The sequence below is a fragment of the Paracraurococcus ruber genome, from assembly GCF_004353985.1.
Lineage (GTDB): Bacteria > Pseudomonadota > Alphaproteobacteria > Acetobacterales > Acetobacteraceae > Paracraurococcus > Paracraurococcus ruber.
Genome location: NZ_SMOA01000009.1, coordinates 1 through 57,371 on the forward strand (window position 1 = coordinate 1; position 57,371 = coordinate 57,371).

A 57,371-nucleotide genomic window follows, 5' to 3' on the forward strand; every position below is an offset into this window, starting at 1 on the left:
CGCGGCTCCTCGGCGCGCCGGCAGGGCTGCCGGGGCGGAGCGCGGCGGCAGGCGGGTGCCCGGCCGCGGGGACCCGCCCCGCTGACAACGCCCGGCGGCCGGGCCCGTTCGCGCGGGATGCCACGACGCGCTGGCCGCGCCGGCGCCCATTCCCGCCCGCGACCGCCGCCGCCAGCTGCGCTACCCTGCATCCCGCATGTCGCTTCCCCCCCGCCTGTTGCTGCCCGATGCCCCGGCCCTCGTCGCGGGCCATGGCCGCGCGACGCTGCTGACCCCGGACGGGGAATTGCTGGCCCTCTCCGCCGCCGAGCTGCACCGCGCCCTGGCCGACTTCCCCCCGCCGCTGCTGGTGCATGCGCCCGCGACCGCCCGGCGGCTGGACCTGCCGCCCTTCGAGGGCGCCTTCGACCTGCTCGACCTCTTCGCCTTCTGCCTGCCGGCGCGGCCGGCGGCGCCGACGCCGCGCGGCCTCGCCATGGCGCTCGACCTCGAACCGCCACGGGACGATGCCGCGGCGGCGGCGCTGCTGCCGGAGATGGCGACGATCCTGCTGCGCCGCCTGGCCGGCGGCCGCGGCACGCCGCTGAACCGCGATGCCGGCCTGCTGGCGGCGCAGATGCAGAAGGCCGCCGGCTGGCCCTGGGCGGAGGCAGTGCTGGCCGCCCTCGGCGCCGGGGAGCCCAAGCCCTCGCTCGACCCGCTGAAGGTCTGGCGCCGGCTGCCGGATTGGGAGGATCCCGGCCCCGCCCAGCCGCCCGCCAGCTTCGACGTCTCCCCGACCGAGGCGCGCACGCGCCTTGGCGAGATCCTGGGCGAGGACGCGGAGCAGCGGCCGCAGCAGGCCGACTATGCCTCGGCTGCCGCCGGCGCCTTCGCCCCGCGGGAGGACCGGGGCGCGCCGCATGTGGTGCTGGCCGAGGCCGGCACCGGCACCGGCAAGACGCTCGGCTACATCGCCCCGGCCTCCCTGTGGGCGGAGCGCAACGGCGCGCCGGTCTGGATCTCCACCTTCACCCGCAACCTGCAGCGGCAGATCGACCAGGAACTGGGCCGCCTCTACCCGGAGCCGGAGGAGCGCCGCCGCCGCGTCGTCGTCCGCAAGGGGCGGGAGAACTACCTGTGCCTGCTGAACCTCGAGGAGATGCTGGGCCAGGCCGGGCATCCCGACCTCGCGGTGCCGCTCGGCCTCGTCGCCCGCTGGGCGCTGGCGACGCGGGATGGCGACCTGATGGGCGGCGACTTCCCGGGCTGGATCGCCGAACTGCACGGCCCGCAGGCGATCTGGCCGCTGGCCGACCGGCGCGGCGAATGCATCCGGTCCGCCTGCCCGCGCTACAAGCAATGCTTCGTCGAGCACTCCATCCGCCGCGCCCGCACCGCCAGCCTCGTCGTCGCCAACCATGCGCTGGTGATGGTGCAGGCGGCGCTGGGCGGCGGGGAGGATACGCGGCCGCTGCGCTACGTCTTCGACGAGGGGCATCACCTGTTCGATGCCGCCGATGCCGCCTTCAGCGCCGCCATCACCGGCGCCGAGACGGCGGAATTGCGCCGCTGGCTGCTGGGCGCGGAGGGCGGCCGCAGCCGCGCCCGCGGCCTGCGGCGCCGGATCGAGGAGCTGGCCGGCGACATCCCCGACCTGCTGGCGCCGATGGAGGCCGCGCTGCAGGCCGCCCGCGCCCTGCCCGGCCTGGGCTGGGTCACCCGCCTCTCGGAGGAGCCGCGGCCGGCGCGGCACGACCCGCTGCAGGAGGAGGGCGATGCCGGGGAACGCCCCGCCCCGACCCTCGCCGCCGCCGAGCGTATGGCCAACCCGGCCGAGGCCTTCCTCCGCGCCGTCCGCCGCCAGGTGCTGGCCCGCGCGCCGGAGGAGGAGGGGCTCTACGACCTGGAATGCGACCTGCACCCGCTGGGCGAGGACATCCCGGAGGCGGCCGAGGCGCTGGAACGCGCCCTGAAGCGGCTGGAGGAGCCGCTGGTCCTGCTGCGGGACCGGTTGATGGCCCGGCTCGAGGACGAGGTGGAGGAGCTGGAAACCGGCGATCGCATCCGCATCGAGACCGCGGCCAAGGGGCTGGAGCGCCGCGCCCTGATCCCGTTGCGCGCCTGGCAGGCCATGCTGCGCGCCCTGCGGGCGCCGCCGCCCACCCCGGGGGAGCGGCGGGAATTCGTGGACTGGCTGGCCCTGACCCGGCGGGAGGGGCGGGAGGTGGATGCCGGCATGCATCGCCACTGGCTGGACCCGACCACCCCCTTCGCGCTGAGCGTGGCCGCGCCGGCGCATGGGATGCTGATCACCAGCGCCACCTTGCGCGACTCCGGCCTGGCGGAGGAGCCGGAGGCCGCCTGGGCAGCGGCCGAGGCCCGCACCGGCGCCAGCCACCTGCCGGCGCCGGCCATCCGCGCCGCGGTGCCCAGCCCCTTCGACTACGCCGCCCGCACCCGGGCCTTCGTGGTGACCGACGTGGACAAGCTGCGCGGCGGCCAGGTGGCGGCGGCGATGCAGGCGCTGTTCCTTGCGTCCGGCGGCGGCGCGCTCGGCCTCTTCACCGCCATCCGGCGGCTGCGGGAGAGTTTCCGCCGCATGGCCCCGGCGCTCGAGGCGGCGGGCATTCCTCTCTATGCCCAGCATGTGGACGCCATGGACAACGCCACGCTGGTGGATGTCTTCCGGGCCGAAGAGGATGCCTGCCTGCTGGGCACCGATGCCATGCGGGACGGGGTGGATGTGCCGGGCCGGTCGCTGCGGCTGCTGGTCTTCGACCGGGTGCCCTGGCCGCGCCCCTCCATCCTGCACCGGGAACGGCGGATCCACCTCTCGGGCGGGGAGCCCAAGGGCTATGACGATGCGCTGGCCCGGCACCGGCTGCGCCAGGCCTTCGGCCGGCTGATCCGCCGGGCCGATGACCGCGGCGTCTTCGTCCTGCTGGACCGGTCCTGCCCCTCCCGCCTGCTGGCCGGCCTGCCGGAAGGCGTGCCGCTGCGCCGGTGCGGCCTCGCCGAGGCGGTGGCGGAGACCCGCGCCTTCCTGGCCGAGCCGTGAGAGCTATTACCGAACGTGCAATTGACGTGAGCGCCGCGCGGCGCGACGACACGGAACGGGTGACCTGGACTGCATTGCGCCCGCGATGCGATGGCCGATCCGCCCGGAACAGCGAGGCCCCATGCCCAATACCCGCTTCAACCCGCAGGAGGCCTTGGTCTGCGCCATGGTGCTCATGGCGGCCTCGGACCGGAACATGACGGATGCCGAGGTGGGGGCGATGTCCCGCCTGGTGCAGGAACTGCCGGTCTTCAGCGATTTCCACCCGGCGAACATCGCCAGCGTGACCGAAACCTGCCTGGGCCTGCTGAACCGAGAGGACGGGCTCGACCTCGCCATGACCCTGATCAGCGACGCCCTGCCGCAGCGCCTGCGGGAGACGGCCTACCTGCTGGCCTGCGAGGTGGCGGCGGCGGATGGCGAGGCGTCCCAGGGGGAGCTGCAATTCCTGCAGGATCTGCGCATCGCCCTCGACCTGGACCGGCTGATCGCCGGCGCGATCGAACGGGCCGCCAAGGCGCGCTACCAGGTGATCTGACGGCGGCGGCCCGCCACCACCCGGGCCCGGCCAGGCCACCAGGGCGGGGCAGGGCCAAGGGCGATCCCCGCCGGCGAACCGGCCCCCGGGCCGGCGCGGCGATCGGCCGATTCCTGGGCAGAGCGGCCACAGCTGCGGCATCCCTGCAACAACCCGCCGCGCCGGCGCTTTCCCCGCCCTTCCGGCATCGCTAGGGTGCCGCCACGCGCATGACCCGCCTCGACCGCTACATCTTCCGCCAGCTCGTGGTCGCCCTGCTCGCCGTGACCATCGGCCTGGCGGCGCTGGTCTGGCTGACGCAGTCGCTGCGCTTCATCGAGCTGGTGCTCGATCGCGGCCTCTCCTTCCTCGTCTTCATCGAGCTGACCGGGCTGCTGCTGCCAAGCTTCTTCGCCGTCATCCTGCCGATCACCACCTTCGTGGTGACGCTGTTCGTGTATGTCCGGCTGGCGGCGGACCGCGAATTGGTGGTGATGCGGGCCGCCGGCCTGTCGCAGTGGCGGCTGGCCCGGCCGGCCCTGGGCCTGGCCACGATTGCCGCCGGGCTGTGCTACGCGCTCAATCTCTGGCTGGTGCCGGTCACCCAGGCCTCCTTCCGCGCCTGGCAGTTCGAGATCCGCAACCAGCTGGCCGCCATCCTGGTGCAGGAAGGCGTCTTCTCCTCCATCGGCGACGACCTGACGGTCTATGCCCGCTACCGCGACCGGGACGGCACGCTGCGCGGCATCCTGATCCATGACGCGCGGGAGAGGGGGGCACCGGTCACCATCCTGGCCGAGGCCGGCCGCATCACCCCCGGCCCGAACGGGCCGCGCGTCACGCTGGAGAACGGGCAGCGGCAGCAGATCGACCGCGTGCCGCCACCGGCCGATGCGGCGCCGGGCACGCCGCCCAGCACCCGGCTGAACGTGCTGTCCTTCAGCGAGAACAGCGTGGACCTGGCCCGTACCCGCGGCGGCACGCAGGACGGCGAGCGATACCGCAACGCCCAGGAACGTACGCTGGACGAGCTGCTGAACCCCGACCCGGCCGACCGCATCCCGGACCGCGACCTGCGCCGCTTCCGGGCGGAAGCGCATCAGCGCCTCGCCTCCCCGCTGAATGCCATCGGGTTCGGGCTGGTGGCGCTGGCAACCGCCCTGGCCGGCCAGTTCCGCCGGCATGGCGGCGGCATCCGGCTCTTCACGGGCATCGCCGTGGTGGTGGCGCTGCTCGCGCTCGGGCTCATGGTCGGCAACCTGGCGGCGCGGCAGAACAGCATGATCCCGCTGATCTGGGTGAATGCGCTGGCGCCCGGGGTGCTGGCCTGCTGGGTCATCGCCGGCCTGCCCGGCCTGCCGCATGGCCTGGGCCGCCGGCGGCCGCGGCCGGCCCAGGCCGAAGGGGCGGGGCCGGCATGAACCTCGCCGCCACCCTCAGCCTCTATGTCGCACGCCGCTTCCTGGGGGCGACCTTCGCCATGCTGGCGGGGCTGACCCTGCTGGTCGCGCTGTTCGACTTCATCGAACTGCTGCGCCGCGCGGCGACGCGGCAGGATGCCGGCTTCGCGCTGGTCGCCTCCATCGCCGGGCTGCGCCTGCCCTTCGTCGCGCTGCAGATCATGCCCTTCGCCATCCTGCTGGGTGGCATCCTCGCCTTCTGGCGGCTGACCCGGTCGTCGGAGCTGATCGTGGCCCGCGCCGCCGGCATCTCCGCCTGGGGGTTCCTGTCCGGGCCGGTCGCGGTCGCGCTGCTGTTCGGCGTGCTGGGCACCGCGGCGGTCTCGCCGCTCTCCTCCGCCATGCTGGCCCGGGCGGAACGGCTGGACTACGCCTATCTCCGCAGCAGCGCCGGGCTGACGGCCATCGCCGGCGGCCGGCTCTGGCTGCGCCAGGCCGACCGGGCGCTGGAGGCGCAGGGCGTCGCCATCTTGTCGGGCCGGCCGGTCGCCGCCCGGCCGGCGGACCGCATCGCCGGCTTCGCGATGACCGATGTCAGCCTCTGGCGCCTGTCGGCGAGCGACCGGCCGCTGGCGCGGATCGAGGCGCCGCGGGCGCGGCTGCTGCCCGGCCGCTGGGTGCTGGAGGACGCGACCACCTTCCAGCCCGGCCGTCCGGTCGGCGCGCCGGAGACGCTGAGCTTCCCCACCGACCTGACGCCTGACCGGATCGAGGACAGCTTCGCCTCCCCCGACACCTTGTCCTTCTGGGCGCTGCCCGGCTTCATCGCCGTGCTGGAGGCGGCGGGCTTCTCCGCCGTGCGGCACCAGCTGCATTTCCAGTCCCTGCTGGCCCTGCCGGTGCTGGCAGTGGCGATGGCGCTGCTGGCGGCCGGCTTCTCCATGCGCTCCTCCCGCCGCGGCGGCGTCGCGCAGATGATCGGTGCCGGCGTCGCGGCCGGCTTCGCCCTTTTCGTCATCGACAAGATCACCAGCGAATTCGGCGAGGCCGGCACGCTGCCGGTCGAGCTCGCGGCCTGGGCGCCGACCGTCGCCGGCCTGCTGCTCGCCCTCGCTTTGCTGCTGCACCTGGAGGATGGATGAGCCCCGTGCCGGACCGGATGCGCCGCCTCCGCCTGCCTGCGCTGCTGCTCCTGCTGGCCGGGCTGCCGGGCGCCGCCTTCGCGCAGTACGACCAGCCCACCGTGACGCCGCGCGACCCGACGCCGGTGCCCGACAGCGCGACCAGCCGGCCGCAGCGCGTCGAGCCTTTCGCGGGGCTGGGCGGCGGCACCGGCGGCGGCCCGCGCCAGGACCCCAACGCGCCCGTCACCTTCCAGGCGGATGAGGTGGAGTACGACCGGGAAACCGGCATCGTCACCGCCCGTGGCAAGGTGGAGGCTTGGCAGGGCGAGCGGCTGCTGCGCGCCGATGTCTTCACCTACAACCGCAACACCGGCGTGGCGACCGCCAAGGGCAATGTTCAGCTGCTGGAGCCGGACGGCACCGTCCTGTTCGCCGAGGAGGCGGAGCTGAAGGACCGCTTCCGCGACGGCGTTCTGGAAGGCGTGCGCGCACTGCTGGCGGCCAACGGCAAGATGGCGGCGAACGGCGCCCGCCGCACCGGCGGCACGGTGAACGAGCTGGCGCGCGTCGCCTATACCTCCTGCGACCTCTGCGCCGACGACCCGACCGCACCGCCGCTGTGGCAGGTGCAGGCGCGGCGGGCGACGCAGGACAAGGACGCGCTGCGCATCTCCTACCGCGACGCGACGGTGCGCTTCTTCGGCGTGCCGGTGCTCTACACGCCCTATCTCTCGCATCCCGATCCCTCGACGCCGCGCGCCTCCGGCTTCCTGTTCCCGACCTTCGGCTATACCCGCTTCCTCGGCGGCTTCTTCGAGACGCCGTATTTCTGGGCGATCGACGAGACGTCGGACCTGACGATCACCCCGATCTTCTCCAGCCGGCAGAACCCCAATCTCGGGCTCGAATACCGCAAGCTGTTCAATTTCGGGGAGATCACCGGCAGCGCCTCGGTCGGCGGATTCAACGGCAACGACACCTCCGGCAAGGCGGCCGGCGGGCGGGAGGATCTGGCGGGCCACATCTTCCTCAAGGGCCGCTTCACGGTTGACGAGAACTGGCGCGCCGGCTTCGACCTGAACCGCGCCAGTTCCGAGCTGTACCTGCGGACCTTCCGCTACGAATATCGCCGGGTGCTGACCAGCCAGGTCTATGCCGAGGGCTTCTGGGAGACGACGGGCTATGCCCGCTTCGACGCCCGCGCCTATCAGGGGCTGCGCAGCGTCGACGACACGCGGCAGGTGCCCTATGTCCTGCCCAACATCTATGTCGAGAAGGCGCCGCGGGAGAAGATCCTGGGCGGCTTCCTGACGCTGGATGCCGGGATCCTGGGCATCTACCGCGACATCGGCAGCGAATCCCAGCGCATCGCGACGCGGGCGCGCTGGGAACGGCCGGAGGTGGACGGGCTCGGCGGCGTCTGGACCTTCAAGGTGCAGACCGACGCCATCGGCTACCGCGCCCGCGGCCAGCAGGAACCGCCGACCAACCTGCCGGACGCCAACGGCACCCGCGGCGTCGGCAATGTCCGCGCCGCGGTGGACTGGCGGATGCCCTTCATCCGCAACGCCGGCGAGTATGGCAGCCAGACGATCGAGCCGCGGGTGCAGGTCGTCACCGGCCCGCGCCAGGGCCCGCAGCGCAGCGTGCCGAACGAGGACAGCGTCGATTTCGAATTCACCGATGCCAACCTCTTCGCGCTGAACCGCTTCACCGGCCGCGACCGGCAGGAAGGCGGCACGCGGGTGGACACGGCCCTGCGCAGCGCCTGGGACTTCCCCAATGGCGGCCAGCTGGAAGGCCTGGTCGGCCGGTCCTACCGCCTGGACGACGACTTCCAGCGGGAGAACCCTTACGCGAATTCCGGCCTGGACAAGCGCGCCTCCGCCTGGGTGGCGCGGATGCGGCTGGCACCGACCCCATGGTTCGACGCGGTCACCCGCGTGCGGACGAATGGCGAGCAGCCCTTCTCCACCCAATTGTCGGACACCAGCGCGAACCTGACCGTCGGGCCCGCCACCTTCTCGGTCGGCTATCTCTATTCCGTGCCGCTGCCCTACCTGGTGCCGGAGGTCGGCGGCCGCATCCGCTCGCGTGAGGAGGTTTCGGTCGGCGTCAGCGGCCGCATCGGCCAGTACTGGCGGGCCGGCATCACCGGCCGCTACGACCTGAAGATCGACCGGCCCGTCCTGCTGTCCGGCTTCGCCGGCTACGAGGACGAGTGCTTCATCCTGGAAGGACGCTTCATCAAGCGTTTCGCGCAGGACCCGGCGACGCAGTCGCTCTATCCCGCCAGCACGATCGTGCTGTTCCGCATCGGCTTCAAGACGCTGGGCGAATACTTCTTCCGCGCGATCTGATCGGCAGGCGCGGCGCGGGCGGTTGACCGCGCCACGCCGGCAGGCCATCGGGCCCGCCCCGGCACGGACCATGGCGGCAAGGCGGCATCGCCCCCAGCCGCGGTCCCGCGTTCATGCCGGGCCTGCCCGGGAGAAGAATCGCCATGTCCCATCCGCTCCGCCGCCGCGCCGCGCTCGTGCTCGGCGCCGCTGCGCTCGCCACCCCTGCCCTCGGGCAGACCGGCCTGCCGACGCGACCGATCCGCATGTATGTCCCCTGGGGTCCCGGCGGCACCACCGATGTGCAGATGCGCGCGCTGTGCGACGCGGCATCCCGAAGTGGCGGACCGCCGGTGGTGGTGGAGAACAAGTCGGGCGCCGGCGGCATCCTGGGCGCCCAGGCCATGCTGACCGACAAGCCGGACGGCACCACGCTGGGGCAGATGCCCGTCTCCGTCTTCCGCACGCCGCTGATGTCCAGCCGGCCGATGTGGGATCCGGTGACCGACTTCACCTACATCATCCATCTCTGCGGCTACCTGTTCGGCGTGGTGGTGCGCGCCGATGCGCCCTGGAAGACCTTCCCAGAACTGCTCGATTACGCGCAGAAGAACCCGGGGAAGGTGAATTACGGCTCCCCCGGCATCGGCACGTCGCTGCACCTGACCATGGAGCGCATCGCGGCCGATCGCGGCATCGACTGGACGCATGTGCCGTTCCGCGGCTTCGCCGAGAACATGAACGCCCTGCTGGGCGGCCAGACCGACGTGCTGGCCGACAGCAGCGGCTGGTCGCAGCTGGTCGAGGACGGCAAGGCACGGCTGCTGGTGACCTGGGGGGAGGAGCGGGCGAAGCGTTTCCCCACCGTGCCGACCCTGCGGGAGGTCGGGATCGACATCGTCAGCGCCTCCCCCTACGGCATCGGCGGGCCGAAGACCATGGATCCCGGCCTGGTCCGCGCCATCCACGACATGTTCAAGGACGCGCTGAACGCGCCCGCCCACCTGGCGGTGCTGGACCGCTTCGACATGCCGGTGATGTACAAGGGGCCGGAGGAGTACCGCGACTTCGTCCGCCGCCAGGTGGCCGAGGATCGGGCGATGATCCAGCGGCTAGGCCTGAAGCTGAACTGAACCACCCGCCGGCTGCCCCCGGGCCGCCTTCCCAGGCAGGGGCTGGCGGCGACCCGGCGCGGCGGCGCATCCTGCCCGGCAGACCGGCGGCAAGCCGGCTGCCCTGGGGAGAGATGCCATGCCGCAAGCCCTGACCCGCCGCGCCCTGCTGGGCACCGGCCCCGCCCTGCTGCCGCTGCCGGCGATCGGCCAGCCACGCTGGCCCGACCGGCCGATCCGCGTCTTCGTGCCCTGGACGCCGGGCGGCGCGACGGACATCCAGATGCGCTCGGTCTGCGAGATCGCGCAGCGCCATCTGGGCCAGCCCATCGTGGTGGAGAACCGGCCAGGGGCGAGCGGCACGCTGGGCGCCATGGCGCTGAAGGATGCGAAGCCGGACGGCTACACGCTGTCGCAGATGCCGCAGGGCGTCTTCCGCATGCCGGCCATGCAGCAGAAGCCGCAATGGGACCCGGTGCGGGACTTCACCTGGATCCTCCGCATGGTCGGCTACATGGGCGGGGTGGTGGTGCGGCCGGATGCGCCCTGGCAGACCATGCCGGCGCTGGTGGACCATGCCCGCGCGCACCCCGGTACGGTGAATTACGGCACGCCCGGCGCGAACACGACCGAGATCCAGATGCGCCAGCTGGGCCGGCTCGTTGGCGTCGACTGGGTGGCGGTGCCCTTCCGTGGCGCCGCGCCGAACCTGCAAGCGCTGCTGTCGGGCGATATCCATGCCTCGGCCGAGACCAGCGCCTGGGCAGACATGGCGCTGGAAGGCCGGCTGCGGCCGCTGGCAATCTGGAACGCCGAGCGCGCGCGCCGCTTCCCGGCGGTGCCGACCTTCCGCGAATTGGGCTGGGATGTGCTTGGGGAAAGCAGCTATGGCATCGCCGGCCCGCGCGGGATGGAACCAGCGGTGGTGCGGGCGATCCATGATGCCTTCCGCGCCGCGGTGCATGACCCGCAGCATCTGGCGGTGCTGGCGCGCTTCGACATGCCGGTGCGCTACCTGGGCACCGAGGAATTCGCCAACGAGGCGGTGCTGCTGGCCGAGGAGGCGCGCCGGCTGGTGCAGGAGCTCGGCCTGAAGCAGGTCTAGGCTCGGTCGGGGACCGTCACGGTCGCCCCGGGGCGCACCGGACCCGTCACTTATCGGATGGTATCGGATGGCGCGGCCTGGGCCGGGCATGGCCCCGGCCCTTGCAAGGGCCGATGGCGGAGCGGCGTGACGCCGCTCCGCGATCCACCAACTCCAGCGGTGCAGCGTTCTGCGATGAACGCGAACCGCCGCAGCGTCAGCTTCCGGACTGCGAGGAGCGGATGCCGGCCAGGCCGGTCGGCACCGCCTGCGGGCGGACATAGGTGACGTGGCGGCTGTTGGCATCGCCGGTGATCTGCGCGACGAGGCCGCTGGAGGCCTGCGCCTGCGGCGTGCCGCCATAGGCGATCTCGCGGTTGCCGGCCTCGCCGACGATGGAGGCGTAGCCGCCGCCGACGACATTCTCGCTCGGCGCGTCATAGGCCACATAGGCATCCGGGCCGCCGCCGATCAGGCGCGGACCACCCTGCGCAAGCGCGGCACCGGTGATGCCGAAGGCGAGGGCGGATGCAAGGATTGCAGTGCGGAACATGGTTTTCTTCTTCCTTGAGAAGTGCGGGACGGCCCGGCGCCGTCCTGTCGAGGCATGAGATAGGCCCGCGGCCCGATCCATCCCAATGCGCAACCTGAATGCCGGCGATTTGCCGGCCGGATGACGCGATGCCGTGCAGGCCGCACGCCATGCGCAGGGCGTCTGGCCGATCTGCGCCAGGATCAGGGGCGTCGCATCAGGCCGCACGAGGCTGCGATCACGCCGACTGGCGAGGTCGCGACCAAGCATCACCTGCGCGGCGCCGATGCCTGGGTCCTGCTTGCCACCGGTCCTGCGCATTGCCGCACCACGCAGGATTTTCGGCCATCGCCACGGCATGATCGACGGCGCTGTCTTCGCCACCGCCGACGCAGTGTGGGGCGAGCGCCGCCGAAGGCGGCCGCTCCGTCGCCGGATCCGCCCGCGTCCGAACCCTCCTACCCAGGCCCATGTCGTGCGCGCGATGACCGGGCGACCCGCCGGCGGATGTCGGGCGCGAAGGCCTCCGGGTACGGCTCCTCGGGCCCGGCGAACCGGCGCGGCCAGTCGGCCACCTTCGGCATCGCGGCAGGCGGCGCGAACCGATCGACAGTGCCCACCGGCCGGACGCCGGCCGCCGCGGGGGCAGAGGCCATCGCCGGGCAGGTCACCGCGCCGGCGCGGCGTCCTGGACGCGGCGGCCAGCCTTCGTCAGGCTGCGCGGATGCCGCCGTCCTGGACCGTCGCCTCCGAAACCGGCCCCCTGCGGGAGGTGCTGGTCTGCCCGCCCGACCACTACCGCTGGATCCCGACCAATGCCATCGCCCGGCGGACGCTGGCAGCGGGAGGGCAGGCCGACCTGCAGGGGCTGCAGGCGCAGCATCGGGAACTGGTCGCGGCGCTGGAGCAGGCTGCCGCCACCGTCCACCACCTGCGGCCCGAGCCGCATCTGCCCTACATGGCCTATACCCGCGACAGCGTGGTGGTGACGCATCGCGGCCCGGTGCTGTGCCAGCTGGAACGGCCGCAGCGGCGCGGCGAATATGCCCCGTTGCTGGACTGGCACGCGGCGCAGGGCAGCGGCTTCTGGCGCAAATCCTCCGCCGGCACGCTGGAAGGCGGGGATATCCACATCCTCCGCCCCGGCCTCGCCTGCATCGGCGCCAGCGGCGGCCGCACCGACCTGGCCGGGGCCGAGCAGCTTGCCGGCTGGCTGCGAGCGGAAGGCTGGGAGGTGCGGGTCGAGCCTTTCGACGAGCATTTCCTCCATCTGGACGTCCTGTTCTGCCTGGCGGCGCCCGGCCTCGCCGTCGCCTGCCTCGACGGGTTGGACGAGGGGTTCCACGGCTGGCTGGCCGGGCATGGCATCCGTTGCATCCCCGTCCCCTACCGGGAGGCGATGCGGCTGGGCTGCAACATCCTGGCGCTGGGCAATGACCGAGTGATTTCGGCGGCGGAAAGCCACGACCTGAATGCGGCGCTGCGGGCGGAAGGGCTCACGGTGCTCGACCCGGCGCTGTCGCTGTTCACCGCCGGCGGCGGCGGGCCGCATTGCCTGACCTGCCCGCTGCTGCGGGACGGGTGACACCGAAGGGGCTTTGCCCCCTCGAACTCCCGCCACCAGGGGTCAGGCGACCCCTGGACCGGTCTGAGCCCGGGGTCATGCGTGACCGCGGCGCGCGCGCGCCCTACAACGCCCCGACAGCCCCCGCCGAGGGAACCGCCATGAACACCATCGCCGCGCGTCCGGTGGACGCCGTCATCGCCGCCGCCCGCGAATTCCTCGGCGACCGGCTCTCCACCGCCCAGGCGATCCGGGAACAGCATGCGCGCGGGGAGGACCAGACGCCGCCCACCCTGCCCGACGCCGTCGCCTTCGTCGAAACCACCGAGGAGGTGAGCCGCCTGCTCGCCCTGTGCCACCGGCATGAGGTGCCGGTCGTGGCCTTCGGCGCCGGCACGTCCCTGGAAGGGCATGTGAACCCGGTGCGGCGCGGCATCTCCGTGGACCTTTCCCGCATGACGGCGGTGCTGGAGGTGAATCCGGAGGACATGGACTGCCTGATCGAGCCGGGGGTGACGCGGCAGCAGCTGAACGACTACCTGCGCGACCAGGGCCTGTTCTTCCCGGTGGATCCCGGCAGCGTCTGCACCATCGGCGGCATGTGCGCCACGCGCGCCAGCGGCACCAACGCCGTGCGCTACGGCACGATCCGGGAGAATGTCCTGGGCCTCGAGGTGGTGCTGGCCGATGGCCGCGTCATCCAGACCGGCGGGCGGTCCCGCAAGGCGGCCAATGGCTACGACCTGACCCGGCTGTTCATCGGCTCCGAAGGCACGCTCGGCATCATCACGAAGATCCGCCTGCGGCTGCACGGCATCCCGGAAGCGATGAGCAGCGCGGTCTGCCAGTTCCCGGACCTGGAGGCGGCGGTGAACACCACCATCGTCACCATGCAGTCCGGCATCCCGGTGGCGCGGATCGAGCTGATCGACGCCGACCAGATGGAAGCCTGCATCAGGTACAGCAAGCTGGAAGGGCTGCGCGCGACTCCGACGCTGTTCCTGGAATTCCACGGCACCCATGCCGCGGTGAAGGAGCAGGCGGAGGCGGTGGAGGCGATCGCCGTGGATCACGGCGGCGAAGGCTTCTCCTGGGCGACGGATACCGAGACGCGGACGAAGCTCTGGCAGGCCCGGCATGACGCCTACTGGGCCGGGATCAACCTGATCCCCGGCTATCGCGGCATCACCACCGATGTCTGCGTTCCCATCTCGAAGCTGGCGGAGGCGATCCTGGGCGCCAAGGCGGATGCCGTGGCGTCCGGCTTCACCACCTGCATCGTCGGCCATGTCGGCGACGGCAATTTCCACCAGATCATCCTGTTCGACCCGAAGGACCCGACCGGGCTCGACCGCGCCTGGGAGCTGGACCGGAAGATTGTGGCGCGCGGCCTGGCGCTGGGCGGCACCTGCTCCGGCGAGCATGGCGTCGGCCTCGGCAAGCGGGAATTCCTGGAGCAGGAGCACGGGCCGGAGGCGCTGGCGGTGATGCGCGGGATCAAGGCCAGCCTCGACCCCAAGGGCATCCTGAACCCGGGCAAGCTGTTCCGGAACTGAACACCGCCCGCGCGGCGTTCCGATCGCGCGGCTGCTGGGAGGGAACGTGTCGTCTCTGCGCGGCCCCGGGCTGCCGATCCTGGCGCTCACCCTGGGGCATGTCTTCTCCAACGCCGTCCGCACCCTGCCGGCGGTGGCGGCCGATGTCCTGTCGCGCGACCTCGGCCTGGCGCCGGAGGCGCTGGCGGCGCTGACCGGCGCCTTCCCCGCCGCCTTCGCCCTGGCCATGGTGCCGGTGGGCGTCGGGCTGGACCGCTGGGGCGTGCGGCGCACCGCGCTGGTGCTGATGGCGATCGGCATGGCGGGCTGCGCCCTGGCGGCGCTGGCACCAGGCCCGGCGACCATGCTGATCGCCCAATGCGTCCTGGGCATGGGCTGCGCCGGGGCGCTGATGTGCCCGATGACCTATGCCGCGCGGGCCATGGATGCGCACCGCTTCGGCCTGTGGTCCGGCGTCATCCAGGCGGTCGGCAACTCGGGGATGCTGCTCAGCGCCTCGCCGCTCGCCCTGCTGGTGGAATGGCAGGGTTGGCGCGCCGGGTTCTGGGCCTGCGGCGGGCTGGCGGCGCTGGCCTTCCTGGCGGTGGCCGCTACGGTGCGGCAGCCGCCGCCCGTGCGGGCCGGCCACCGCTCCGCCTGGCAGGACACGCGGGAGATCCTGGCGATCGCCGCCTCGCCCGGGCTGCGGGCACCGATGACCATCGCCTTCGCCAGCTTCGCCGTGGTGCTGGGGGTGCGCGGGCTCTGGGGCGGGCCCTGGCTGATGGAGGCGAAGGGCCTGACCCGGATCGAGGCCGGCAATGTCCTGCTGCTGGTGGCGCTGGCGCTGGTGGCGGGTCCGGCCATCGCCGGCCTGGTGCAGCGTCTGGTCGGGCGCCCGGTGGTGCTGCTGGCGGGCAGCCATATCCTGGTCGGGCTGCTGGTGCTGCTGCTGCCGGCGGGCGGGCCGGGCGGCTGGCTGGGGTTGCAGCCGGCGGGGTTCGACGCCGCGGTGATGGTGGCGATCGGCCTCGTCATCTCCTTCCAGATCCTGATCTTCGCCCAGGTCCGGGCGGCGGTGCCGGCGGAGCAGACCGGCCGCGCGCTGTCGGCCAACAACATCGCCTTCTTCGGCGGGGCGGCGGTGCTGCAGGCCGTCTCGGGCCTCGCCGCCGGCTGGGGCGGCACCGGCGCGGCGCTGGCGACCTTCGGCCTGGCGCTGCTGCTGTGCAGCCTCGGCTACCTGTGGCTGCAGGCGCGGCGCGGCGGCCGGAGCGGGTCGCGGCGCGGCGTGAACGCCGCGGCGTCGGACTCCGCCCGGTAGGCAAGGACCTGGAACGGCTCGCGTGGCGAACCGCAGGCGCAGGCCATGCGGGAACATGTCCGCGAAGGGGCGGGCGACGTATCCGCGAGGCATGTTTCGGACTGGCCAGGACGGCAATGCCCCGCCGGGACCGGATCGCCATGCGGTTGCCGGGCGGACCGCGTGGAAGCCCGACGCGCCGCAGCCCTCGCCGGGCAGACCCGGGGCCTGAACGCGCGGCCGCCGCCCGAGGCGGGCGATCCGCCATGCTGGATGCCCGCCCGCATCTTGCGTGACATTGCCGTGGCGCGATGGCGCCTCGTCCACCGGGCCCCACTTGCAGGCGGATGGACCTTCCTTTCCCGCCGGCCGCACGCGCCGAGGGCGACGCCAGCCCGTGGGTGCTGGCGGCCTGCATCCTCGGCACCAGCCTGGCCTTCATCGACGGCTCGGTAGTCAATGTCGCGCTCTCGGCGCTCGAGCAGGACCTCGGCGCCGGGCCGGGCGAGCTGTCCTGGGCGGTCAGTGCCTATCTCCTGCCGCTCGGCGCGCTGATCCTGCTGGGCGGGGCGGCGGGGGATCATTTCGGCCGGCGGCGGCTGTTCCTGGCGGGCATCGCGGTCTTTGCCCTGGCCTCGGCCGCCTGTGCCGCGGCGCCTTCCATGGGCTGGCTGCTGGCGGCGCGCGGGCTGCAGGGCATGGGCGCGGCGATGCTGATGCCGAACAGCCTCGGCATCCTCGGCGCCGGCTTCCGGGGGGAGGCGCGGGGCCGCGCCATCGGCACCTGGGCGGCGGCCGGGGCGCTGACGGGGGCGGTGGGCCCCGTGCTGGGCGGCTGGCTGGTGGAAACCCTGGGCTGGCGCAGCATCTTCTTGGTGAACCTGCCGATCGCCGCCACCGCCGCCGCGATCGCTTGGCGGCATGTGCCGGAAAGCCGGGCGGCAGGCGGCACCGCCCGGCTCGACTGGCTGGGCGGTGCGCTGGCGACGCTGGGGCTGGGCCTGATGACCTGGGCGCTGACCGCGGCGGCGGAGGGCATGGGGCTGGCCCCGGTGCTGTCGGCGGCGCTGGCCGGCGGGCTGCTGCTGGGGGGCTTCCTCCGCCGGCAGGCGCTGCTCGGGGCACGCGCCCTGATCCCGCTGGCCATGTTCGGCTCCGCCGCCTTCGTCGGGCTGACGCTGCTCACCTTCTTCCTCTATGGCGCGCTGGGCGGGCTGATCGTGCTGCTGCCGTACCTGCTGATCCGCATCGAAGCCTGGCCGGCGATGCAGGCCGGGGCGGCGCTGCTGCCGCTGCCGCTGCTGATCGGGCTGGGATCGCCGTTGATGGGGAAGGTCACGGCCCGGCATGGCGGGCGGCTGCCCCTGGCGATCGGCGCCGCCGTGGTGGCGCTGGGCTTCGCGCTGCTGGCGCGTGTCGGTCCGGGCGGGCTGGACTACCCGCGCATGCTGCTGCCGACGGTGCTGCTGGTCGGCCTCGGCATGGCGCTCTGCGCCGCGCCGCTGACCACGACCGTCATGGCCTCGGTCGATGCGGCGCATACCGGCACCGCGTCGGGCGTCAACAGCGCGGTTGCGCGCCTGGGCGGGCTGCTGGCGACGGCGCTGCTGGGCTTCGTCTTCGCGCTGGACGGGGCGGAGGCTTTCCTGGCCGGCCTGCGCGCCGCAGCCTGGACGGGCGCCGCCTGCGCGCTGGTCGCGGCGGTCTCGGCGCTGGTCCTCATCCCGCCCGGGATCAGGCCGGCGGAATCTCCGCCGCCAGCACCGCGCCCGATTGGCTTTCGGTGATCATCAGCGTCCTGCCATCCGGCGCGAAGCAGCAATTCGTCGGCGTGCGGCCGAATTCCGTGCAGTCCAGCCGGAACAGCGGCTGGCCATGCGCATCCACGCCCCAGACCTGGCCATGGCCGGGATTGGCGATGAAGAGCCGGTCCGCGGCATCCACCGCCATGCCGTCCGGCCCGCTGGTGCCGGCCGGGACGCGGAAGAAGCAATTCGCCTTGCCCACCTGCGCGTCGGCGCGCAGGGCAAAGCGCCAGACCTCGCAGCTGCGGGTCATCGCCACGTAGCAATGCGTGCCGGCGCGATTCAACGCGATGCCATTCGGGCTGGGGCCGTTGCCGATCAGCCGGTCCAGCCTGCCATCCGGCCATAGCCGGAAGACGCGGCCGGACGGATCCTGCAGGCCGGTCTGCCCCTGGTCGGTGAACAGCACGGCACCGGCGGCATCCAGCACCAGGTCGTTCAGCCCCTTGAAGCCTTCCGACAGCACGCTGGCCAGCACGGGCGTGACGGTGCCGGTCGCGGGGTCGAGCCGCAGCAGGCCGCGGCGATAGTCGGTGATCAGCAACCCGCCATCCCGCGCGACGGCCATGCCGTTCGGCCAGCCATCCCAGGCCGCGAGCACGTCCCAAGCGGCGGCGCCGACGCACAGCACGCGGCCATTCGGGATATCCGTGACGAGGAACTGTCCCGCCGCATCAAAGCAGGGGCCTTCCAGGAAGCTGTCGATCGGGGCGCCGCCGCGGTTGGCATCGGCCCATTCGGTGCGGCGCGGCTGACGCAGCGCAGGTGGCAAGGCGGCGAACAGGCGGACCGGAATCTCGCGCGGCGGGACGAACCACATGGGGCAAGCCTGCGCGCGGGAACCGTTGCCGGCAAGCCGGTGATGGAGGAATTGTCATCGGCTTGCTGCCGGCTGGCGGTAGCCCGCCATATGGCCAGATGCCAAACCCGATTTCGCGGGTGCAGTATGTCCTGCTACCCCCTTGTCTCGGACTCCCGCCGCATGCGCCGTCGCTCCGCCCCGCTGGCCTCCGCCCTGCTTCTTCTCCTGCTCGCGCAGGGGCCGGCGCTGGCCCAGTTCGGACCGCAGGGCCCGCCGGCGGTCGGGGTGGTGACGGCGGACCGCAAGCCGGTGACCGAGACTTCGGAATTCACCGGTCGGATCGAGGCGGTGAACCGCGTCGAGATCCGCGCCCGCGTCACCGGCTTCCTGCAGGAACGCGCCTTCACCGAGGGGCAGGAAGTGAAGGCGGGCGATGTGCTGTTCCGGCTGGAGAAGCCACCCTTCGAGGCGGCGCTGGAGCAGTCCCGGGCCAATGTCGCCTCCGCCCAGGCGACGCTCGAGAATGCCCGGGTGTCGCTGGCCCGCGCGCGGGAGTTGCGGCAGACCGGCGCCGGCACCCAGGTGGCGCTGGACAATGCCCAGGCGCAGGAGCGCACGGCGAATGCCCAGGTGCTGGCGGCCCAGGCGCAGGTCCGGGTGGCGGAAATCAACCTGGGCTACACCGACATCCTGTCCCCCATCGACGGCAAGATCGGCCGCGCCACCTACACGCCGGGCAACGTCGTCTCTCCCACCCTCGCCGATCCGCTGGCGATCATCGTCAGCCAGGACCCGATGCGCGTGGTCTTCACCGTCAGCGCCCGCGCCGGCGTCGAGCTGCGGAACCGCTACGAAGGCCGCGGCGGGGTGAATGCGGTGGTGATCCGCATCCGCACCACCGATGGCCGCGTCTACCCGCAGCGCGGAAGGATCGAATTCGTGGACACCCAGGTGGACCGGAACACGGACAGCCTGCTGATCCGCGCGCTGATGCCGAACCCGCGGCGCGACGGCGTGCGCGGCGTGGTCGGCGACCGGGAGCTGATCGACGGGCAGTTCGTGACCGTGTTCGTCGAGGGGGCGGAGCCGGTGCAGGCCATCGTCATCCCGCGCGCCGCGGTGCTGCAGGACCAGGGCGGCAACTACGTGCTGGTGGTGGATGGCGACAAGAAGGCGCAGCGCCGCCCCGTGACGCTGGGCCAGACCATCCGGGACGAGGTGGTGATCGAGCGCGGGCTGGAAGGCGGCGAGACGGTGATCGCCGAGGGCCTGCAACGGGTCCGCCCAGGGCAGGAGGTGAACGCGGCCCCGGCCGGTGGCCCGCCGCCCGGCGCCCGGCCCGGCGGTGCCCCGGGCGGGCCGCCCGGTGGGTCGGCCCCCGGCGGCCGGCAGGGCTGACGCGCCGTGATCTCCGGCGTCTTCGTCGACCGGCCGCGGCTGGCGATCGTCATCGCGATCGTCACCACGCTCGCCGGCGCCCTCGCCCTGCTGCGCATCCCGGTCGCGCAGTTCCCGGACATCGTCCCGCCGCAGGTCTCGGTGCAGGCGACCTATCCCGGTGCCTCCGCCGCGGTGGTGGAGGCGACGGTCGGCCAGATCATCGAATCCGCCGTCAACGGCGTCGAGAACATGATCTACATGCGCTCGAACAGCGCCAATGACGGCACCTATCAGCTATCGGTCAGCTTCTCGCTGGGGTCGAACCCCGACATCAACACGGTCAATGTCAACAACCGCATCCAGGCCAACCTGGCCCGCCTGCCGCAGGAGGTGCAGCGGGCCGGGCTGATCGTGCGCAAGCAGTCCTCTGCCGTGCTGCAGTTCGTCGCGCTGACCAGCACCAGCCCCGAGCACAACCCGCTGTTCCTGTCGAACTACGCGACGATCAACATGATCGACCGCATGGCGCGGGTGCCGGGCGTGGGCCAGGTGAACCTGTTCGGCGCGCAGAACTACTCCATGCGGGTGTGGTTCGAGATCGACCGCCTGACCAACCTGAACCTGACGCCGCAGGACCTGATCACGGCGATCCAGAGCCAGAACATCCAGGCCGCGGTCGGCCGGCTGGGCGCCCAGCCGATCCCGGACACCCAGCAATTCCAGATGAACATCCAGACGCTGGGTCGCCTGGTGACGCCGGAGCAGTTCGGCAACATCGTCATCCGCGCCAATTCCGACGGGTCCCTGCTGCGGATCCGCGACGTGGCGCGGGTGGAACTCGGCGCGCAGGCGCAGGACACCGTCTCCCGCCTCAACGGCCAGCCGGCCGTCACCATGGGCGTCTACCTGTCCCCCGGGGCGAACGCGGTCACGGTTGCCGGCGCCATGCGCCGGACGCTGGACGAGCTGGACGACCGCTTCCCCCAGGGGATGAAGGCGATGGTGCTGTACGACAGCACCACCTTCGTCGTGGACACGATCCAGGAGGTCATCAAGACGCTGCTCGAGGCCTTCGTCCTCGTCGTCATCGTCGTCTATCTGTTCCTGGGGTCGCTGCGGGCGACGCTGATCCCGACCATCGCGGTTCCGGTCAGCCTCATCGGGTCCTTCGCGATCCTGCTCGCCATCGGCTATTCCGCCAACACCATCTCCCTGCTCGGCATGGTTCTTGCCATCGGCATCGTCGTCGACGACGCCATCGTGGTGGTGGAGAACGTGGAACGGGTGATGGAGGAGCACCCGGACTGGACCCCGGCCGAGGCGGTGAAGCAGGCGATGCGGGAGATCACCGCGCCGATCATCGCCATCACCCTCGTGCTGCTCTCGGTCTTCGTGCCCATCGCCTTCATCCCGGGCCTGTCGGGCGTGCTGTTCCGGCAGTTCGCGGTGACCATCAGCGCCGCCATGGTCATCTCGGCCGTCAACGCGCTGACCCTCTCCCCCGCGCTCTGCGTGCTGTTCCTGCGGCATACCGGGCCGAAGCGCGGGCCGATCAAGTACGTGCTCCGCGGCATCGACAAGGTGCGGGACGGCTATGCCGCGGTGGTGCGGCGGCTGGTCCGCATCTCCGTCCTCTCGCTCGCCGTCACCGCCGGCCTTGCCTTCGCCATCTGGACCATCGGCGCCAAGACGCCGCAGGGCTTCCTGCCGCAGGAGGACCAGGGGACCTTCTTCGTCCAGGTCCAGCTGCCGCAGGCCGCCTCCCTCTCCCGCACCCGGGCGGCGGTGGAGCAGGTGGAGGGCATCCTGAAGGGCATCCCGGCGGTGGAGAACGTGCTCTCCATCGTCGGCTTCTCGCTGATCGACCAGGGCGCGCAGTCCAACTCCGCCTTCATGGTCGCCCGCCTCAAGCCCTTCGAGGACCGGACCAAGGCGGAGGATTCCGTCTTCAACTCGATCCGAAGGGTCTTCGGCGCCGGCGCCGCGGTGCGCACGGCCAATGTGGTGGCCTTCAACCTGCCGCCGATCATCGGCCTCGGCACCGGCGGCGGCTTCGAATACCAGCTGCAGGACCTGCAAGGGCGCGATCCCGCCGAACTGGGCAGCGCCATGCTCGGCCTGATCGTCGCCGCCAACCAGGATCCCCGGCTGCAGCAGGTCTTCTCGACCTTCTCGGCCTCCAACCCCTCGATCTATCTCGACGTGGACCGGGACAAGGCGCAGGCACTGGGCGTGCAGGTCAGCGCCATCTTCCAGGCGCTGCAGGCCTCGCTCGGCGGCTTCTACGTGAACGACCTGAACCTGTTCGGCCGCACCTGGCAGGTGAACATCCAGGCGGAGGCGCAGGACCGCGACGACATCAGCGACATCTGGCGCATCCGGGTCCGCAACAACCGCGGCGACATGGTGCCGCTGCGGGCGCTGGCCGATATCCGCATCGTCGTCGGGCCGCAGACCATCAGCCGCTACAACAATGTCCGCGCCGTCCTGGTCAACGGATCGCCGCGGCCCGGCGTCTCCTCCGGCGATGCGCTGGCGGCGATGGAGCAGCTCTCCGGCCGCGTGCTGCCGGCCGGCTACAGCTACGAATGGACCGGCACGGCATATCAGGAAAAGCTCGCGGCCGGGCAGACCGCCTATGTCGTGGCGCTGGCCGTGCTGTTCGCCTACCTGTTCCTGGTCGCGCTCTACGAAAGCTGGACCATTCCGATCCCGGTGCTGATGTCGGTCGTGGTGGGCGGCCTCGGCTCCTTCATTGCCGTGCTGGTGGCGGGGCTCAGCCTCGACGTCTATGCCCAGATCGGACTGGTGGTGCTGATCGCGCTGGCGGCGAAGAACGGCATCCTCATCATCGAATTCGCCAAGGAGGCGCGGGAGAGGGGCATGTCCATCCGCGACTCCGCGGTGGAAGGCTCCCGCCTCCGGTTCCGGGCCGTGATGATGACTTCGATCGCCTTCGTGCTCGGCCTAGTGCCGCTGGTGACGGCGGAAGGCGCGGCCATGCTGTCCCGCCGGGCGGTCGGCACGCCGGTCTTCGGCGGGATGCTGGCGGCCTCGCTCTTCGGCATCTTCATGATCCCGATGCTCTACGTCACCTTCCAGTGGACCCGGGAAAAGGTGAAGGGCTGGTTCGGCGTGCATCCGGTGGAACCGCCTTCGGCCGGCCCGGGCGAAGGGCCGACGCCGATCGCCGACAAGCGCGTCTCGGAACTGGCGAAATGACGCGCGCCGCGCGGCTGGGGTAGCGGGAACCGGCACCGGCCGGGCATCAGGGGGCGGCCTTCGGGCCGCCCTTTCGTTATTTCGGCCGCTTCCCCCTTCACGCGGCCCCCTTCCTCCGCAGATGATGGGGGAACACCAAACGCGGGAGGTCCCCATGGCCAAATTCGGGCTGAGCCAGCCGCTGCGCCGGATCGAGGATCCGCGCCTGCTCAAGGGCGGCGGCCGTTACACGGACGATATCGCAGTCAATACGGATGCTGCGCATGGCGTGGTGCTGCGCAGCCCGCATGCGGCGGCGAAGATCCTGTCCATCGACACGGCGGCGGCGCTGGCGGTGCCGGGCGTGCTGGCGGTGATCACCGCGAAGGAGTGGCAGGAGGAAGGGCTGGGGGAGATTCCCTGCGTCATTCCGCTGAAGAACGCCGATGGTTCCCCGCGTGCGGAGACGCCGCGCGGCGCCCTGGCGTCGGACCGCGTGCGGCATGTCGGCGACCCCGTCGCCTTCGTGGTGGCGGAAACGCCGCAGGCGGCCCGCGATGGCGCCGAAGCGGTGATGGTGGATTACGACATCCTGCCCTCCGCCACCGACCTCGCGACCGCGCATGAGCCGGGCGCGCCGTTGGTGTGGGACGGCATTGCCAGCAACGTCGCCTTCGACTGGGAGACCGGCGAGAAGGAGAAGGCGGAACAGCTCGTGAAGTCGGCCGCGCATGTGACGCGGCTGACGGTGGTGAACAACCGCGTCGTCGTCGCCTCCATGGAAGGCCGCGCCGCCATGGCCAGCTACGACAAGGCGGGGGAGAAGTTCACCCTCACCTGCGGCACCCAGGGCTCCTGGCTGGTGAAGAACCTGCTGGCCGGCAACGTCTTCAACCTGCCGCCCGAGAAGTTCCGCGTCATCACGCCCGATGTCGGCGGCGGCTTCGGCATGAAGCTGTATCTCTATGCCGAATACGCCCTGGTCTGCATGGCGGCCCGCCGGCTCGGCCGGCCGGTCAAGTGGGCGAGCGAGCGGACCGAGGCCTTTCTGTCGGACACCCATGGCCGCGACAACATCACCCTGGGTGAGCTGGCGCTGGACAAGGACGGGAAGTTCCTGGCGCTGCGCACCCGCAACTACGCCAATATGGGCGCCTACCTGAACACCTTCGCGCCGATGATCCCGACCATGGCGGGCACCAAGGTGCTGGCCAGCGTGTACAACTTCCAGGCGATCCATGCCCGCGTCATCGGCGTGCTGACCAACACCGTGCCGGTGGATGCCTATCGCGGTGCCGGCCGGCCCGAGAGCAACTACGTGGTGGAGCGGCTGATCGACGCCGCGGCGCGGGAGCTTGGCATCGACCGGGTCGAGATCCGCAAGCGCAACATGGTCGCGTCCAGCGCCATGCCCTACGTCTCCGCCATGGGCCAGCGCTACGACAGCGGGGAGTTCGGCACGGTGCTGGACGCCGCGCTGCAGAAGGCCGACTGGGCCGGCTTCGCCGCCCGCCGGTCGGCGTCGGAAGCCAAGGGGAAGAAGCGCGGCATCGGCCTCGCCTACTACCTGGAAGCCACCGGCGGCGGCCCGACGGAACGGGCCGAGGTGCGCTTCACCGCCGATGGCCATGCCGAGGTGCTGGTGGGCACCCAGTCCACCGGCCAGGGGCATGAGACGGCCTATGCCATGCTCACCTCGAACGAGCTCGGCATCCCGATGGACAAGATCCGGATCATCCAGGGTGATTCGGACGAGATCCCGACGGGCGGCGGCACCGGCGGCGCGCGCAGCCTCTACTCCGAAGGCCAGGCGATCCTGCTCACCACCGCGACGGTGATCGAGAAGGGCAAGCAGGCGGCCTCCGAGCATCTCGAGGCCGCGGTTGCCGATATCGAGTTCACCCCCGGCGGCTTCGGCTCCGGCGCCGGCGGCAAGTTCGCCGTCGTCGGCACCGACCGCGGCGTCGGCATCCTCGACCTCGCCCGCATCCAGAAGGAGCGGGCGGCGAAGGGCGAGCCGGCGACGCTGCTCGACGCCGCCGAGGTGGCGGAGATCAAGTCCCACACCTTCCCCAATGGCTGCCACGTGGCCGAGGTGGAGGTGGACCCCGATACCGGCCTGATCACCGTGCCGCGCTACATCGTGGTGGACGATGTGGGGCATGCGATCAACCCGCTGATCGTGCGCGGCCAGGTGCATGGCGGCGTGGCGCAGGGCATCGGCCAGGCGGTGCATGAGCGCACGGCCTACGACCCCGACAGCGGCCAGCTCCTCTCGGCGTCCTTCATGGACTACGCCCTGCCGCGGGCGGAGGACCTGCCGGACATCGAGGTGGATCTGATCGAGGTGCCCTGCGAGACCAACCCGCTGGGCGTGAAGGGCGCCGGCGAGGCGGGCGCCGTCGGCTCGCCACCCGCGCTGATGAATGCGCTGGTGGATGCGCTGTCCACCGTCGGCGTGCAGCACATCGACATGCCGGCGACGCCGGAAGCGGTGTGGAAGGCGATCAGCGGCGCGAAGGCGGCCTGACGGCGCGACGCGAGGGAGGCCCTGCCTCCCTCGCCGGCCGGCGACAGCGCCGCCGACCGGCCGGGGGCCGAAAGGCCCTCCGAACCCGGAAGTCTACCGCACCGTGTAGTCGCTGAGCGCGCAGGTGTTCACGTTGCGCTGCTCGCGGGACTGGCCGCCCTGCCAGACGATGCGCAGGTCGTAGCTGCATTCGCCCTGCGGCAGCCGCACCGCGAACCGGGCACCGGGCGCCACCGTGGCATCGCCCAGCCGGTCCGGGCCCCAGTTCTGCTGCGAGGAGGGGGAGGCGTAGAACTCCTCGATCACCCGCCCGCTCTGGTTGACCAGGTTGAAGGACGGGTTGCCCTGCTGGGCGTTGCGCGGCGCCGCGCCGCCGCCACCGAACACCACATCGGTCAGCGCGCAGGTGTTGACCCGCCTCCTCTCTTCCGCATTGCCGCCCTGATACACCACCCGGATGTCGTAGACGCAGTTGCCGTCCTGCGGCAGGCGGATGATGTGGCGGCCGCCGGGCGCCACCACCTCCGACCCCAGCCGGTCATGCCCCCAGGCATTCTCGTTGGAGGGCGACGCATAGACCTCGTTGATCACGTTCGGCGTGTTGTTGACCACACGGAAGGACGGGTCGGTTGCCTGGGCCGCGGCCGGGCCGGCCAGGGCCAGCAGGACAGCCAGGGGGGCGAGCAAGCTTGCGGCCAGGGTGACGGGCAGCGCGCGGCGCGGCATGGGGCATTCCTCCTTCGGCGCGGGTCGCGGCCAGCATAGCCGGCCGGGCGCGCAGCAGATGTTACGCATAGCACCGGGCGGCAATGGGGCGGTCAATCCGGGCCGCCGGCGGCCCCGGCGCCCATCTCCGCCAGGCGGGCGTCCAGCCGGTCGAGCAATGCGTGCAGGGTCGCCCGTTCCTGCGTCGACAGGGGTGCCAGCCACTCGGCTTCCAGCCCGCGGGCCTGCGGCACCACCCCGGCATGCACCCGCCGCCCGGCCGCCGTCATGCCCAGGCGCTGCACCCGCCGGTCCGCCGCATCCTCCTCCCGCGCCAGCAGGCCGCGATCGAGCAGGGCGCGGACGGCGCGGCTGACCTTCACCTTGTCCATGGCGGTGCGCTCCACCACCTCGGTCGCCGACAAGCCGCCGAAGCGCCCCACGACCGCCAGCACCCGCCATTCGGGAATGGTCAGGCCGAAGCGATCCGAATAGCGCCGGGCGAAAAGGCGGGATGCGCGGTTCGTCACCACCGACAGGCGATACGGCAGGAACTCCTCCAACGCGAAATCCGCCGCGCCGGCCTCGTTCGATTTTGGTTTCATACGAAACTTGCCCCGCAGCCTCCGGCAGCGGAGAATGCCGCGAAAGCGGCGGGGCGGGGTAGCCGCCTTGCCGCCCCGCGGCGGGCCGGGCCGGCCGCCATGCTCACTGGGGAGACGAAGCGGTGCCCGTCACCTACCAGAACCCGCGCTACGCCTATCGCCGGCCCGACGCCGTCGGCCGCGCCGGGCCGGAGGAGGCGCCGGTGGTCATCGCCGGCGGTGGCCTGGTCGGGCTGACCCTGGCGCTGGACCTGGCCCGGCGCGGGACCGCCAGCGTGCTGCTGGACGAGGACGACACCGTCTCCTTCGGGTCCCGCGCCATCTGCTGGGCCAAGCGCACGCTGGAGATCATGGGCCGCCTCGGCCTCGGGCAGCGCTTCCTGGATAAGGGCATCACCTGGAACCAGGGCCGCGTCTATGTGCAGGACCGGGAAGCCTATGCCTTCGACCTGCTGCCGGAGCAGGGCCATGAATTCCCCGCCTTCGTGAACCTGCAGCAATACTATGCCGAGGAGTGGCTGGTCGCGGCCTGCGAGGCAACGGGACTTGTCGACCTGCGCTGGAAGAACCGCGTCGCCTCCGTGGAACGCCGGCCCGACGGCGCGCTGCTGGGCATCGAGACGCCGGACGGTCCCTACCGCCTGCATGCGCAGTGGCTGCTGGCCTGCGACGGTGCCCGCAGCCTGGCGCGGGAACAGCTCGGGCTGGAATTCCTCGGCCAGGTCTTCCGCGACCGCTTCCTGATCGCCGACATCGTCATGCGCGCGCCCTTCCCGGCGGAACGGCGCTTCTGGTTCGACCCGCCCTTCCATCCCGGCCAGTCCGTGCTGCTGCACAAGCAGCCCGACGATGTCTGGCGCATCGATTTCCAGCTCGGCTGGGATGCGGATCCGGAGGAGGAGAAGCGGCCCGAGAAGGTGCGCGCCCGCGTCGCGCAGATGCTGGGCGAAGACATTCCCTTCGAACTGGAGTGGGTCAGCGTCTACACCTTCCGCTGCCGCCGGCTGGAGCGGTTCCGGCATGGCCGCATCCTGTTCGTGGGCGACAGCGCGCACCAGGTCAGCCCTTTCGGGGCGCGCGGCGGCAATGGCGGCGTGCAGGATGCCGACAACCTGGCCTGGAAGCTGGATGCGGTGCTGCGCGGCGCGGCGCCGGAGGCATTGCTGGACAGCTACGATGCGGAACGCATCCCGGCGGCCGAGGAGAACATCCTGAACTCCACCCGCAGCACCGATTTCATCACGCCGAAGAACGGCGCGGCGCGCGCCTACCGGGATGCCGTGCTGGCGCTGACCACGGCGACGCCGGCGGCACGGCCCTGGGTGAATTCCGGCCGCCTGTCGCGCCCCGCGGTGCTGCGCGGCAGCCCCCTCGGCACCCCGGGCGGGGAGGACGCGCCGCTGCCGCCCGGCGCGCCGGCGGTGGATGCGCCGGTGCTGAACCGCGGCCGGGCAGACTGGCTGCTGCGCCATCTCGGCGGCACCGGCTTCACCCTGCTGGCCCTGGCCGGGGAAGGCGCCCCGCCGCCGGAGGCCCCGCCGGGCATCGCCCGCCTGGTGGTGGGAGAGACGGAGACGACCGGCGGCCTCTTCGACCATGCCGGGCTGGTGGCCCGCCGCTGGGGCCTCGCGCCGGGGGAGGCCGTGCTGCTGCGGCCGGACCAGCATGTCGCGGCACGGTTCGCCGTCGCCGAGACCCACGCCATCGCCGCCGCCCATCGCCGTGCCATGGGGCATGCCGCATGACGCTGGCGACCACGCCGAACCTGGCCGATCCGGATGCCTTCTACGCCCTGCTCATGCAGGCGCATCGCGGCCTGGACGAGGATGCCTCCCGCCGGCTGGATGCCGCGCTGGTCCTGCTGCTGGCCAACCATGTCGGCGACATGGCAGTGCTGGCAGCAGCGGTGCAGCGGGCGCGGGAGGCGGTGGCGGCCATGCCGGCGGAACAGGGCTTGGCCGCGGAGGGACGGGGAGGGCCATGACCCACCCGAGCGGGTGACGGTTCCTCGCCCAGCCTTGCGGACGCTCCACCCAACACAAACCCTGCGCCACCCGGTCGGTCGTGTCCGGGCGACGGGCGCGATCGACGAAACCTCCGCCGTGGCCAGGATGATCGCTGGCCCCGGACCCTGGCCCAAGGGGCGACGAGGCACGATCCGGTCGGACCCTCCCCGCCCGGCAGTGTCGGCGTGCCGCGCCTGCGACCGCCATCGACGGAAGCGGCGGCCGGGGCCGAGCGGCAAGCCTCCCGCGCCGGCGCATCCCGGCGACGGTCGAGCGATGCCTCTCAGTCCGGCCGCACCTCGATCGCCGCCCGCGCCACTAGGTCATCGGCCGCCGGCCGCATCGCGTCCGGATGCGGGCGGGCCGGCCCGGCGGGGCGGCGGGGCCACATCACCGCCTCCGTCACCGTCACCCCGAAGCCGGCACGACGGAACCGCCCGACCATCGCCGACAGGCCGAGGCGGTTCACATACACCCCCGCCCGCCCGACCAGCGGGCTGGCCCAGAAGCTGTCGCTGAACCGCAGGTGCTGCAGGCCGCCGCCCAGATGGTCCTGGAAATCAATCGCGTGCAGCCCGATGCCGCCCGGCGCCGTGACCCGGCGAAGCTGCAGCAGCAGCGGCGCCAGGTCTTCCCGCCGGACATGCTCCAGCACCGCTTCGCTGACCACGAGGTCCACGCTGCCATCGGGAATGACCGCCAACGCCGCCGGCCCGCCGATCACCAGCGCCGCGCCGCAGCGGGCCAGCACCGCGCCGCGGTCGCGGCAATCCGCCAGGTCCGGCGGCGCCAAGCCGCGGGATCGCGCCAGGGCAGCGGCCGCCAAATAGGGTGCGGGGCTGACCGGGGCACTGTCCGTCGGGTCGGCGAACCAGATGCGCTGCGGGCCCAGCGCCGCCAGGATCGGCGCCCGAACCACCATGCCGCCGGGCCCGATCTCCAACATCGTGCGCGGGCGGCGGCCGGTCAGCGCCTCGGCATGCTCGAGCCAGGCGCGCGGCGCCTCCAGCAGCTTCGCCGGGTCGGCCGCAGCATAGGACGGCCGGGCGATGCCCAGGGACCGCGCCCGCTGCCCATGCACGCCGACCGCCGCGAGGCCGAGCTTCACCCCCAGCTTGACCCACCAGGGCACCGGCGCACCCCGGGACAGGCCCGGGGGGGCCTGCACCACGCGTTGCGGCTTGGCCGCTTCCTCCGTGCGCTGTTCCATGGCGAGGCGCCGTTCCGTCCTTTGCCCCAAGGGATAGAGCAGATCGCCGGGCGGGTGAAACCGCCCCCGCGCCGCCGGGCGATGGGCCCTTCCCGTCCCCCACCGCGAACGCCCTGGCTCGAAGCCGGTGCCGCGGCCCGGCGGGTTTGCCCGGCGCCGCGGCGCGCCGCTATTCTGGCCCCGGCCGATCCCGCCCGTGAAGCCTTGCCAGTCCATGAACCCGCGCCGCGGTCCCTGCCCGTGGCAGGAGACCGCCTTTGAACCCGATCGAGCATATCCGCGGCTTCCACGACCAGCTCACCTCCTGGCGCCGCGACTTCCACGCCCATCCCGAAACCGGCTTCGAGGAGCACCGCACCGCCGCCCTGGTGGCCGAACGGCTGGAGTCCTGGGGGATCGAGGTGCAGCGCGGCATCGGCCGCACCGGGCTGGTCGGCACGCTGCGCAGCGGCCGCGGCAACCGGGCCGTCGGCCTGCGGGCGGACATGGACGCGCTCGACATGCCGGAAGCGACCGGCCTGCCCTATGCCAGCACCGTGCCGGGCAAGATGCATGGCTGCGGCCATGACGGGCACACCACCATGCTGCTGGGCGCCGCCAAGTACCTGGCGGAGACGAAGAATTTCGACGGCACCGTCCACTTCATCTTCCAGCCCGCCGAGGAAGGCCAGGGCGGCGCCCGGGCGATGATCGAGGACGGGCTGTTCGAACGCTTCCCCTGCGATGCCGTCTATGGCCTGCACAACCGCCCGGGCCTGGCGGTCGGGCACTACGCCCTGCGCCCAGGGCCGATGATGGCCGGCTGCGGCTTTTTCGACCTCGTGATCCAGGGCCGCGGCGGCCATGGCGCGCGGCCCGAAAGCACGGTGGACCCGGTGGTCTGCGGCAGCCAGATCGTCGCCGCCTGGCAGAGCATCGTCGCCCGCAACGTCGCCGCCGCCGACACGGCGGTGGTCAGCGTCACGGGCTTCGCCGCCGGCACCGCCTACAACGTCATCCCGGACAGCGCGGCGCTGCGCGGCACCATCCGCGCCTTCCGGACGGCGACGATGCGCCTGCTGGAGGAGCGGATGCGCATCCTCGCCACCAGCATCGCCACCGGCTTCGGCGCCACCGCGGAACTCACCTTCCACGAGGTGGCGATCCCGACGGTCAATGCGCCCGAGCAGACCGCGCTGATCGCCGAGGCGGCGGCCGCGCTGGTGGGGGAGGGCCATGTCGATCGCGACCGCGTCGCCGCCATGGGATCGGAGGATTTCTCCTACATGCTGGCGGAGCGGCCGGGGGCCTATATCCTGGTCGGCAACGGCACCGGCGAAGGCAGCTGCGAGGTGCACAACCCCGGCTATGACTTCAACGACGCCGCCATCCCCTACGGCGCCGGCATCCTGGCCGCGGTGGTCGAGAAGGAACTGGCCAAGCCCGGCTGAGCGCCGGGCCGCATCCCGCCACCGTCCTTCCCCGGCGGGTTTCGCTACCGCCACGGTCCCGCGCCTGTCTAAGCTTCCCGGGCCGAGGGGCGGCAAGCCGCCGGCGGGAGGGAAACTGCATGACGCGATACGGGATGACGCGGCGCGCGGCGCTGCGGACGGGCGTGGCCGGCATGGCGGGCGCCGCGCTGCCGGTGGCCAATGTCTTCGGCCAGGGCTCCGCCGGCACGCTGCGCTGCGGCTTCTGGGACCACTGGGCCCCGGCCGGCAATGGCGCGCTCGCCGCGCTCTGCCGCGAATGGGGCGAGAAGAACCGGGTCGATGTGCAGGTCGACACGGTCAGCTCGGTCGGCAACCAGAACGTGATGACCATCGCGTCGCAGGCGCAGTCGCGCAGCGGCCACGACATCCTGGCCTTCCCGCCCTGGGAGCCGTCCTCCCACGCCCGGCTGCTGGAGCCGGTGGACGACGTCATGGCCCGGCTGCAGCAGAAACACGGCAAGGTGACGCCGGCCGCCGAATATCTCGGCAAGCGCGACGGCGCCTGGCGCGCGGTTCCCGCCGTGGCCGGCACGCAGACCAAGCCGCCCTGCATCCGCTTCGATTTGCTGGAACAGCATGCGGGCATCGACATCCGCGCCATGTGGCCGGCGAAGGCGGAACGCGGCCCGGGCGCCGACACCTGGAACTGGGACACCTTCCTCAAGGCGGCGGAGAAGTGCCACGCCGCCGGCGTGTCCTTCGGCCTGCCGATGGGGCAGTTCCCCGATGCGGTGGACTGGCTCGGCTCGCTCTACCGCAGCTTCGGCGCCAGCCTGATGGATGAGGAAGGGCGCGTCACCGTCCGCGGCAACGACAAGATCCGGCAGGCGATGGAGTATGCCGTGCGCCTGTCGCAGTTCCTGCCGCGCGATGTTTGGGCCTGGGACGATGCCTCCAACAACCGCGCGCTGATCGCCGGCAAGACGGCGCTGATCCTCAACCCGCCCTCCGCCTGGGTGGTCGCGAAGCGGGATGCGCCGCAGGTCGCCGAGAAATGCTGGTATGCGCCGATGCCGGCCGGGCCGGCCGGGCGGTTCACGCCCTACAACCCGGCCTTCTGGGGCATCTGGAGCTTCGGGCGGAACAAGTCGGCCGCCAAGGCGCTGCTCGAGCACATCTCGGACCGCGCCAGTGCCGAGCGCCAGGTGGCGGCGACCAGCGGCTTCGACCTGCCGCCCTTCCAGAGCATGACGGATTTCAGGACCTGGGAGACGGAAGGCCCGCCCGCCGGCTTCGCCTTCAACTACCCGGACAAGCCGCACCACCAGGCGCAGCTGCACGTCGCCTATGCCCCCGCGCCGGCCGAGATCGCGGTGCAGGCCTATGTCCAGGCGATCAATGCCAAGATGATCGCGCGCGTGGCGCAAGGCGGGCAGAGCATCGACCAGGCCATGGCCTGGGCCGAGGGCGAGCTGAAGAACTACGCCCGCGGCTGAGGGCGCCGGGCGGGGCGTTCACCCTGACGCGGCCTCGGCCCGGACGGCCGGGCCGAGGAAAGCGCCGGGCATCGGGGGGCCCGCCCCCCCGATGCGATCAGCGCCGGGCGCCGGCCACCTCCCTCCTGCCGGCCCGCACGCATGCCGACGGGTATGGTCGTGTTGTCCGGCACGCAACCGCCACACCCTCGGCGCACCGCGCCGACCTGCGCGCGATACCGCTGTGCATGAACCAGGACATCCGCATATCGGCACCACCGCATTGCCGCCCGCGCCAATGCCGGCCGACATGAAGGCCAACAGGCGCGATCCTGCCGGCGGCCGCACCGCTGCCGCGGCCAGCGGCTATCGCAACTCCCGCCCGCCGTCATCAGGCCGGCGGATCAGCCCGCCACATAGGCGCGGGCACGGGCAAGCTCCGGGCGCTCCGCATCGGCATCCTTCGCCAGCGCCAGCAGCGCGCGGTAATGGGCCGTGGCCTTGGCGCGGTCGCCCGCCGCCTCCGCCGCGCGGGCCGCGCCGAACAGGCCGCGGAAGCGGTTCGGCTCCCGCTGCTGGGATGCCTCGTATTCCGCCAGCGCCGCGGCCGGCTGGCCGGCCTCCAGCAGCATGTCGCCCAGCAGTTCCCGCGCCGGCAGGATGCGGCCGGGGGTGACGATGTGCTTCTCGTTCCGGTCCTCCAGGTCGGCGGCGGCGCGCATCCGCGCCAGCGCCGCGTCCCGGTCCTGCCGCGCGAAGGCGATCCAGGCGGTGGCCGCGATCTGCTGGATCTCCACTTCCTTCGCCCAATAGGCATTGCCGGCGGCGGCCAGCGCGCGCTGCCGCGCGGCGAGTTCCGCGGCGGCGGCCTCGGCGGTGGCGACATCGCCGCTGCGGGCGGCGCCCAGCGCCCGGGCATACCAGGCCAGGGCCTGGGTGAAGGGCAGGCCATCCGCTGGCGGGCGCAGCCGCGCGGCCGCCGTCCAGTCGCCGCGCTCCACAGCCAGGCGCGCCGGCATCGCCGCCACCGGGTAGGCGACCACCGGCCCGGCATTGGCCGGCACCGTCACGGCGAAGACGCGGTCCATGGCGGCGCGGGCGGCGGCGTCGCGCGCCATCTGCAGGTCGGCATACACCAGGTAGTCGGTCGCATGGTACGCCTCGGTCCGCTCATCGCCCTTGATGGCGGCATGGAAGGACCGTTCGTTGGTGGCGGCAGACTCCGCCCAGGCGCCGACGCGGGTGAAGATGTGCGACGGCATGTGCAGCGCATGCGGCGCATCGGGCGCCAGGCCGGCATAGGTCCGCGCCGCCGGCACGCCCTGCGCCGCCAGCGGCGGCGCGTCATAGGCATGGATCAGGTAGTGCGAGATGCCGGGATGCTCCGGATGCTTCGCCGCCTGCGCCTGCAGGATGGCCGCCGCGCGGGCATAGGCGGCGTAGCTCTGGTCGGCCTGGGACTGAGTGCCGGCGATGTAGAGCGCGCTGAAGACCTGCGCCTCGTCGTCATCGGGATAGGCCTTGGCCAGCGCCTCGAAGGCCTGCGCGCGGCTCGCCTGCCGCTCGCGTTCCGGCCGCGCTGCGAAGTCCCGGTAATAGGCGGCGACCGCCTCGATGTAGTCGCGTTCCCGCGCGGTCCCGGCGCCGATGCGGCGGCCCTGGTCGATCGCAGCCTGGGCCGCGGCCGCGCCCTGCGGCGAGGCGCCGATGCCGGCCAGCGGGTTCTGCATCAGGATGGCCGCGATGCCCCAGGTGGCGATGGCGCAGCCGGGGTCGCGCGCCAGCACGCTGCGGAAGGTCTCCTCCGCCGCGCTGTACCAGAAGGAATGCAGCATCGCCACGCCGCGGGCGAAGTCCGCCTGCACCGTCGGCGCGCAGGAATTGGCGAAGGCGACCTTGCCGACATCGCCATGGCCGGCATGCGCCGCATGGTCGTGCTGGGCCCGGGCCGCGAGCGGCGCGGCGAGAAGGGCAAGGCCGAACAGAGCGGGACGGATGGTCATGCTGAGGGCCTCCGGAACAACGAGGCGGCAGGATAGCCGCCAAGCGGCCGTTGCAGGCACGATCGCAGGAAGGATCACGGGCAGGCCGGTCGCCGCGCAGGGACCACCGCCGGCCCTGCCACCCGGACCCGCAATGCTCGGGCCGGGCCTTGTCATGCGCCAAAGCCGCGGCGCTGTCGCGCCCTTTCCACAGGCGACGCGGCCCACGTCGCCTGCAGGGCCGGGTCGCGGCCGGCGGGCGACCGTGGACCACGTCGCCCGCGCGCTACACCAGCGGACAGCCGCCTTCCGCCATCGGCCGGAAGGCCTGGTCGCCCGGCACCGTCGCCAGCACCTTGTAGTAGTCCCAGGGGCCGCGGCTTTCCTCGGGCGCCTTCACTTCCAGCAGGTAGGCCGGGTGCAGCTTGCGGCCATCGGCACGGATCGTGCCGGGGCCGAAGGCATCGTCGTCGCAGGGCATCGCCTTCATGCGCGCCACCGTCGCGGCGCCGCTGCGCTTCGCCTCCGCCACGCCCATGTCGGCCACCGTCTTCAGGTAGTGCAGCGTCGCGGCGTAGCAGCCGGCCTGCACCATGGTGGGCGGCGGCGCGTTGAAGTTGCGCTTCAGGCGGGCGGTCAGGGCGCGCGTGCGGTCGTTCAGGTCCCAGTAGAAGCTCTCGGAACAGACCAGGCCCTTGGCGGTGGCGAGGCCCATGGAATGGACCTCCGAGATGAAGAGGATCAGCGCTGCGAGCTTCTGCCCGCGCCGCTGCAGGCCGAACTCGGTCGCCTGCTTCACCGCATTCGCCATGTCCGTCCCGCCGAAGGCGAGGCCCACCACTTTCGCCCGGCTGGCCTGGGCGCGCAGCAGGAAGGCGGAGAAATCCGTCGTGCCGGGGAAGGGGAAGCGGGCATTGCCCAGAACGCGCCCGCCCTCCGCGGTGATGATCTTCGCGCCCTCCACCTCCATGGAATGGCCGAAGGCATAGTCGGCGGTGACGAAGAACCAGCTGTCGCCGCCCTCCCGCACCATGGCGCGCGCAGTGGAATTCGCCAGCATCCAGGTGTCGTAGGTCCACTGCACCGTGTTCGGGCTGCACTGCGCGCCGGTGAGTTCCGCGGTGCCGGGCGCGCTGGCGAGGAAGACCTTGTTCTTCTCCCGTACCACTGCGTTCGCCGCGAGCGCGGCGGAGGAGGCGGGAACGTCGATCAGGGCATCCACCCCGTCGCGGTCGAACCACTGCCGCGCGATGTTCACCGCGACATCCGGCTTGTTCTGGTGGTCGGCGGTGACGAGCTCGACGCGCAGCCCGAGCGAGGCGGCGTCCTGGATCGCCTGCCGCACCGCGAGCACGGAATTGGGCCCCGACAGGTCGGCGAAGGCGCCGCTCATGTCCGAGATGATGCCGAGCCGGATGGTCTGCTGCGCCTGGGCGCGCGCCAGGGTCGGCAGGGTGGCGGCGCCGAGCACCAGAGCGCGACGAGCGATGTTCATGACGTTTCCTCCCCTCGATCGGGCGGATGCCGCCCCCTCGAACGCCCGCGCCAGGGACCGCGCGGCCCCTGGAGCGTCGTTCCTGCCCAGGACACCGGTGGCCCCGCGGCCATCCGGCGGATGGGCTTCCGAATGCCCGAGGCGCATGGCGTGTCGTCCCGCCCGCGCGATCCGCCTCGATGCAGGGTCTGCCGGGCAACCGCCCGCACCGGCGCGTTGACGCCCTGCCGCGATCAGCCTTGCCGCGGTCGCGCGCGCTGGGCGGGCACCGCATCGCGGCCGTCCGTCATCCGCCGGGCGGCGTCACGCGCCCGGGCGCGCAGGCCCGGGCGCCAGCCGCCCTAGACCATGCTCTGCGGCGGCTCGCAGGGCGTCGTGCCCATCGGCCCGGGGATCGACAATTCGAGGATCTCCACGTCGTCCGAGGTGCCGATCTCGTTGTGCTTCATCTCGCCCGGGATCAGCCCGGCATCGCCGGCTTCCATGCGGTGCCGCGACCCGTCCTCGAATTCCAGCTCCACCCAGCCCTTCAGCACGTAGATGAACTGCGCCTGGCAGTGGTGGACATGCCAGCCGGTCGGTTCGGTCATGCCGGTGATCGCCTGCATCACCTGCGCGCGCATGGCGCCGCCGGTGGCCTCCGCCACGCCCAGGTCGCGGTAGCGGAAGAATTTGCGCCGGCCGCCGACCAGCGGCTGCTCCGACTTCCTGGCGATCTTCAATGCCATCGCCGGGCGTGCGCCGCCCGCGGTGCTGCCATCCATGGTCCGTCCTCCGGTTGTCGCCGGCATCTCTGCGCCGTACCGCCCAGGCTACACCCGCCCGGGCGGCAGCCGGCAAGAGGATTTCCCCCGTCCGTGGCAGGATTGTCGGGTCGCGGCAGGACATCGGTTACGCTTCCCGGTGAAACGTGAAGGCCCGCACCCGGCGGGCTGCCCGGTGAAGGACGGCCGGGCGTGGCTCGCCCGCTCAACGGCGCATGCCATCCGCTGTAGGTTCGACCGATGCGCATCCGTGACTGCCTTCCCGCCCTCCTGCTCCTGCTGCCGCGCCTGGCGCTGGCCGGCGACCTGCTGGTCACCGTTCAGGGTGTCGCCTCCGACGAGGGCATCATCCGCGTCGCCGCCTGCCCGCCGGAGGATTATCCGGCCGGCACCTGCCAGACCATCGCCCGCGCGCCGGCCCGGGCGGGCAGGGTCCAGCTGCGCATCTCCGGGCTGCCGGCAGGGCGCTGGGGCGTGTCCGCCTATCATGACGCGGATGGCGACGGGCGGCTGGGGCGGGACTGGCTCGGCCGCCCGACCGAGGGCATCGGCTTCGGCAACGATGCGCCGGTCAGCCGCTTCGGCCCGCCGGGGTGGGAGGCAGCGGCGGTCGCCGTCGCGGCCGGCGGGGAGACGCGGACCGCCGTGACCCTCCGCTACCGCTGATTCCGGGGCGGATCGGCACTCGTCCGGGGCCTGCCGACGTGCGGCCATCCTAACCCGCGGTCAACCGCTTGCACCGCATGGCATGCGATGGCCGCTCACCCGACCGGAGACCCGCTTGCCCGACCCCGCCCCGCCGCTCGCGCCACGCCAGGCCATGCTGGCGCAGCTGGCGGGCGCCCTGGCCGCGCTGGGCGAGAAGCTGCGCGGCCAGCAGCGGGCGGCGGCGGATGTCGCCGCGCTCGGCAGCCGGGCGGAGGAGCTGGCCGGCCAGGCCCGCCGGCTCGCCTTCGGCGCCCAGCCGGACCGCCTCCCCCGCCTCCGGGTCCTGGCCGGGGCGCTGGCCGAGTTCGCCGCCGAGATGGCGGAGACCGCCGCCCGGGTCGAGAAGGACAGCCTGCTGGGCAGCGCGGTGGCGGAGGCGCTGGGGCATCACGGCGCCGAGTTGCGGGCGCTGGCCGAGAATCAGGGCATGGCGGAAGACCTCTCGGTCATCCGCGCCCGGCTGCGCCCGCTGGTGACCACGCTGGACGCCATCCCGGGCCGGCTGAAGGCGGGCCGGGAACGCTCGGCCGAGCTTGGCGGCCTGGCCGACCGGGCGCGCGACATGGCCGGCCGCGCCGCCACCCTCACCGCCGCCGGCGGGCCGGGCCTGCAGGATCGGATCCTGGGCCTGTCGCGGGACCTCGGGCAGCTGGCGGAACAGGCGGTGGCGGTCTCCGCCCGGTTGTCGTCAGATGCCGGCATGGCGGTGCGGGCGGCCGATGCCATGGCCGGCCAGGCGCAGGACATGGCCCTGGACCAGTCGGGGGACAGCCTGGAGGCGGCGCTGCGCCGCGCCCTGCAGGCCGGGCACCGGATCGACCGCTCGGCCGGCGCGGCCGCCACCGACCAGGCCTGGATGGGTGCCATGCGCCGCCCGACGACCGGGCCCTAGGTCGTGCTGAAGCGACCTTGACCTGCTGGCCCTCTACCAAGAAGCAACAAAACCGTCGGTGGAGCGTTCCCACTTGCCGGCCGCTTCTGGCCCGGGGGGACCAGCCGACCGCATGCCCGACACGCTGCCAACACCGCCGCCCGCCCGCGGCATCGCTGGCGCCGGCGTCCCCGGCTCCGGCCTGCAGATGCTGCAGGGCGGCCTGCTGGTCGTCGCCGTCCTCTATTTCGCGCGGGAAATGCTGATCCCGCTCGTGCTGGCCGTCCTGCTGTCCTTCGTGCTGGCGCCGATCGCCCGCTGGCTGCGGCGGATCCATGTGCCGCGCGCCGCCTCCGTCCTCGTCGCCGTCGTCTTCGCCGGCGCGGTGATCTGCGGCATGGGCCTGCTGATCGGCACCCAGGCGACCTCGCTGGCCGAGAACCTGCCCAGCTACCAGGCGGCGATCAGCAAGAAGCTGTCCGGGCTGCAGGCCTCCGGCGGGCTGCTGGACCGCATCACCGGCACGCTCCAGGACATGGCGCGCGGCCCGGGCGGCGAACAGCCGGCGGCGCAGGCGCAGCCGCGCGGCCTGCCCGCGCAGCGGAACGGCGAGCCCATCCCGGTCGAGATCCACGAGCCCAACCCGACCGCCTTCGAGGTGATCCAGCGCGTCGCCGAACCGCTGCTGGCGCCGCTGGCCACCGCCGGCATCGTCGCCATCCTGGTGATCTTCATCCTGCTGTATCGGGAGGATCTGCGGGACCGGCTGATCCGGCTGGTGGGCGCGCGCGACCTGCACCGCACCATGGCGGCAATGGACGACGCGGCCTACCGCCTGTCGCGCTACTTCCTGGCGCAGACCGGGATGAACACGGTCTATGGCCTGTTCATCGGCGGGATGCTCTGGCTGCTGGGCATCCCCAACCCGCTGCTCTGGGGCTTCGTCGCCGGGCTGATGCGCTTCGTGCCCTTCATCGGCAGCTTCATCGCCGCCGGCTTCCCGCTGCTGCTGGCCCTGGCGGTGGACCCGGGCTGGGGCACCCTGGTCTGGGTCCTCGTCCTTTTCGCAGTCAGCGAGGGGGCGATGGGCCAAGTGTTCGAGCCGCTGGTCTTCGGCCATTCCACCGGCCTCTCGCCCATCGCCGTCATCGCGGCGGCGACCTTCTGGACCTGGCTCTGGGGTCCCGTCGGGCTGCTGCTGGCCGTGCCGCTGACCGTCTGCCTGGTGGTGCTGGGCCGGCATGTGGAACGGCTCGAATTCCTCGAGGTGATGCTCGGCGACCGCCCGCCGCTCGACCCGGAGGAAACCTTCTACCAGCGCGCCCTGGCCGGCGACGCCGATGCGCTCGCCGAGCAGGCCGAGACCTGCCTGAAGGAGAAGCCGCTGGCCGAGTACCTGGATGCCGTGGCCGTGCCGGCGCTGCGACTGGCCCAGGCGGATGCGGTGCATGGCGCGCTGTCGCCGGAGCGCGGCGACGCGCTGCGCCGGAGCGTGGAATCGCTGATCGAGGACCTGGAGGAGGAGGAGGACCCGAAGCCGGCCGACGAGGCCGGCCAGGGGGATGCCCCCGCCGCCTTGCCGGCCCCCTGGCAGGTGCCGGGCGCGGTGCTGGTGCTGCCCGGCCGCGGGCCCTTCGACGCGCTGGCCAGCGTCATGCTCGGCCAGGTGCTGCAGCGGCGCGGCTTCGGCGTGCGGATCGGCGGCATGGCGGCCGGGCCGGCGGCGCCGCCGCGCCTCGTCTGCCTCTGCCTGATCGAGGGCGGCAGCAGCGCCGCCACCGCCCGCTACCTGCTGCGCCGGGCGCGCCGTCGTCTGCCCGGCGTGCCGTCGCTGGCCCTGGCCTGGTCGCCGGACGGCGACGGCACCCTGGCGCCGGCGCTCCGCACGGAAGGCCAGTCGGCGCCGCTGCTGCTGGCGACCAGCCTGGCCGAGGCGGCGGATCTGGCGGCGGAACAGGCGGGCACCGCCCCGGCGACCCCGACGGTGCTGACCGAACCGGCGCCGAGGCCCGAGCCGCCGACCCTGGGCATCGCCGCCGCGCCCGCCTGAGCGCAGCGGCCGCCCCTCCGCCGGGACAGCGGGGCGGCGGGCCGCCACGGGGCCTGCCGTCGCCGCTTCCTCGATGCCAAAGCCCTTGAGCCTCTGCTCCTGCGGCCCGGATGATGCCAGTGCCACGGGCCACGGCCCGCCGCCGCAGCCACCTTCGCCGCGTCGGTTGCCAAGCCGGGAAAACCGGCGAATGGAACTGGCTGGCGGCATGGGGGCGGGCGATGCATTTCATGGTCGGCAATGCCGCGGACGTCGGCTGGGTCGCGCTGAAGGCGCTGCTGCTCTACCTGACCGCCGTCATCGGCTTCCGGCTGGGCGAACGGCGGACCCTGGCGCAGCTTTCGCCCTTCGACTTCGTCGCCGCCGTGGCGGTCGGTGCCATCGTCGGGCGGGTGCCGAATGCCCAGGACGGCACCTACCTGAACGGGCTGGTCACGCTGGTCGCGGTGCTCGGCGCGCATGCGGCGCTGACCCGGCTGCGACTGCTGCCGGGGCTGGCCCGCGCCATCGACCACCCGCCGCGCATCCTGGTGGCGGATGGCGAGCCGGTGGCAACCGAGTTGCGCCGCTGCGGCCTGACGCAGGACGATCTGCTGGTGATCCTGCGCCAGCACGGCGTCACCGACCTCGCCGCCGTGCGCTACTTGGTCTTCGAGCGGCGCGGCCAGACCTCCGTCATCCGGCGCGACGGCACCGGCCTGGCGGCGCCGCCAGGCCTCGTCCTGCCCGCGCGGCCGCGCTGAGACGGCAGGCCGGGGAAGCCATGCCCTGCCAGGCCCTGGTCCGGCGCCGCAGGGGCCGCTCCCGCAAGTCGCGTCCAGGGCCACGGACCATGCGGGGTCCTGCTTTCCCGGGGCGCCGCTGGCGCTTGGCGCGCTTGTGGGGTGAGTCGCGCGCAACGAAATCGCCCCGCCGCGCTTCTTCCCCCGATGACCCACGCCTCGCCGGGCCGCCTCGGCCTTCCCCATTTGGCCGGCTGCCCGGATTGCGGCCTGATCCAGCGCCTGCCGGACCGCCTGGCGCCGCGCGCCGCGGCCGAATGCAGCCGCTGCGATGCGGTGCTGCGGCGTGGCCGGCGAGACCCGCTGGGGGCGCCGCTGGCCCTGGCGCTGGCCGCGCTGGCCCTGATGCTGGCCGCGCTGGCCCTGCCGCTGCTGACGATCGACATCCGCGGCCGCAGCCTCGCCACCACCCTGCCGGGCCTGCCGCTGGCCTTCGACCGGCCGGGCTTCCAGGAGCTCGCGCTGCTGACCGCCGCCACGGTGGTGTTGCTGCCCGTGCTGCGCCTGCTGCTGCTGCTGGCCGTGCTGCTCGGCCTGCGTCTGGCAGACCCGCCGCGCGGTCTCCACCGGCTGCATCGCTGGTACTGGGCGCTGCGGCCCTGGGCGATGGTCGAGGTGTTCCTGCTCGGCCTCTTCGTCGCCTACACGCGGCTGGTGGCGATGGCAGAGGTGGAGGTCGGCCCCGCCCTCTGGGCGCTGGGTGGCGTGATGCTGGCGATGTGCGCGGCGGATGCGGCACAGGATCCCCGCGCCACCTGGGCGGCGCTGGAGGCCGGCGGCGCCACCCCTGGCCGTGCCCCGCTGGCCGGGCCGCGGCTGATCGCCTGCACCGGCTGCGGCCTGGTGAACGCCGCCGAGGAGGGCACCCGCTGCCCGCGCTGCGCCCATGTGCTGCATGAGCGACGGCGGGGCAGCGTCGGGCAGGCCTGGGCGCTGGTGGCGGCGGCGACCATCCTCTACCTGCCGGCCAATGCCTATCCGGTGATGACGGTCACCTATCTCGGCCGCGGCACCCCGCACACGATCCTGGGCGGGGCGGAGGACCTGCTGGCGGCGGGGCTCTGGCCGCTCGCCCTGCTGGTCTTCATCGCCAGCATCGCGGTGCCGGTGCTGAAGCTGCTCGGCCTCTCGGTCCTGCTGGTGGCCTCCCGCCGCGGGGCGGGCGGGCGGCTGCGGGACCTGACACGGCTCTACCGCCTGGTCGACCTGGTCGGGCGCTGGTCGATGATCGACGTCTTCATGCTCGCAGTGCTGGTGGCGCTGGTGCAGGCGGGCGTGCTGGCGACCATCACCCCCGGCCCCGGCGCCGCCGCCTTCGCCGCCGTCGTGGTCCTGACCATGCTGGCGGCGGAGCGGCTGGACCCGCGCCTGGTCTGGGATGCCGCGGCACGGCAACCGGCGCGGGACGGAAGCCCGGCATGACCCCGATGGAGCAGCCCCTGCCCGAGGCGCGGCTGGCGCCGCGCGGCCGCTGGTCGCTGATCTGGCTTGTGCCGCTGGTGGCGGCGCTCGTCGCAGCCTGGCTGGCCTGGCAGACCCTGTCGGCCCGCGGGCCGACCATCACCATCAGCTTCCAGACCGGCGACGGCCTGACCGCGGGGCAGACCAAGGTGCGGCACAAGGCGGTCGAGCTCGGCACCGTCTCGGCGGTCCGGCTTGCCGACAACCTAGACCATGTGGTGGCCGAGTTGCGCATGACCCGCGATGCCGAACCCTGGCTGACCGACCGCGCCCGGTTCTGGGTGGTGCGGCCGCGCGTCACCGCCGGCACCGTCTCGGGGCTGGAGACCCTGGTCTCCGGCGCCTTCATCGAGATGGATCCGGGCCAGCCCGGCGGCGCGGAAAAGCGCGCCTTCACCGGCCTGGAATCCCCGCCCGGCGTGCGCTCGGGCGAGCCGGGGCGGACGGTGCGGCTGGTGGCCGACCGCATCGGCTCGCTCGCCAGCGGGTCGCCGATCTTCACCCGCGACATCGCGGTGGGCGAGGTGCTGGGCTACGAGCTGCCGGATGACGGCCAGGGCCCGGTGACGCTCAACGCATTCATCCGCGCGCCCTACGACCGGCTGGTGCATGGCGGGACCCGGTTCTGGAACGCCTCCGGCCTGGCGGTCCGCGTCGGCGCCGAGGGCGTGCGGGTGGAGGTGGAATCCATCCAGGCGGTGCTCGCCGGCGGCATCGCCTTCGAGACCGGACCGGAAGGCGCGCAGGAACCGGTGCCGGCCAGCGGGGAATTCCGGCTTTATCAGTCGAAGGAGGAAGCGCGTGCCGCCGGCTACCGGCAGCGCATCCCGGCCTTGGCCTATTTCGACAGCGCCACGCGCGGCCTGGCGCCAGGCGCGCCGGTGGAAATGCTGGGCATCCAGATCGGCAACGTGACCGAGGTCGGGCTGACCGAGGATTTGGCGCGCGGCGAGCGGCCGCGGGTGCGGGTGCGGATCGAGATCCAGCCGGAGCGCTTCATGGGTCCCAACCCGCCGGAACCGCGGGATGTCCCGGAAGCGGCGCGCCGGCTGGTGGCCGGCGGGCTGCGCGCCCGACTGGCCAGCGCCAACCTGCTGACCGGGCAGCAGCTGATCGCGCTGGACTTCAACCCGGCCGCGCCACCGGCGGAGCTGGCGCTGGAGGATGGCGTGCCGGTCCTGCCCTCCCAGGGTGGCGGGCTGGACGACCTGACCAGCTCGCTCGCCGCCATCGCCGCCAAGGTGAATGCCCTGCCGCTCGACCGGCTGGCGACGGACCTGGACCAGGCGCTGCGCAACGCCGCCGGCACGCTGGAGGAGGCGCAGGGGCTGATCCGCCAGGTGAGCCAGGGCGTCGGCCCGGCCATGGCGGAGTTGCCGCGCACCCTGGCCCGGATGAACGAGACGCTGACGCGGGCAACGGCGCTGATCGGCTCGGCCGAGCGCGGCTATGGCCAGGACAGCAGCGTGCGGCGGGAGGCACAACGCATGCTGGAACAGGCGAATGATGCGGCGCGGTCCATCCGGCTGCTGGCGGACTACCTGAACCGCCACCCGGAGGCGCTGCTGCGCGGGCGCAGCGGGGAGGCCTTGCGATGAGGCGGCGCGCATTGCTGGGCGCGGCCCTGCTGGCCGGCTGCGCCCGGTCGCCGGAGCCACGGCTGTTCACCCTGGCGCCGCGGCCGGGCGAGGCGCGGGCCGGCGGGCCGGCGACGATCGAGCTGCGGCGTCCGGGCCTGGCCGGCTATCTCGACCGGCCGGAGATCGTGCGGGCGGCCGGCCCCTACCAGGTGGGGCTTGCCGGCGCCGAGCGCTGGGCGGAGCCCTTCGGCGACATGCTGGGCCGCGTGCTGGCGGAGAACCTGTCCCAGCGCCTGCCCGGCAGCACCGTGTTCACCGAGGCAGGCGGCCTGTCGGCCGATGCCGACGGGGTGGTGGAGCTGGACGTGCAGCGCTTCGATGCGGATGCGGCAGGCCTGGTGGCGCTGCTGGCGCAGGTGGCGGTGCGCCGCAGCGGCAGCCGGCGCGCGGCGCCGCGCGCGCGGTCCCTGCGCATCACGGTGCCGGCCGCCGCCGGCGACACGCCCGCCATGGTGGCGGCGATGAGCACGGCGCTCGGCCAGCTGGCGGATGCGGTGGCGGAGATGCTGCGAGGCGTCTGACCGGCGGGCGATACGACGACGCGAGCGGCCCGGCCGGGGTCCGGTCGCGGCGCGGGCGCCGCGGGGTAGCTGGCCTGCGCGGCATCGCCGGTGCCGGTCGCGGGACCATCGCGCCGGCGCCGCAGGATCCACGGATGGCTGGCGAGCCGGCCTGGACGACGCAGGGCGCGCCAGGCAGGCCACGGCCGTGCCGCAACGACATCGCGCCCCGGTGGAGCCGACGGACCTTCGTTCGGCGCCGGCCCCGCCGCCTTCGCCTGCGGCCGCGATCCGCGGTAACCTCCCGGCAAAAGCCAGGAGGGAACGCGCGCATGCCACCAGATCCCGTGAAGGGTCATGCCGCCATCATCGGTTTCGGCCTCATGGGCTGCGACATCGCCGCCATCTTCCTGGCCGGCGGCTGGCGGGTGACAGCGGTGGAGCCCGCCCGCGCCGCCTGGCCGGCGCGGCTGGACCGGGTGGCCCTGTCCCTGTCGCAGCTCGGCGCCGCACCGGCGCGGGTGGAGGCGCTGGATTTAGTCGCGGCGCTGGAGGATGTCGGCTTCGCCGATGCCGATGTGGTGGTGGAGGCGGTGCCGGAGCGGTTGGACCTGAAGCGCCAGGTCTTCGCCGCGCTGGACCGTCTGGTGCCGCCGGGCGTGCCGGTGGCCAGCAATGCGTCGGGGTTCCGGATCACCGACATCGCGGGCGACTGCGCGACGCGGGAGAGGATGGCGAACCTGCATTTCTTCCTGCCGGCGCATCTCGTACCCGGCGTGGAGGTGGTGAAGGGTGAGCATACCGCGGATGCCGCCTGCGAGCGGCTGGCGGCGATCATGGAGAGCCTGGGCCGCGTGGCGATCCGCGTGGCGCGCGACGTGCCGGGCTTCCTCGCCAACCGCATTCAGCATGCGATGGTGCGGGAAGCGTTCAACGCCATCGATGAGGGGCTGGCCTCGCCGGAGGATGTGGACAAGGCAGTGCGCTTCACCTTCGGCATGCGGATCATGGGCGCCGGGCCGATCCTGCAGAAGGAGCTGGCGGGGCTGGAGACCCAGCTGGCGGCGCAGGCGACGATCTATCCCTCGCTTTGCAACCGCGCGGAGCCCGGCCCGACCATCACGCGGCTCGTGGCGGAGGGAAAGCTGGGCGCCAAGACCGGCGAGGGGTTCTGGCAATGGACGCCGGAGAGCACGGCCGCGGCGCGCGAGAAGTACGAGCGCATGCTGCTGGCGGCTCTGGAGTTATTGCGGCGCGAACCCTGACTCGAGGGTTCCAAGGGCCTTTCGGCCCTTGGCGGATGGGGTCCGGGGAAGGCAGCGCCTTCCCCGGGACTACCGCGGCAGTTCCTGCTCGACCAGGGTGGCGAAGAAGCTCGCCCCCACCGGCAGCATGTCGTCGTTGAAGTCGTATTTCGGGTGATGCACCGGCACGCCGCCCTTGTCCGGGCCCTGCTGGCCCATCATCACGAAGGCGCCGGGGCGCTTCAGCAGCATGAAGGAGAAGTCCTCCCCGCCCATGATGGGCGGGGCGTCGCGGATCACCTTGCTCTCGCCCAGCACCCTGGCGGCCGCCTGGGCGGCGCGCGCCGTCTCAGCGGCATGGTTCACGGTTGGCGGATAGAGGCGGTCGTAGCGCACCTCGGCCACCGCGTCATGCGCAGCGGCGGTGTTCTGCGCCACCTGGGCGATCAGCCTTTCCATCATGTCCCGCGTTTCCGGCAGCAGCGTGCGGACGGTGCCGCTGAGCTTCGCCTCCTCCGGGATCACGTTGTTGGCGCTGCCGGCGTGGAATTGCGTGATGCTGAGCACGGCGCTGTCCAGCGGGTCGGTCCGGCGCGCGACCAGCGCCTGCAGCGCCACCAGGACATGCGCGCCGACCAGCACCGGGTCCACCGTCGCATGCGGCCGCGCGGCGTGGCCGCCGATGCCGCGGAGGGTGATGTAGACCCGGTCGGAGGCGGCGAGGACGGTGCCCGGGACCACCTTCGCCTGGCCCAGCGGCAGGGTCGGGTCGTTGTGGATGCCGTAGACGGTGTCGCAGGGGAAGCGGTCGAACAGGCCTTCCTGCACCATGACATTGCCGCCGCCGCCGCCTTCCTCGGCCGGCTGGAAGATGAAATGGACGGTGCCGTCGAAATTCCTCGTCTCCGCCAGGTATTTCGCGGCCCCCAGGAGCGTCGCAGTATGGCCGTCATGCCCGCAGGCATGCATGCGCCCATCGGCCTTCGACGCATGCGGCAGCCCGGTCATCTCCTGCATCGGCAGGCAGTCCATGTCGGCCCGCAGCCCGATGCTGCGGCCGCTGCCGCCGTTGCGGAGCACGCCGACGAGGCCGGTGGTGGCGATGCCGCGATGCACCTCGATCCCCCAGGATTCCAGCTTGCGGGCGACGATGTCGCTCGTCCGATGCTCTTGGAAGCCGAGCTCGGGGTTGGCGTGGAAGTCCTGCCGCCACTCGGTCATCTCGGGCGTCAGGTCGGCAATGCGGTTGAGGATGGGCATGGGTGGAGGCTCCGGCCAGATCCGCCCCAGGCAAGCGCAGGACGGGCCTGGTGTCGAGGCGGCCGGACATGGGTATGCTCCCGGCATGACCGGCCTGCTCGAGAGCCTGGGGATCCCCCGCATCATCAATGCCTATGGCACCAACACCCGCCTGTCCGGCGGGCTGCTGGCGGAGGAGGTGCTGGCGGCGATGGCCGAGGCGGCGCGCGGCACGGTGGAGATGCCGTCCCTGCAGGCCGCCGCCAGCCGCGTGATCGCCGAGGCGACGGGGGCGGAGGCCGGCATCGTCACCAGCGGCGCCTCTGCTGCGCTGCTGCTGGGCGCCGCCGCCTGCATGGCGCGGCTGGACCCGGGCGCGATGAACCAGCTGCCCGATGCCGCAGGGCTGCCGAATGAGTTCGTCACGGTGCGCAGCCAGCGCAACATGTACGACCGCGCGATCCGTGTCGCCGGCGGCAGGATCATCGAGGTCGGCATCCCCGACCGCATCAGCGGCCCCGGCGTGCGGGACGCCGCGCCATGGGAGATCGCCGAGGCGATCGGGCCGCGCACCGCGGCCGTGTTCTGGCTGGCCGGCCCGGACAGCCTGCCGCCGCTGCCCGCCGTGGCGAAGGTGGCGCATGCGCGGGGCGTGCCGGTGCTGGTGGATGCCGCAGCGCAGCTGCCGCCGCGGGAGAACCTGCGGCGCTTCCTGGCGGAGGGCGCGGACCTGGTGTGCTTCTCCGGCGGCAAGGCCATCGGCGGGCCGCAGGCCAGCGGCATCCTGGCCGGCCGGCGGGACCTAGTGAGCTCCGCGCTGCTGCAGATGCTCGACCTCGACCTGCCGGAGGAGCAGTTCGCGCCGCCGCGGGAATTCGCACCGCTGGCGCAGCTGCGCGGCCTGCCGCATCACGGCATCGGCCGGTCCTGCAAGGCGGGGAAGGAGGAGGTGGTCGGGCTGCTCGTCGCCCTGCGGCGCTTCGTCGCGGAGGATCCGGCCGACCGCACCGCGCGCTGGACCGCGCGGCTGCGGGCGGTGATGGACGCAGCGGGCACCGTGCCCGGCATCGCGCTGACACTGGCGCCCGACGGCGCCAAGCCGGGCCTGCCCCTGCTGCTGCTGCGCTTCGCCGATGCCGCCGCGGCGGCGCGGGCGGAGGCCAGGCTGCGGGCGCACAGCCCGGCGATCCACCTGGATGCGTCGCGTCTGCGGCAGGGCGTGCTGGCGGTGAACCCGATCGCCCTGGCCGATGCCGATGCGGCGCTGGTCGGCCGGGCGCTGGCCGGTTGCGGGGACGACCCGCCCGGCGGATGATGCGCCGAAACGGGGGAACGATCTTGGATACCTTCCTGGTCGGCAATGGCGGCGGCTTCTCCGGCGACCGGGTGGATGCGCCGATCCCCGTCATGCGCAGCCTGGTCGCGCGCGGATTGCCGGCGGCGCTGTTCTTCGAAACGCTGGGCGAGCGGACCGTGGCCCTGGCGCAGCTCGAACGGCGCCGCGACCCCGAGCTGGGCTACGAGCCGATGCTGGAACGGCTGCTGGAGCCGGTGCTGCGCGACGCCGTCACGCACCGCATTCCCATCCTGGGCAATTTCGGCGCGGCCAATCCGCCGGCGGCGGGGCGCCTGGTGGCGCGGCTGGCCATGCGGCTCGGCCTGCCGGAGTGCCGCATCGCGGTGGTGACGGGCGACGACGTCACCACCAGCATCGCGCTGGACCAGCTGCCGGTGCATGAGGCCGATGACAGCCTGGACATGAAGTCGGCGCGGCTGGTCTCCGCCAATGCCTATATCGGCGCCGAACCGCTGGTGGAGGCGTTGCGGCAGGGCGCAGATGTGGTGGTCGCCGGCCGCACCTCCGACCCCGCGCTGGCCATCGCGCCGCTGGCGCATCATTTCGGCTGGGATTTCGGGGATTGGGAGAGGCTGGCGGTGGGCGCCGCCTGCGGCCACCTGCTGGAATGCGGCAGCCAGGTGACCGGCGGCGTCTTCTGGGACCCCGGCTGCAAGGACATCCCGGACCCCTGGAACATCGGCTTCCCGATCGCCGAGGTCTCGGCCGAAGGCGGCCTCGTCATCACCAAGCCGGAGGACACCGGCGGCGTGGTGGACCTGCGCACGGTGAAGGAGCAGCTGCTCTACGAGCTGCACGACCCCGCGCGCTACGTGACGCCCGACGTGGTGCTGGACATCACCGGCTGCGCGGCGGAGCAGGTGGGGAAGGACCGCGTCGCGCTGCGCGGCATGCGCGGGCATTCCCGGCCCGACACGCTGAAGGTGACCGCCTGCTTCGAGGGCACCTGGCTGGGGGAGGGCGAGGTCTCCGTCGCCGGGCCGAACGCCTTGGCCCGCGCGAAAGCGACCGCGGAGGTGCTGCACCGGCGCCTGGCGATGCGCGGGCTGCCGGTCCGGGCGCGGGTCGACCTCATCGGCGTCGCCTCGGTGCATGACAGCGACGATGGCGCGCTGTGGCGCGGCTACCAGGGGCCGGAACCGCCCGAGGTGCGCATCCGCCTGGCCGCCGAGGGCAGCGACCGCGATGCGGTGGACCAGGCGGCGCGGGAGGTGCTGGCGTTGCTCTGCTGCGGCACCGCCGGCACCGGCGGCGCCCGCTGGCGCCTGACCCCGCGCATCCTGACGCGGAGCTACCTGGTGCTGCGGGAACGGGTGCCGACGCACGTGGTGGTGAAGGCGGCGCGGGAGATGGCGACCGCCACCTCCCTGGCTCGCTAGACCTCAGCCGCCATGGCCAAGCTCGTCCACATCGGCGGCGGTGCCCGCCCAGCGGTCCGGCATGCCGTCCAGATACTGCACCGCGGCATCGCGGCCGCCACCCAGCAGCACGCCGACGCGGCCTTCCCGCGCCTGGCCACCGGGCAGGGCGAGGTAGCCGGTCTGGTCGCGGCCGCCGCCCTGGATGCGCGCCGCCGCGCCGCCGACGATGGTGTCGCCGGGGATCGCCGTCCCGTAGTTGACGGCAGCATCGCGGCCACCGCCCAGCAGTTGCGGATACGCCTCCGCCTTCCCGGGCAGGCCCGCGGCGCTCAGGGCGACAGCGAGGACGGGAAGCGTCAGGCTCTTCATGAACATAGGGGTCAACCATTACTCCAGCGAAGGCGGGCGGAGCCGCGGCGCCGTGCCGTTCCTTGCCCATGCCTTACGCCAACATGAACGACAATCCATCTGATCGGTTGCACCGGGAGGGCGGCATGGACGGTATCGAAATGCAACTGCACGCCGTGGCGCATAGCCGGGCGGGCGACAAGGGGAACCGCTGCAACCTCTCGCTCATCCCCTATGACCCACGCCTCTACCCCCTGCTGGCCGAGCAGGTGACGGAGGCCCGCGTGCTGGACCTCTTCCGCCACCGCGGCGCCACCCGGGTCACGCGCCACGACCTGCCGCTGCTGCACGCCTTCAATTTCGTGGTGGACGACGTGCTCGAGGGCGGGGTGAATGGCAGCCTCAACCTCGACGGCCATGGCAAGAGCCAGTCCTTCCGGCTGCTGGCGCTGACCGTGGTCGTGCCCCGCGACCTGGCGCCATGAGCGTGGTGCTGGCCGAGGGCTTCGACCTGCGCGCCCTGCCCCCCGGCTTCTACGACGACCCCTACCCGATCTACCGCGCGCTGCGGGAGGCGGCGCCGGTCAGGCGCATGCCGGACGGCTCGCTCTTCCTCACGCGCTGGGCCGACCTGGACCGGGTGTACCGGGACACGCGCGGCTTCTCCTCCGACAAGCATGTCGAGTTCGCGCCGAAATACGGCGACACGCCGCTGTACCGGCACCACACCACCAGCCTGGTGTTCAACGACCCGCCGCTGCACACGCGGGTGCGGCGGCTGATCATGGGCGCCCTGACGCCGCGCGCCATCGCCGGCATGGAACCCGCCCTGGCGGCGCTGGTGGACCGGCTGCTGGACGCCATGGCGGCGAAAGGCGAGGCGGACCTTATCGAGGACTATGCCGCCGCCATCCCGATCGAGGTCATCGGCAACCTGCTGGGCGTGCCGGCGGCGGAACGCGGACCGCTGCGGGACTGGTCGCTCGCCATCCTCGGCGCGCTGGAGCCGGTGGTGACGCCGGCCATGGCGGCACGCGGCAATGCCGCCGTCAGCGCGTTCCTCGACTATCTCGGCACCCTGGTCACGCGCCGGCGCGCCGCACCCGGCGACCCGGCGACCGATGTGCTGACGCGGCTGATCCAGGGCGAAGCGAGCGGCGAGCGCCTGACCGAACAGGAATTGCTCCACAACTGCATCTTCCTGCTGAATGCCGGGCACGAGACGACGACCAACCTGATCGGCAACGGGCTGGAGGCGCTGCTGCGCTTCCCTGACCAGAAGGCGCGGCTGCTGGCCGACCCCGCCCTGGCCGCTAGCGCCGTGGAGGAGGTGCTGCGCTACGAGAGCAGCAACCAGCTCGGCAACCGCGCCGCGGTCGTGGCGACCGAGATCGGCGGCGTCGCCGTGGCGCCCGGGACCCTGATCACCCTCTGCATCGGCGCGGCCAACCGCGACCCGGAGCAATTCCCGCAGCCGGAGCGGTTCGATATCGGCCGCACGCCGAACCGGCACCTGGCCTTCGCCGCCGGCGCGCATCAATGCGCCGGCCTCGCCCTGGCCCGGCTGGAAGGCCGCGTGGCGATCAGCCGCTTCCTTGCGCGCTTTCCTGGCTATGCGCCGGCCGGGGCGCCGGTGCGGGGCGGCCGGGCGCGCTTCCGCGGCTTCCTGAGCCTGCCCGTGCGGCTCGCCTGAGACGGAGACCACGATGACGCTGTCCCGCCGCGCGGCCCTTGCCGCGGCACTCGCCACGCTGCCGCCGGCGGCGCGCGCGCAATGGGCCCCGGCGCGGCCGCTGCGCTGGATCGTCGGCTATCCCCCTGGCGGCGGCACCGATGTCCTGGCGCGGCTGCTGGCCAACGGCATGGGGGAGAAGCTCGGCCAGCCGGTGGTGGTGGAGAACCGCCCGGGGGCTGCCACCAATATCGGCGCCGAAGCGGCCGCGCGCGCCGAGCCGGACGGCCACACGGTATTCACCGCGGGGAACGAGACGTTGGTGTTCAATCCCGCGCTCTACCGCAACCTCTCCTTCAACGTGGACCAGGATCTGCGGCCGCTCGGCCTCATGGCGCGGTTCCACCTGGTGGTTGCGGTGCGCACCGCCGCATCCGTAACCTCCCTGCCGGCATTGCTGGACCGCGCCAGGTCGGCGCCCGGCACGGTGGACTATGGCAGCCCGGGCATCGGCAGCCCGCACCACCTGGCGATGGAGCGGCTGGCGCGGGATGCGGGCATCCGGCTCAACCACGTCCCCTATCGCGGCATGGCGCCGGTGATGAACGACCTCATGGCGGGCACGGTGGAAGCGGCGGTGCTGGACCTGGCGGCGGGCGGGGAAGCGCTGCGCAGCGGCCGCATCCGGCCGCTCGCGGTCTGCTCGCCGGCGCAGCACCCGACCCTGCCGGAGGTGCCGACGGTGGCCGAGGCGGCTGGCCTGCAGGGCTTCGAAGCCTATGCCTGGCAGGGCCTGACTGCGCCATTCCGCACGCCGGATGCGGCCGCCACGCGCCTCGCCGCCGCACTTGCGGCGACGCTCGGGGAAGCGCCGGTCCAGGCCCGGATGCGGGAGATCGGGCTGGAGCCGCTGACGGGCGACGCCGCCGCCTATCGGGCCTTGATCGCGGCCGACCGCGCCATCTACTGGCCGCTGATCAAGGCGCTGGGGCTGACGCTCGACTAGCCGCCGGCAACGCCCTGCGTGTTGACGTAGAGCGAGAAGAGCGACTGCGCCGCCGACATGAAAAGCCGGTTGCGGTGCCGGCCGCCGAAACAGAGATTGGCGCAGCGTTCCGGCAGATGGACATGCCCGATCGGCGTGCCGGCGGCGTCGATGACGCGCACGCCGTCGTATTCCGCCGTCATGCCCCAGCCGCACCACAGATTGCCGTCCACATCCACCCGGAAGCCGTCCGGCGTCTCCCCCGGCTGGCAGCGGTAGAAGACGCGGCGATTGGCCAGCCTCGTCCCGCCGACGACGTCATAGGCCAGGATGTTGCGCGGCTCCCCCCGGCTTTCGATGACGTAGAGGATGCTTTCGTCCGGGCTGAAGGCGAGCCCGTTGGGATGATCGATGTCGTCGGTGACCAGGGCGATCTCGCCGGTCTGGCCATCCACCCGGTAGACATGGGTGTGCGGCAGCTCGGCCTGCAGCTTGATGCCCTCGTAGAAGGCATAGGTGCCGAAGGGCGGGTCGGTGAACCAGATCGACCCGTCGGACTTCACCACCACGTCGTTCGGGCTGTTCAGCTTCTTGCACTGGTAGCTGTCGGCCAGGACGGTGATGCCGCCGTCATACTCGAAGCGGACCACCCGCCGCCCCTGGTGCTCGCAGGCGATGATGCGGCCCTGGCGGTCCCGCGTATGGCCATTGGCGTTGTTGGACGGCTTCTGCCAGGTGCTGACGGCGCCCGTTTCCTCGTCCCACTTCAGCACCCGGTTGTTGGGGATGTCGGACCACAGCAGGCAGCGCGCATCGCCCAGCCAGACCGGGCCTTCGCCCCAGCGGGATCCGGTCCACAGCCGCTCCACCGCCGACAGCGCCAGGTGGTAGCGCTTGAAGCTGGGGTCGAGCGCGACGATGGCGGGGTCCGGATAGCGTTCGCTGGGCTGCCATGACATGGAACTCGCTCCCCTGACTCGTTGAAGGGCGCGATCCTGCCGGGCGCGCGGGACGGCGCCAAGGCCCGCGGCGCGTCGTGCGATGCGGCGCTGCAGCATGTGTCGACGCGCACAGCGCGCGCGCGATGCGTGCATATCGGACATTTCATTCTTGCCGAACTGAAGTGACACGCGGTACGAATCGCTGCGGGATCGGTCGCACGGCGTTGCGGTGTGCCTGTTCCTGCCGGCCGCATTTCCGCGACCGGACTTCGGTGGAGCATGGCATGGCCGGGTACCAGTCCGTCCACGGTGTCATGCATGCGCTGGAAACGCTGCTGAACGTGCGCATGCCGGCTGCGCTGTCGGCCAACAGGGTTGATGCGCGCGCGGTCGTCGTCGGCAGCAAGGATCTGCTGACCGCGCCGGCCGGCAACCGCCTCGCGCTCTACCTGCACCGGCTGACGGTGGATCCGACCATTCCCGGCGGCTGGGTGCGCGCGGGCGCCACGCTGCCCGCGCGCCGGGAGCCGGAGGTGTCGCTGCGGCTGCATTTCCTGATGATCGCCTTCGGCGAGACGGCGAGGGCCGAGATCGACCTGATGGCCTGGGGCCTGCAGCAGCTGCTCGCCATCGGCCAGCTCGACATCGACCAGCTGAACGACCCCGCCTTCGCCTGGCGGGAAGCGGAGGTGGTGCAGCTCGCCACCGAGGAGATGGCGACCGAGGACCTGCTGCGCATCTGGGATGCGCTGAAGATCGAGTATCACCTGACGGTACCCTGCGTGGCGCGCGCGGTGCGCGTCCGCGCCGATGCGCCGCGCGAAGAATGGCCGGCGGTCACCAGCCGCATCCTGGTGGCGGGCGATGAGGAGGCGGCGCGATGATCGAGGCGCAGCGCCTTCACGTCGCCGGCGCCCTGGTCTGGGTCGATGGCATGATCGAGCGCGCGGGGCTCGCGCCGGCGCCGGCGGAGGGCGAATTCGACCTCGCGCTCGACCCGCTGCCGCGGCTGGTCCGGGCCGAGCCGCGGCGCGGCGCGCTGGTGCTGCACCGGGCGCCGGCCGAGCCGTTGCCGCATTGGCCGGACGAGGCGGAGCGCGCCGCGCCGGATGCGCCGCCGCTCGCCGTCTCCGGCACCATACGGGCACGGGATGGCCGGTTCCATCCGCTCCGCTTCGCCGCCACCCTGCCGCCGCGGGGACAAATGCCGGTCTCGCTGCACCGCACGCCAGCCACGCTCGGCCTCGGCGCCGGCGGCGGGCTGCGGCTGACGCTGCGCTGGCAGGATGCGCAGGCGGCGGGCGGCATCGGCCCGCCGGCCGCCTGGGCGATCATCACCCTCGCGCTGCCGGTGAACGGCGATACCTGGCGCTGGCGCGCCCAGGCCGACCGCCATGGCGACCTGGTTCTGCCGCTGCGCGGCCTGCCGCCGCGGCCGAGGGATGCCGGGCCGCATGCGCTGGCGCTGACCGCCGCCGGCGACCCTGGGCAGGCCGATGCGATGGCGCCCGACCCGACCGGCTTCGCCGCCTGTCGCCTGCTGCGGCAGGGGGCGGCCGCCTTCGCCGATGCGCTGCCGGTGGAATTCACCCCGGGCCAGGTGCTGCGCCTGGCCGACGACGACCCGCGGATCCTGCTGCTGAAACCCGTCTGATCGCCCGCTACCTCGAGGAGGCATGCATGCCGGAATACCTTGCGCCAGGCGTCTTCGTGGAGGAGGTGAGCTTCCGGCAGAAATCCATCGAGGGCGTGGGCACCAGCGTCGCCGGCATCGTCGGGCCGACCCGCTTCGGCCCGGTGCGGGGCAAGCCGCTGCTGTGCACCAGCTATCTGGATTTCGAGCGGTATTTCGGCGATGCGCGCAACCTGGTCTTCGGCGCGGCCAAGGCCGTCGCGGTGAACCACACCGCCTATGCCGCCCGCGCCTTCTTCGACAATGGCGGCAAGCAGCTGTTCGTCACGCGCGTGGTCAATGGCGGCGGCGGCCAGGCGACCGGGGCGGCGCTGGGCACCGCCAGCTTCGCCGCGAACGCGCTGGCCATCGGCACCGGGCAGGCTGCCGCGACGCTGACCTTCCGCGCGCGGTTCCCCGGCGCCGCCGGCAACCTCGACTTGGTCTTCACCCCGCGCACCGCGGAGAATCTGGTGACGGTAGCGGTGCCGGCCGAGGCGAAGGAGGGCGACGCGGCGCTGGTCACCGCGGCGGATGTGGCGCAGCCGCGGCTGGTCCTGGCGCCGGGCGGTCTCGCCGCCGGCATCGGCCTGCCGCTGAAGTCGCTCTCCGGCACCGCCGCCCTGGCCGTGCCGGATGCCACCAAGCCGACGGAGACGCAGTGGAGCTTCACCACGGACAGCCGGCTGCTGGTGGTGGACAAGGACGGGAAGACCTTCAACGACACGCCCGCCGCGCTGGGCATCCTCGGCCTGAAGCCGGATGCGGCGGATGCGCTCGGTACGGTCCGCTTCCGCAATGCCGCGGCCGCGGTGGCGGGGGGCGTCTACAGCATCGGCCTGGATGCGCGGGTGGAAGCGTTGCTGCCGGCCGATGCGCTGGCGGGGCGCGGCGCGCTGCTGGTCGGCACGCTGTCGCAGGACAAGGCGTCCTTTGCCCTGGCGAAGGACCCGAACGGGCTGGCGAAGGACGTGACGCTGCCGCTGACCGCCCTGGCGCGGGCGGATACGCGCGACCCCGCCAAGGTCTGGCGGCGCGACTATGCGGTGACGGCGGAGCTGGACGGGGAGGCGCTGTTCGAATACGGCACCGTCTCCCCCGACCCGGCCAGCCCGCTCTTCCTGCCGCGCGCCATGCCGGCCAAGCCGCAGAAGCTGGCGGATGACGTGGTGCAGCCCGCCGCCGCCGCGCTGGATGGCGCCGCGCCGGCCGAGGCGGCGGTGGTCGCCGCCCTGGAAGCGGCCTTCGAGCCTTCGGCGCGCCGGCCGGTCAGCCCCGCCATCGCCGCGCGGCTGGTGATCCGGCTGGCCGGCGGGACGGATGGCGACCTGCCGGACGCCGCCGATTTCCGCGGCGACCAGGACGAGCAGCGCGGCAGCACCGGCTTCGCCGCGCTTGAGGACGTGGACGAGATCGCCATCGTCCTCGCGCCCTTCGCCGCGGCGCTGGACCGCAAGGTCTACCGCGCCGTGATCGCCGAGATGCAGGCGCACCTGCGCCGCATGCGCTACCGCATCGGCGTAATCGACAGCCAGCGCAACATGACGATCTCCGAGATCCGCGACTTCCGCGCCGACATCTCGGACGACCGGCTGGCGCTGTACTATCCCTGGATCCG

General features: G+C 72.6%; 46 protein-coding genes (1 of these 46 running past the window's edge). 35 read left to right on the top strand and 11 right to left on the bottom strand.

From position 1 onward, the window contains the following. The first annotated feature begins 196 nt into the window (after positions 1–196). The 7 genes from E2C05_RS03815 (at position 197) to E2C05_RS03845 (ending at position 10,637) form a co-directional block, all read left to right on the top strand. Complete coding sequence (locus E2C05_RS03815; protein ID WP_133218279.1) at positions 197–3,040, top strand: ATP-dependent DNA helicase; 2,844 nt, start codon at positions 197–199, stop codon at positions 3,038–3,040. Between the two features lie 121 nt (positions 3,041–3,161). Continuing rightward, positions 3,162–3,578, top strand: coding sequence for a tellurite resistance TerB family protein (locus E2C05_RS03820; RefSeq protein WP_133218280.1), 417 nt, complete (start codon positions 3,162–3,164; stop codon positions 3,576–3,578). A gap of 209 nt (positions 3,579–3,787) precedes the next feature. Then, entirely contained in the window at positions 3,788–4,978 is a 1,191-nt protein-coding gene (gene lptF / locus E2C05_RS03825; RefSeq protein ID WP_133218281.1) for an LPS export ABC transporter permease LptF, read from the top strand. Next, on the top strand, positions 4,975–6,099 hold the full coding sequence (gene lptG, locus E2C05_RS03830; protein ID WP_133218282.1) for an LPS export ABC transporter permease LptG: 1,125 nt from the start codon (positions 4,975–4,977) through the stop codon (positions 6,097–6,099). The genes lptF and lptG overlap by 4 nt, the downstream gene beginning before the upstream one ends. Beyond that, entirely contained in the window at positions 6,096–8,441 is a 2,346-nt protein-coding gene (locus E2C05_RS03835) for an LPS-assembly protein LptD (protein ID WP_240046552.1), read from the top strand. Before lptG ends, E2C05_RS03835 begins: the two co-directional genes overlap by 4 nt. Before the next feature lie 143 nt (positions 8,442–8,584). Next, the gene (locus tag E2C05_RS03840; protein WP_133218283.1) at positions 8,585–9,553 is read left to right on the top strand and encodes a tripartite tricarboxylate transporter substrate binding protein; all 969 of its coding nucleotides are present in this window, start codon (positions 8,585–8,587) and stop codon (positions 9,551–9,553) included. Between the two features lie 118 nt (positions 9,554–9,671). Beyond that, positions 9,672–10,637 (top strand): tripartite tricarboxylate transporter substrate binding protein, encoded by a 966-nt coding sequence (locus E2C05_RS03845; RefSeq protein WP_133218284.1) that lies wholly within the window; start codon positions 9,672–9,674, stop codon positions 10,635–10,637. Between the two features lie 196 nt (positions 10,638–10,833). Here E2C05_RS03845 and E2C05_RS03850 read toward each other — a convergent pair whose 3' ends face one another. Further along, positions 10,834–11,532 (bottom strand): hypothetical protein, encoded by a 699-nt coding sequence (locus E2C05_RS03850; RefSeq protein WP_133218285.1) that lies wholly within the window; start codon positions 11,530–11,532, stop codon positions 10,834–10,836. A gap of 340 nt (positions 11,533–11,872) precedes the next feature. Here E2C05_RS03850 and E2C05_RS03855 point away from each other — a divergent pair, with 340 nt between their 5' ends. The 4 genes from E2C05_RS03855 (at position 11,873) to E2C05_RS03870 (ending at position 17,337) form a co-directional block, all read left to right on the top strand. Further along, positions 11,873–12,733, top strand: coding sequence for a dimethylarginine dimethylaminohydrolase family protein (locus E2C05_RS03855; RefSeq protein WP_133218286.1), 861 nt, complete (start codon positions 11,873–11,875; stop codon positions 12,731–12,733). Positions 12,734–12,873: 140 nt separating this feature from the next. Further along, a complete protein-coding gene (locus tag E2C05_RS03860) occupies positions 12,874–14,268 on the top strand; it encodes an FAD-binding oxidoreductase (protein ID WP_133218287.1) in 1,395 nt (464 codons plus the stop codon). 46 nt (positions 14,269–14,314) lie between these two features. Continuing rightward, on the top strand, positions 14,315–15,571 hold the full coding sequence (locus tag E2C05_RS03865; protein WP_240046554.1) for an MFS transporter: 1,257 nt from the start codon (positions 14,315–14,317) through the stop codon (positions 15,569–15,571). 326 nt (positions 15,572–15,897) lie between these two features. After that, on the top strand, positions 15,898–17,337 hold the full coding sequence (locus tag E2C05_RS03870) for an MFS transporter (protein WP_158291930.1): 1,440 nt from the start codon (positions 15,898–15,900) through the stop codon (positions 17,335–17,337). On the opposite strand, the gene E2C05_RS03875 is transcribed toward E2C05_RS03870, so the two are convergent. After that, positions 17,285–18,175, bottom strand: a complete 891-nt coding sequence (locus tag E2C05_RS03875; RefSeq protein WP_133218290.1) for an SMP-30/gluconolactonase/LRE family protein — start codon at positions 18,173–18,175, stop codon at positions 17,285–17,287. The two genes, E2C05_RS03870 and E2C05_RS03875, sit on opposite strands and share 53 nt — an antisense overlap. Before the next feature lie 162 nt (positions 18,176–18,337). On the opposite strand from E2C05_RS03875, the gene E2C05_RS03880 reads away from it, so the two are divergent. The 3 genes from E2C05_RS03880 to E2C05_RS03890 all read left to right on the top strand — a co-directional run bounded on the left by E2C05_RS03880 (position 18,338) and on the right by E2C05_RS03890 (position 25,268). Beyond that, complete coding sequence (locus E2C05_RS03880) at positions 18,338–19,555, top strand: efflux RND transporter periplasmic adaptor subunit (protein ID WP_133218291.1); 1,218 nt, start codon at positions 18,338–18,340, stop codon at positions 19,553–19,555. Positions 19,556–19,561: 6 nt separating this feature from the next. Next, positions 19,562–22,759, top strand: a complete 3,198-nt coding sequence (locus tag E2C05_RS03885) for an efflux RND transporter permease subunit (protein ID WP_133218292.1) — start codon at positions 19,562–19,564, stop codon at positions 22,757–22,759. 154 nt (positions 22,760–22,913) lie between these two features. Beyond that, entirely contained in the window at positions 22,914–25,268 is a 2,355-nt protein-coding gene (locus tag E2C05_RS03890) for a xanthine dehydrogenase family protein molybdopterin-binding subunit (protein WP_133218293.1), read from the top strand. Between the two features lie 93 nt (positions 25,269–25,361). On the opposite strand, the gene E2C05_RS03895 is transcribed toward E2C05_RS03890, so the two are convergent. Together E2C05_RS03895 and E2C05_RS03900 are read right to left on the bottom strand one after the other, a co-directional pair. After that, on the bottom strand, positions 25,362–25,994 hold the full coding sequence (locus tag E2C05_RS03895) for a hypothetical protein (protein ID WP_133218294.1): 633 nt from the start codon (positions 25,992–25,994) through the stop codon (positions 25,362–25,364). A gap of 92 nt (positions 25,995–26,086) precedes the next feature. Next, a complete protein-coding gene (locus tag E2C05_RS03900) occupies positions 26,087–26,578 on the bottom strand; it encodes a MarR family winged helix-turn-helix transcriptional regulator (protein ID WP_133218295.1) in 492 nt (163 codons plus the stop codon). 122 nt (positions 26,579–26,700) lie between these two features. On the opposite strand from E2C05_RS03900, the gene E2C05_RS03905 reads away from it, so the two are divergent. Together E2C05_RS03905 and E2C05_RS03910 are read left to right on the top strand one after the other, a co-directional pair. Further along, a complete protein-coding gene (locus E2C05_RS03905; RefSeq protein ID WP_133218296.1) occupies positions 26,701–28,323 on the top strand; it encodes an FAD-dependent oxidoreductase in 1,623 nt (540 codons plus the stop codon). Continuing rightward, a complete protein-coding gene (locus E2C05_RS03910; protein WP_133218297.1) occupies positions 28,320–28,562 on the top strand; it encodes a DUF2783 domain-containing protein in 243 nt (80 codons plus the stop codon). Before E2C05_RS03905 ends, E2C05_RS03910 begins: the two co-directional genes overlap by 4 nt. A gap of 305 nt (positions 28,563–28,867) precedes the next feature. Here the strand turns inward: E2C05_RS03910 and E2C05_RS03915 are convergent, their stop codons facing one another. Then, positions 28,868–29,794, bottom strand: coding sequence for a class I SAM-dependent methyltransferase (locus E2C05_RS03915; RefSeq protein ID WP_158291931.1), 927 nt, complete (start codon positions 29,792–29,794; stop codon positions 28,868–28,870). A 257-nt stretch (positions 29,795–30,051) separates the two neighbouring features. Between E2C05_RS03915 and E2C05_RS03920 the strand changes: the two genes are divergently transcribed. Next, positions 30,052–31,224: a M20 aminoacylase family protein gene (locus tag E2C05_RS03920; protein ID WP_133218299.1), complete on the top strand. Its 1,173-nt coding sequence runs from the start codon at positions 30,052–30,054 to the stop codon at positions 31,222–31,224. Positions 31,225–31,343: 119 nt separating this feature from the next. Continuing rightward, positions 31,344–32,702, top strand: coding sequence for an ABC transporter substrate-binding protein (locus tag E2C05_RS03925; protein WP_133218300.1), 1,359 nt, complete (start codon positions 31,344–31,346; stop codon positions 32,700–32,702). A 383-nt stretch (positions 32,703–33,085) separates the two neighbouring features. On the opposite strand, the gene E2C05_RS03930 is transcribed toward E2C05_RS03925, so the two are convergent. From E2C05_RS03930 to E2C05_RS03940, 3 genes are all read right to left on the bottom strand, one after another. Further along, entirely contained in the window at positions 33,086–34,684 is a 1,599-nt protein-coding gene (locus E2C05_RS03930) for a hypothetical protein (protein WP_133218301.1), read from the bottom strand. Positions 34,685–34,949: 265 nt separating this feature from the next. Continuing rightward, on the bottom strand, positions 34,950–36,158 hold the full coding sequence (locus tag E2C05_RS03935; protein ID WP_133218302.1) for an ABC transporter substrate-binding protein: 1,209 nt from the start codon (positions 36,156–36,158) through the stop codon (positions 34,950–34,952). 341 nt (positions 36,159–36,499) lie between these two features. After that, on the bottom strand, positions 36,500–36,922 hold the full coding sequence (locus E2C05_RS03940; RefSeq protein ID WP_158291932.1) for a cupin domain-containing protein: 423 nt from the start codon (positions 36,920–36,922) through the stop codon (positions 36,500–36,502). Between the two features lie 240 nt (positions 36,923–37,162). Between E2C05_RS03940 and E2C05_RS03945 the strand changes: the two genes are divergently transcribed. From E2C05_RS03945 to E2C05_RS03980, 8 genes are all read left to right on the top strand, one after another. Further along, positions 37,163–37,588 carry a DUF2141 domain-containing protein gene (locus E2C05_RS03945; RefSeq protein WP_133218304.1) on the top strand — a complete coding sequence of 142 codons (426 nt, stop codon included), beginning with the start codon at positions 37,163–37,165 and terminating at the stop codon, positions 37,586–37,588. 115 nt (positions 37,589–37,703) lie between these two features. Further along, positions 37,704–38,522, top strand: coding sequence for a hypothetical protein (locus E2C05_RS03950; RefSeq protein ID WP_133218305.1), 819 nt, complete (start codon positions 37,704–37,706; stop codon positions 38,520–38,522). A 112-nt stretch (positions 38,523–38,634) separates the two neighbouring features. Then, positions 38,635–40,551: an AI-2E family transporter gene (locus E2C05_RS03955; protein WP_133218306.1), complete on the top strand. Its 1,917-nt coding sequence runs from the start codon at positions 38,635–38,637 to the stop codon at positions 40,549–40,551. A gap of 221 nt (positions 40,552–40,772) precedes the next feature. Beyond that, positions 40,773–41,294: a DUF421 domain-containing protein gene (locus tag E2C05_RS03960; RefSeq protein WP_133218307.1), complete on the top strand. Its 522-nt coding sequence runs from the start codon at positions 40,773–40,775 to the stop codon at positions 41,292–41,294. A 186-nt stretch (positions 41,295–41,480) separates the two neighbouring features. Next, positions 41,481–42,755, top strand: coding sequence for a paraquat-inducible protein A (locus E2C05_RS03965; protein ID WP_133218308.1), 1,275 nt, complete (start codon positions 41,481–41,483; stop codon positions 42,753–42,755). Next, on the top strand, positions 42,752–44,392 hold the full coding sequence (locus E2C05_RS03970; RefSeq protein WP_133218309.1) for a PqiB family protein: 1,641 nt from the start codon (positions 42,752–42,754) through the stop codon (positions 44,390–44,392). Before E2C05_RS03965 ends, E2C05_RS03970 begins: the two co-directional genes overlap by 4 nt. Further along, positions 44,389–44,955, top strand: coding sequence for a PqiC family protein (locus E2C05_RS03975; protein ID WP_133218310.1), 567 nt, complete (start codon positions 44,389–44,391; stop codon positions 44,953–44,955). The genes E2C05_RS03970 and E2C05_RS03975 overlap by 4 nt, the downstream gene beginning before the upstream one ends. Before the next feature lie 311 nt (positions 44,956–45,266). Next, positions 45,267–46,199 carry a 3-hydroxyacyl-CoA dehydrogenase family protein gene (locus tag E2C05_RS03980; RefSeq protein ID WP_133218311.1) on the top strand — a complete coding sequence of 311 codons (933 nt, stop codon included), beginning with the start codon at positions 45,267–45,269 and terminating at the stop codon, positions 46,197–46,199. Between the two features lie 69 nt (positions 46,200–46,268). On the opposite strand, the gene E2C05_RS03985 is transcribed toward E2C05_RS03980, so the two are convergent. Beyond that, entirely contained in the window at positions 46,269–47,438 is a 1,170-nt protein-coding gene (locus E2C05_RS03985) for a M20 aminoacylase family protein (protein ID WP_133218312.1), read from the bottom strand. 85 nt (positions 47,439–47,523) lie between these two features. Here E2C05_RS03985 and E2C05_RS03990 point away from each other — a divergent pair, with 85 nt between their 5' ends. Together E2C05_RS03990 and E2C05_RS03995 are read left to right on the top strand one after the other, a co-directional pair. Then, complete coding sequence (locus E2C05_RS03990) at positions 47,524–48,732, top strand: aminotransferase class V-fold PLP-dependent enzyme (protein ID WP_158291933.1); 1,209 nt, start codon at positions 47,524–47,526, stop codon at positions 48,730–48,732. A 23-nt stretch (positions 48,733–48,755) separates the two neighbouring features. Continuing rightward, positions 48,756–50,153, top strand: a complete 1,398-nt coding sequence (locus E2C05_RS03995; protein WP_240046556.1) for an acyclic terpene utilization AtuA family protein — start codon at positions 48,756–48,758, stop codon at positions 50,151–50,153. A 3-nt stretch (positions 50,154–50,156) separates the two neighbouring features. On the opposite strand, the gene E2C05_RS04000 is transcribed toward E2C05_RS03995, so the two are convergent. Then, on the bottom strand, positions 50,157–50,519 hold the full coding sequence (locus tag E2C05_RS04000; protein ID WP_158291934.1) for a hypothetical protein: 363 nt from the start codon (positions 50,517–50,519) through the stop codon (positions 50,157–50,159). Between the two features lie 110 nt (positions 50,520–50,629). Between E2C05_RS04000 and E2C05_RS04005 the strand changes: the two genes are divergently transcribed. The 3 genes from E2C05_RS04005 to E2C05_RS04015 are packed head-to-tail and all read left to right on the top strand — an operon-like array spanning position 50,630 to position 53,161. After that, positions 50,630–50,968 carry an AtuA-related protein gene (locus E2C05_RS04005; protein ID WP_133218316.1) on the top strand — a complete coding sequence of 113 codons (339 nt, stop codon included), beginning with the start codon at positions 50,630–50,632 and terminating at the stop codon, positions 50,966–50,968. Next, positions 50,965–52,176 (top strand): cytochrome P450, encoded by a 1,212-nt coding sequence (locus E2C05_RS04010; RefSeq protein ID WP_133218317.1) that lies wholly within the window; start codon positions 50,965–50,967, stop codon positions 52,174–52,176. Before E2C05_RS04005 ends, E2C05_RS04010 begins: the two co-directional genes overlap by 4 nt. A 13-nt stretch (positions 52,177–52,189) precedes the next feature. Next, positions 52,190–53,161, top strand: coding sequence for a Bug family tripartite tricarboxylate transporter substrate binding protein (locus E2C05_RS04015; RefSeq protein WP_133218318.1), 972 nt, complete (start codon positions 52,190–52,192; stop codon positions 53,159–53,161). Here E2C05_RS04015 and E2C05_RS04020 read toward each other — a convergent pair. Beyond that, positions 53,158–54,099 carry an SMP-30/gluconolactonase/LRE family protein gene (locus tag E2C05_RS04020; protein WP_133218319.1) on the bottom strand — a complete coding sequence of 314 codons (942 nt, stop codon included), beginning with the start codon at positions 54,097–54,099 and terminating at the stop codon, positions 53,158–53,160. The genes E2C05_RS04015 and E2C05_RS04020 overlap by 4 nt on opposite strands. A 21-nt stretch (positions 54,100–54,120) precedes the next feature. Between E2C05_RS04020 and E2C05_RS32790 the strand changes: the two genes are divergently transcribed. From E2C05_RS32790 to E2C05_RS04035, 4 genes are all read left to right on the top strand, one after another. Further along, entirely contained in the window at positions 54,121–54,267 is a 147-nt protein-coding gene (locus E2C05_RS32790; RefSeq protein ID WP_158291935.1) for a hypothetical protein, read from the top strand. A 98-nt stretch (positions 54,268–54,365) separates the two neighbouring features. After that, positions 54,366–54,965 carry a DUF4255 domain-containing protein gene (locus E2C05_RS04025; protein ID WP_158291936.1) on the top strand — a complete coding sequence of 200 codons (600 nt, stop codon included), beginning with the start codon at positions 54,366–54,368 and terminating at the stop codon, positions 54,963–54,965. Further along, positions 54,962–55,735, top strand: coding sequence for a hypothetical protein (locus E2C05_RS04030; protein ID WP_133218321.1), 774 nt, complete (start codon positions 54,962–54,964; stop codon positions 55,733–55,735). Before E2C05_RS04025 ends, E2C05_RS04030 begins: the two co-directional genes overlap by 4 nt. A gap of 26 nt (positions 55,736–55,761) precedes the next feature. Beyond that, on the top strand, positions 55,762–57,371 hold the 5' portion of the coding sequence (locus tag E2C05_RS04035) for a phage tail sheath family protein (protein WP_133218322.1). Its footprint extends 595 nt past the window's final position; the window shows 1,610 of its 2,205 coding nt (coding positions 1–1,610); it begins with the start codon at positions 55,762–55,764; the stop codon falls past the right edge of the window.

What these genes read in the sequence shown, in the direction of transcription:
- E2C05_RS03815 (WP_133218279.1), top strand. Translation starts at nt 197, where the DNA reads ATGTCGCTTCCCCCCCGCCTGTTGCTGCCCGATGCCCCGGCCCTCGTC.
- E2C05_RS03820 (WP_133218280.1), top strand. Translation starts at nt 3,162, where the DNA reads ATGCCCAATACCCGCTTCAACCCGCAGGAGGCCTTGGTCTGCGCCATG.
- lptF (WP_133218281.1), top strand. Translation starts at nt 3,788, where the DNA reads ATGACCCGCCTCGACCGCTACATCTTCCGCCAGCTCGTGGTCGCCCTG.
- lptG (WP_133218282.1), top strand. Translation starts at nt 4,975, where the DNA reads ATGAACCTCGCCGCCACCCTCAGCCTCTATGTCGCACGCCGCTTCCTG.
- E2C05_RS03835 (WP_240046552.1), top strand. Translation starts at nt 6,096, where the DNA reads ATGAGCCCCGTGCCGGACCGGATGCGCCGCCTCCGCCTGCCTGCGCTG.
- E2C05_RS03840 (WP_133218283.1), top strand. Translation starts at nt 8,585, where the DNA reads ATGTCCCATCCGCTCCGCCGCCGCGCCGCGCTCGTGCTCGGCGCCGCT.
- E2C05_RS03845 (WP_133218284.1), top strand. Translation starts at nt 9,672, where the DNA reads ATGCCGCAAGCCCTGACCCGCCGCGCCCTGCTGGGCACCGGCCCCGCC.
- E2C05_RS03855 (WP_133218286.1), top strand. Translation starts at nt 11,873, where the DNA reads ATGCCGCCGTCCTGGACCGTCGCCTCCGAAACCGGCCCCCTGCGGGAG.
- E2C05_RS03860 (WP_133218287.1), top strand. Translation starts at nt 12,874, where the DNA reads ATGAACACCATCGCCGCGCGTCCGGTGGACGCCGTCATCGCCGCCGCC.
- E2C05_RS03870 (WP_158291930.1), top strand. Translation starts at nt 15,898, where the DNA reads ATGGACCTTCCTTTCCCGCCGGCCGCACGCGCCGAGGGCGACGCCAGC.
- E2C05_RS03875 (WP_133218290.1), bottom strand. Translation starts at nt 18,175, where the DNA reads ATGTGGTTCGTCCCGCCGCGCGAGATTCCGGTCCGCCTGTTCGCCGCC.
- E2C05_RS03880 (WP_133218291.1), top strand. Translation starts at nt 18,338, where the DNA reads ATGCGCCGTCGCTCCGCCCCGCTGGCCTCCGCCCTGCTTCTTCTCCTG.
- E2C05_RS03890 (WP_133218293.1), top strand. Translation starts at nt 22,914, where the DNA reads ATGGCCAAATTCGGGCTGAGCCAGCCGCTGCGCCGGATCGAGGATCCG.
- E2C05_RS03895 (WP_133218294.1), bottom strand. Translation starts at nt 25,994, where the DNA reads ATGCCGCGCCGCGCGCTGCCCGTCACCCTGGCCGCAAGCTTGCTCGCC.
- E2C05_RS03900 (WP_133218295.1), bottom strand. Translation starts at nt 26,578, where the DNA reads ATGAAACCAAAATCGAACGAGGCCGGCGCGGCGGATTTCGCGTTGGAG.
- E2C05_RS03910 (WP_133218297.1), top strand. Translation starts at nt 28,320, where the DNA reads ATGACGCTGGCGACCACGCCGAACCTGGCCGATCCGGATGCCTTCTAC.
- E2C05_RS03915 (WP_158291931.1), bottom strand. Translation starts at nt 29,794, where the DNA reads ATGGAACAGCGCACGGAGGAAGCGGCCAAGCCGCAACGCGTGGTGCAG.
- E2C05_RS03925 (WP_133218300.1), top strand. Translation starts at nt 31,344, where the DNA reads ATGACGCGATACGGGATGACGCGGCGCGCGGCGCTGCGGACGGGCGTG.
- E2C05_RS03930 (WP_133218301.1), bottom strand. Translation starts at nt 34,684, where the DNA reads ATGACCATCCGTCCCGCTCTGTTCGGCCTTGCCCTTCTCGCCGCGCCG.
- E2C05_RS03935 (WP_133218302.1), bottom strand. Translation starts at nt 36,158, where the DNA reads ATGAACATCGCTCGTCGCGCTCTGGTGCTCGGCGCCGCCACCCTGCCG.
- E2C05_RS03940 (WP_158291932.1), bottom strand. Translation starts at nt 36,922, where the DNA reads ATGGATGGCAGCACCGCGGGCGGCGCACGCCCGGCGATGGCATTGAAG.
- E2C05_RS03945 (WP_133218304.1), top strand. Translation starts at nt 37,163, where the DNA reads ATGCGCATCCGTGACTGCCTTCCCGCCCTCCTGCTCCTGCTGCCGCGC.
- E2C05_RS03955 (WP_133218306.1), top strand. Translation starts at nt 38,635, where the DNA reads ATGCCCGACACGCTGCCAACACCGCCGCCCGCCCGCGGCATCGCTGGC.
- E2C05_RS03960 (WP_133218307.1), top strand. Translation starts at nt 40,773, where the DNA reads ATGCATTTCATGGTCGGCAATGCCGCGGACGTCGGCTGGGTCGCGCTG.
- E2C05_RS03965 (WP_133218308.1), top strand. Translation starts at nt 41,481, where the DNA reads ATGACCCACGCCTCGCCGGGCCGCCTCGGCCTTCCCCATTTGGCCGGC.
- E2C05_RS03970 (WP_133218309.1), top strand. Translation starts at nt 42,752, where the DNA reads ATGACCCCGATGGAGCAGCCCCTGCCCGAGGCGCGGCTGGCGCCGCGC.
- E2C05_RS03975 (WP_133218310.1), top strand. Translation starts at nt 44,389, where the DNA reads ATGAGGCGGCGCGCATTGCTGGGCGCGGCCCTGCTGGCCGGCTGCGCC.
- E2C05_RS03980 (WP_133218311.1), top strand. Translation starts at nt 45,267, where the DNA reads ATGCCACCAGATCCCGTGAAGGGTCATGCCGCCATCATCGGTTTCGGC.
- E2C05_RS03985 (WP_133218312.1), bottom strand. Translation starts at nt 47,438, where the DNA reads ATGCCCATCCTCAACCGCATTGCCGACCTGACGCCCGAGATGACCGAG.
- E2C05_RS03990 (WP_158291933.1), top strand. Translation starts at nt 47,524, where the DNA reads ATGACCGGCCTGCTCGAGAGCCTGGGGATCCCCCGCATCATCAATGCC.
- E2C05_RS04005 (WP_133218316.1), top strand. Translation starts at nt 50,630, where the DNA reads ATGGACGGTATCGAAATGCAACTGCACGCCGTGGCGCATAGCCGGGCG.
- E2C05_RS04010 (WP_133218317.1), top strand. Translation starts at nt 50,965, where the DNA reads ATGAGCGTGGTGCTGGCCGAGGGCTTCGACCTGCGCGCCCTGCCCCCC.
- E2C05_RS04015 (WP_133218318.1), top strand. Translation starts at nt 52,190, where the DNA reads ATGACGCTGTCCCGCCGCGCGGCCCTTGCCGCGGCACTCGCCACGCTG.
- E2C05_RS04020 (WP_133218319.1), bottom strand. Translation starts at nt 54,099, where the DNA reads ATGTCATGGCAGCCCAGCGAACGCTATCCGGACCCCGCCATCGTCGCG.
- E2C05_RS04025 (WP_158291936.1), top strand. Translation starts at nt 54,366, where the DNA reads ATGGCCGGGTACCAGTCCGTCCACGGTGTCATGCATGCGCTGGAAACG.
- E2C05_RS04030 (WP_133218321.1), top strand. Translation starts at nt 54,962, where the DNA reads ATGATCGAGGCGCAGCGCCTTCACGTCGCCGGCGCCCTGGTCTGGGTC.